Genomic DNA, 57671 nt, shown 5'->3' with positions numbered 1-57671 from the left:
AGAACGCCTGGTGGACCGCCGGGAGCAGATGGACGACGATGGCCGCCATCGCCCTGCCGGCGGTCTGGCAGCTGTCCGGGTACATCATGGCGCTGTTCCTGGCCGGGTTCCGGGGGATCCCGCCGGAGTTGCGCGAGGCGGCACGGGTCGACGGCGCCTCGGAGTTCAAGCTCTACCGGCACGTGCTGTTCCCGCAGTTGTCGCCGATCGCCCTGTCGGCGCTGATCATCCTCGGGCACATGTCGCTGAAGCTGTTCGACCTGATCTACGCGATCACCGGGCCGAACCAGTTCCGTACCGAGGTGCCTTCGATCCTGATGTGGAACACCTTGCTGCGCGGCGACCAGGCCAAGGCGGCCGCGATCGCGATCGTGATGCTCGCGGTCGTCGCTGTCCTCGTCATCCCGTACGTCGCGTACACCGTCCGGCAGGAGAGCAACGAATGACCGCCGTCGATGCCGCTACCGGCACCACCGCGACCGCGATCCGCCACAAGCCCCGGGCCGGCGCCGACGGGACGACCCGGCTGAGCCGGACGATCAAGTACGTCATCCTGCTGCTGTTCCTGCTTTTCGTGCTGATCCCGGTGTACGTCGTGGTGGTCGGCAGCTTCAAGACGTCCGCCGACACCACGGCCGCCGCGCAGTGGAACCTGCCGGAGATCTGGACGCTGGAGCCGTGGCGCAAGTCCTGGGACGTGTTGCAGCCGTACATGGTCCGGTCGCTGTCCTTGGCGATCCCGGCCGCGATCATCTCGTCGATGATCGGGTCCGTGAACGGGTTCGTGCTGGCCCGCTGGCGGTTCCCGGGCGCGAACATCGTGTTCGCGTTCATCCTGTTCGGGATGTTCATCCCCTACCAGGCGGTGATGCTGCCGCTGCGGACGACGTTCACCGAGCTGGACGTCACCCGGGGCATCCCGACGCTGATCATCGCGCACTGCATCTACGGCATCCCGATCTGCACGCTGATCTTCCGGAACTACTACGCCACCGTCGTGCCGAACGAGATCATCGAGTCGGCCCGGGTGGACGGCGCCGGGCTGCTCCAGACCTACGCCCGGATCATCCTGCCGATCTCGATCTCCGGGTTCGTGGTGACGCTGATTTGGCAGTTCACCTCGGTCTGGAACGACTTCCTGTTCGCGCTGTTCCTCACCACGCAGCAGAACGGCCCGGTGACCCTGGGCCTGGCCGCACTGGCCGGTGGCCAGAAGGTCGACTACGCCGCCTCGATGGCGGGGGCGTTGATCACTTCGTTCCCGACGCTGCTCGTCTACATCGTGCTCGGCCGCTGGTTCATCGGCGGCCTGATGGCCGGTGCCCTGAAGGGCTGACGCCGCGGTCGCCCGCTGAACCTGGAGGGTTGCCCACCGGGAATCTCGGTGAGCAACCCTCCGTTCGTGTGGGGCAGCCAGTTATCCACAGGGCGCGCGGACGGGACTGCGGGGGAGTGGGACCGGGCGGTAATCTCACGGAGGTGACCAAGTCTCCGAGCGGACGGGACGGACGACGCAGCCATCTGCGGCTCGTCGGCGCCGAGCCCGGCGAGCCGCACGTGCCCCCGGCGGGTGTCGACGTCGACACCACGCCGAGCGTCGCCGTGCTGGAGACGCTGCTGGAAACGCTGACCCTCGACCTCGCCGCGGCGCCGAGCGCGCTGCACCCGGTGATCGCCGAGGCGTCGGTGGCGCGTTCGGCGGCGATGCTGGCCGATCAGCTGTGGCCGGCCGGGCGCCCGGACGAGATCGGTGAGGTGGAGCGGTTCTTCTGGGCCGACGCGGCCCGGGTGCTCGGCGAGCGCCGTGACCTCGAGTCGTTCGTCCTGCTCACCAGCCTCGCGCGGACGGTCGGCCCGGCCGGGCGGCTGCCGCTGCAACGAGCCCACGTCTCCCGGCTGCGGACCCAGGACGAAGTGCCCGAGTGGGTGACCCGGATCGCCGGTTTCCGGCTGACCAGCGCGATCGTGTCCGAGGACATCACCGGTGACGGGCTGAGCGTCGTGCTCGACTACGACGACGAGCAGCATCCGCACACCGTGGTGGTGTTCATCGACAACAATCTCGGCGCGATCATCAAGGACGTCTTCGTCGGCCCGCCGGTCGACCGCGTCCTGGAGGCGTACGAGCGCGGCGGCCGGGTGACGATCCGGACCGTCCGGGCGCCGATCGCGGCCGGCATCATCCTGCAGGCGCTCGGCGAGACCCGCGACTTCGACGACCCGCCGGTCAGTGAGGACTTCGAGTTCTTCACCGGCCTGCTGGTGAACCGGTTGACGCAGATCCCGGAGCGCCCGGTCCGGCCGCCGGTGCGCCCGCTGCTGACGCCGCGGCAGCGTGACCAGCTGGTCGAGGACTTCCTCGACTCGCGGTTCGCCGTGGAGCTGCCGGACGACGCCGGGGACATCACCCGGCTGTGGATCGACCACGCGGTCGACAGCACCGTCGGCGGCCCGCTGCGGGTCAGCGCCGTCCTGGTCGAGCTGTTCCTCGCGCACTGGCTGCCGCGCAAGGTGCTTGCTGACAGCACCTACTTCGACGCGGTGCCGGTGGTGGTGAAGGCCTGGCTCGAGTTCGCCGGCGACCGGACCCACCTGCCCCTCGACGCGGTCGACGAGGCGGTCGACGCCGTCGACGTCTGGCAGCCCGCCCTGGAGGCCGCCGCGATGATCGACCCGGTCGGCTCGAAGCCGGGCGAGCGGGTCTTCCTCGACGACGCCACCAACGACCTGGAAGACGCTTACCGAGCGCTGGCCGGCCTGGGCTCCCCGCCCCAGCCCGACCTCCGCGGCCTGGACAACCACCAGGCCGCGACCCTCTCGGTCCTGGCGCCGCACGCCTGGCTCATGGCCGGCGAAACCCTCGGTACGTCGTATGCGCCGGACGCCTTTGACATCGCCGAGCGCCTGGTCCGCGACGCCCCCGACCTGCTGGCCAAGGCCCGCCTCTCCACCTGGCCCCGCGCCATCGTCTGGCTCCTCGCCCACCGCCACCGCCTGGTCGGCCCCGGCGAGACCCTGACCCCCTACACCCTCGCCACCGACCTGTCGTCCTCCCCGGCAACCCTCCGAAAGACCGCCAAACTCCTCACCGACACCCTGATCCTGCCGCGCTGACCCGCTCGTCGGGTTGGTTGAGCCGCGACGGACAATGGGGACATGCATGTGCGTGCGCCGGAGCTGCGGGGTCGTGGATGGTTGAACACGGGTGGGCGGGAGTTGTCGCTCGCGGACTTCCGGGGGCGGTTTTTGCTGCTCGACTTCTGGACGTTCTGCTGCATCAACTGCCTGCACGTCCTCGACGAGTTGCGGCCGTTGGAGGAGAAGTACGGGGACGCGCTGGTCATCGTGGGCGTGCATTCGCCGAAGTTTGCGCACGAGGGTGAGGAGGCGGCGGTCCGGGCTGCCGTCGAGCGGTACGAGGTCGGCCATCCGGTGCTGGACGACCCGGAGCTGATCACCTGGCAGAACTACACCGCGCGGGCCTGGCCGACCCTGGTGCTGGTGGATCCGAACGGGTACATCGTCGCGCAGTACTCCGGTGAAGGGCACGCGCACGCCCTGGACGCGCTGCTGGCCGAGCTGGTCGTCGAGCACGAGCAGGCCGGCACGCTCACCCGCGGCCAGTCGCCGTACGTCGCGCCGACGCCCGAGCCGACCGAGCTCCGCTTCCCGGCGAAGGTCGTTGCGCTGGACAACGGATTCCTGGTGGCGGACGCCGGGAACCACAGCATTGTCGAGCTCGCCGCCGACGCCACCACCGTCGTACGGCGGATCGGAACGGGGCACCGCGGCTTCGCGGACGGCGCGGTCGGCGAGGCGAGCTTCTCCGAGCCGAACGGGCTCGTGGTGCTCCCGCCGGACGTGGCCGGTGAGGTCGGGTACGACGTGGTGGTCGCGGACACCGTCAACCACGCGCTGCGCGGGGTGTCGCTCGCCGACGATCAGGTGCGCACGCTGGTCGGCACCGGTCAGCAGTGGATGGACGGCGACGGGACCGACGTACTGAGCTCGCCGTGGGACGTCGCCTGGTGGGGCGGCAAGGTGTGGATCGCGATGGCCGGCGTGCACCAGCTGTGGACGTTCGATCCGTTCACCGGGGTGACCGCGGTCGCGGCGGGTACGACGAACGAAGGGCTGAAGGACGGTCCGCTCGAGGAGGCGTGGTTCGCGCAGACGAGCGGGCTCGCGGCGGACGGCGAACGGTTGTGGCTGGCCGACTCCGAGATCTCCGCGCTGCGCTGGATCGACACCGAGGTCCACACCGCGGTCGGCACCGGTCTGTTCGACTTCGGGCTGCGCGACGGCAAGGCGAGCGAGGCCCTGCTGCAGCATCCGCTCGGCGTGACCGTGCTGCCGGACGGGTCGGTGGCGATCGCGGACACGTACAACGGCGCCGTACGTCGCTATGACCCGCGGACCGAGACCGTCGAGACCATGGCGACAGGCCTCGCCGAGCCGAGCGGTTCTGTTGTCGTGGGCAACGAACTGCTGGTCGCCGAGTCGGCGGCGCATCGCCTGACCCGGGTGCCGCTGGGCGCTTCGGCCACTGCGGACGAGTTCAGCACGCGGACGCAGCGCCCGCCGATGGATGTGGCCGCCGGAGAGGTCACACTCGAGGTCGTCTTCAACCCACCGCCCGGCCAGAAGCTCGACGACCGCTACGGCCCGTCGACGCGGCTGCTGGTGTCCTCCACTCCGGACAACCTGCTGCGCGAAGGAGCCGGCGACACCACCGACCTCGTACGGCGCCTCGTCATCGACCCGCACGCCGGGACCGGGGTCCTCCACGTGGCTGTCCAGGCGGCTTCGTGCGACGACTCCGCCGCGGTGGAGTTCCCCGCCTGCCACATGCACCGGCAGGACTGGGGCGTGCCGATCCGCGTCACTCCCGACGGCCCGACCAGAATCGAACTGGTTCTTTCCGGCGCGAGCGCGTGAGACTGCGTTTGGTAGCGGGTACCGTCGAAGGAGTAAGGGCTACTCGCTGGGAGGCTCTCTGATGAGCATCGGTGTGGGGATCTTCTTGATGGTGGTCGGCGCCGTGTTCGCGTTCGCCGTCCGCGACACCTGGGACGCCGTGAACCTGCAGGTCGTCGGCTACATCCTGCTGCTCGCCGGCCTGGCAGGCATCCTGCTGTCCTTCTACATCACCAACCGCCGCCGCCGCGTAGAAACCAACGCCATCGACCCCGCGGTAGAAGAGGAATACCGCGTCGTCGAGGAACACCACCGCGACATCACGGAGTAACTACCTTCGCCGAAGCGCCTAGCAGGCGTGGGCTTGCTCAGCCGGCGCGGAGTTCGATGTCGCCTGAGGTGGTGGTGGCGGTGAGGGTGTGGGAGGCGGTGGAGTTGTTGCCCAGGTTGTTCTCGACGTCGCCGTGCTTGGATTCGGCGGTGACGTTGTAGTCGCCGTTGGGAGCGCTGATCTCGATGTCGCCGCTGGTGCCCTTGGCGTGCACGTCGGCGGATTCGGTGAGGGCCAGTTCGATGTCGCCGGACGTGGTTTCGACGTTCACCGCGCCGCCCTTCAGGCCGGACGCCTCGATGTCGCCGGAGTTGGCCTTGACGTCGAGTTTGCCGGTCAGGTCGTGGACCGAGACGTCGCCGGACGTCACGTCGAGGGTGACGTCGCCCTGGACGTCGCTCAGCTCGACCTTGCCGGAGCGGGATTTCGCGTCGACCCCGGCCACGCCGGCGATCTGGATGTCGCCGCTGCCGTTCTCGCCGGTGACCTTGGTGCCGCGCGGCACGGTCACCTCGAAGTCGGCGGTGCACTGCCAGCCGCAGTCGCCGTCGAGCTTCAGGACGCCGTCCTTCACGGAGTACGCGTCGCCGTGCTTGAAGAACCAGAACTTGCGCTGCTCCTGCACCGACGTCGTGTCGTCGTCGGAGACCTTGATCGTGACGTCGGCGCTGCCGGCGGCGAGCTGGACGGTGGAGATCTTGTCGTCGATCCGGTGCGTGTCGTCGGAGTCCCGGTCCCCGAACTGCCAGAACGCCAGCCCGGCCGCCGCTACCAGCAGGATCACTCCGAGCTGTTTGTTCTCCGCCATCGTCCGCCTCTTCTCGAGCCCACCCACGTTGTCGCAACGACAGTAGGCTCCGGCGTCCGGCCCGAGGATCCGGCAGATCCCCCGACGCGTCCCTGAACCGCCCTCAGGGAAGCCCTCTCACCGATGCAGCTCGCCGCGCGAGACGGCCCCGGCCAGGTCGTCGCCGGTGGTGCCGAAGAAGGTCCGGGCCCAAAGCGAGTCGTCGTGCCAGTACGGCCCGTCCTTACCGGGCAGCGACGCGGGCGCCGAGTGGCGCTTCAACGCCTGCCGGCACTCGGCGCACAGCGGCAGCGTGAGCGTCGTCCCGTCGGACTCCACCTTGGTCGGCCGACCGGACGCCCGGCCGTGCAGCGGGTTGAAGGCACACAGGTCCGGTACGGCGTCCACGCGCCGGCCGGCCGCAGCCGCGACCGCAGCGTCGTACTCACGTCGGGCCTTGTCCAGCAGCACCATGGCACCGACGAGGTCGACGAGGTCGGGCGACGAGTCGAGGACCCGCGCCGCGGCGGCGTGCCCGTCGAGCGCGGCCTGCTGGTGCGCCAGCCCGGCGCCTTCGGTCGTCGGCAGCGCGGCCAGCTCCGAACCGAGCGCGGTGAGCTCCGCGTCCGTCTCCCGGGTCAGCCGCCGACGCCGCTCGGCCGCCACCGTCGCGGCGACGTGCGGCGGGATGTGGAACGTCTTCTGCCGCCCCGGCCCCGAACCCCGGGTCCGCCCGATCACGAGACCGAGCCCGATCAGTACGACGAGGCCGCCGACGATCGACACCGCGACGATCCAGCCGTGGCCACCCGGCTCGCCGTAGTCGCGGCGCGACGGCGTACTGCTGCCGGGCCGCTGCGAGGTCTTCGGGATCCCCGGCTGGGCGAGCAGTTCGTACATCCGGGCCAGCACCTCGGTCGGCCCCGCGTCGTATCCCTCGTCGTCGAGTGCACGCTTCCGCGCCGCTTGCAGCTTCTCCTCGCTGACCTGCGACACGTCCCGCACCTCGTACCACGGGAACCGGCTGCCACCGTCGACCACGACGTACAGCCCCGGCTGCCGCAGCGCGTCCATCACGAGGGTGAGCACGGTGCTCTCCTCGCCCTGGAACTCGTCGCTCGGCGTCAGCGGCAGCACCACCGTGTACACCGGGTACCCGAGTGCCTTCGCCTTCGCCCGCACGTCCGCCTGCAGGTTGGCGGGCAGCGCGGTCTTGTACGCCGGATCGATGTACAGCGGGTCCTTGCGCAGCGCGGTCGCGATCTCCCGCGCCCGCTCCGCGGGGGTCCCGGTCGGCCCGGCCTCGGCCGGAGCCGCGACCAGCAGGGTCAGCGCCGCCGCCACAATCGTCAGCAGGAACCGGGTTCTCACGCGCGTCCTTCCCGTCGTCGCGGGCGGGACAGCGCCGCCACGATCAGTACGATTCCACCGAGGATGCCGCCGCCCATCAGGCCGAGGACGAGGCCGCCGAGGCCGTTGCCGATCGCCTTGCCGACGGTGAATTTCTCTTTCGGGTACGTCCGTTCCGGTTCGGGCGGCAGCGGCGCGGTCCGGGCCGGCTTCGGCGTGCTGTACTTCGACGCACGCACCCCGTCGAGGTACTCCGAGAGCTGTTTGCTCAGCGACTCGTCCCGCTCCGCGTAGGTCCAGCTCGGCGCGTACACGCCGAGCTGGTGCGCGGCGCCGTACGACCGGTCGCCGTCCATCACGACGTACAGCCCCGGCTTGCCGTTCGCGGCCGCCAGCCGGCCGGCCAGCATCGGGATGTCGCCCTGCTCCGGGAACCACTCGCCGAACGGTACGACGGCCACGAACACCGGCACCTTCGCACCTGAGATCACCTGCAGCGTCTCGGCGCGGTCGGCGACCGAGCTGTAGTCCGGGTCGACGTACAACGGCTGCGTCGCCCAGGTCGCGACCGCGGCGGTGATCCGCGGGTCCGCCGGCGTGGCCGCTGACGCGGTCCCGGTCAGCAGCCACACAGTTGCCACCAGCAACAGGAGTAGCCGCCTCATCGGACCTCGTCCTTCCGGGCCGTGATCCGCTCGGCCAGGTCGTCGGACAGTGCGCCGAAGCCGGTCGCGACCATCGGGCTGTCCTCCGGGTCGAGCGTCCAGTACGGCACCTGCTTGCGGTCGTGCCCGAGCAGTCCCGACCTGGCCGGCACCTGCAGGCCGCGCGGCGTCTTCCTCCGCCGTACGGCGCTCGCGCACGGCTGGCACGCGGGCACCTCGACCTCGTCCGACCAGTCGACCTTCGCCGTCCCGGGGGCGTGCGTCGGGTCGAAGAAGCACGGCGGCTCGAGCGCCGCACCGGACGCGATCCGCTCGGCCTGCCGGGCCAGCACGAGCGCACCGGCCGCGGCCAGGACGTCGTCGGTCGTGTCCGCGCGCAGCGCCCGGGCCGCGTCGAGCCGGCGGTACGCGTCGTCGCGCCGGTCCAGTTGCTGCGTCGTCTTGTTGCGGCGCCGGTCCAGCCGCGCGAGGGCCCGCTCGGCCTGCGTGATCTTCCCGTCTGCTCGCAGCTCCACGTCGCGCGCGTCGACCGGCCGGGACGTACGACTCGGCTTGGATCCACCGCGGCGCCGCAGCCCGATCACCAGTGTCAGCACCAACCCGAGCAGCCCGCCGACGCCGAGCCCGACGTACACGGCCCGGTCCGACTTGTCGGTCACCGAGAGGCCGCGGTGCGGGCGCTCCGGCTCCAGATCGCCCGCCGGGACCGCGGGGAGCGCGCGGCCGTCGAACGCCGTCGACGCCTGCTGGATGGTGCGGACGATCTGCGGCGCCGGACGGTCCGAGACGATGTCGAGGCGCCGTTTGTCGTCGCCCCGGACGCTGGTCAGGTCCCGTCCGCGGAGCCCGGCCTGCCGGTACAGCTCCGCGTTGGTCGACCAGTAGTCGCCGTCCACGACCGCCACCACATACAGCCCGGGGGCCCCGACCCGCGCGTGCAGCAGGGTCGGCAGGTCGTACCGGATTTTCTGCAGGGCCGGTGTCCGCGGCGTGATCGCGACGTACACGGGAACGGCGGCGGTGCGCATCGCGGTCCGGATCCGGTCCACCTCGGTCGCCGGGATAGCGGCCCGCAGCCGCTCGTCGACGAACAGGTGATCGGTGCGCCACGCGGCGGCGATCCGGTCGGGCGGCTCCGGGGTCTCCGCAGCGGCCGGGAGGGCCGGGAGGAACGCGAGCGCCGCGAGCAGGGCGGCGAGGAATCGGACGGACATCGCGGACAGCGTACGACGACCGGGGCTGAACACATTCACACGGACGCAAGGCGGCATTGGCTGGTTCCACCCCGGAGAAGTTGGCGCGACCCTGGCCCGGACAGGGGAGACCGAGCCAGGGTCACGGTGTTTCAGGGCAGAAACGTTGCTACACCGGCACGCTCCGCAACAGGGCAGATCGTGGGGCAACCTGGGGCAGATCAGCCGATTTCATGCCCCGGCCTCGCCGCGGTGCTTGCCGACGGCCCCGAACCTCCGGCTCGACCCGCGCAAGTGGCCGAGCCGGAGGAGTAGGGGTCAGAACGCCGACTCCGGCAGGTCCATCACGTCGAGGTCGGTGAGCTCGGCCTTGACCCGCTCGGCGCGCACCGACGGCATCGTCGACCGCACGAACCACTGGGCCGCGGCCAGCTTGCCCGCGTAGAAGTCCTGGTCGGCGGGGGACAGCTCGCCGCCCAGCTTCTCCAGCGCGACCTCGGCCTGGCGGAGCATCAGCCACGAGCAGACCACGTCGCCGAGGACGAACAGCAGCCGGGAGGTGTTCAGCCCGACCTTGTAGACGTTCCGCGGGTCGCCGTTCTCGGCCTGCGGGTTGGCGGCCATCAGGGCCTGCCCCATGATGCCCAGGATCTTCTGGGTGTCCTCGAGACCCTGCGCGAGCAGTCCGCGCTCCTCCTTCAGCCGGCCGTTGCCCGCCTCGGAGGCGACGAACGCCTGCACCTGCTCGGCCAGGTGGCCGAGCGCCTTGCCCTGGTCCTTGATGATCTTGCGGAAGAACAGGTCCTGGCCCTGGATCGCGGTCGTGCCCTCGTAGAGGGTGTCGATCTTCGCGTCCCGCACGTACTGCTCGATCGGGTAGTCCTGCAGGAAGCCGGACCCGCCGAACGTCTGCAGCGACTCGGTGCCGAGCAGCGTCCAGGACTTCTCCGAGCCGTAGCCCTTGACCAGCGGCAGCAGCAGGTCGTTGACCCGCTCGGCCAGGTCGTCGTGCTCGCCGGCGTACCGCGCCTGCTCGGCCCGGTCCTGATACGTCGCGGTGAACAGCACGAGCGCCCGCAGCGCCTCGGCGTACGCCTTCTGCGTCATCAGCGAACGCCGTACGTCGGGGTGGTGGGTGATCGTGACCCGCGGCGCGTCCTTGGCCGGCTGCGTCAGGTCGGCGCCCTGCACCCGCTCCTTCGCGTACTCCAGCGCGTTCAGGTAGCCGGTGGACAGCGTCGCGATCGCCTTGGTGCCGACCATCATCCGCGCGTACTCGATCACCTGGAACATCTGCGCGATGCCGTCGTGCACCTCGCCGAGCAGCCAGCCCTTCGCCGGCACGCCGTCGCCGAAGGTGACCTCGCAGGTCGTGGACACCTTGATGCCCATCTTCTTCTCGACGTTCGTGACGAAGGCGCCGTTGCGCTCGCCGGTCAGCTCACCGGTCTCGAGGTCGAAGTGGTGCTTCGGGACCACGAACAGGCTGAGGCCCTTCGTGCCCGGGCCGCCGACACCCTCGATGCCCTGCGGACGGGCGAGGACCAGGTGGACGATGTTCTCGGTCATGTCGTGCTCGCCCGAGGTGATGAAGCGCTTCACGCCCTCGATGTGCCAGGAGCCGTCGTCCTGCAGCGTGGCCTTGGTCCGGCCTGCGCCGACGTCGGAGCCGGCATCCGGCTCGGTCAGCACCATGGTCGCGCCCCAGCCGCGCTCGATGATGTGGTGCGCGATCTTCTTGTCGCGCTCGGTGCCGTTCCGCCACAGCACGTGCGCGAAGTTCGGCCCGGCGGCGTACATGTGGACCGGCGGGTTGGCGCCCAGCACCAGCTCGGCGGCAGCCCAGCGCAGCGACGGCGGGGTCGGCTGGCCGCCCAGCTCGGCCGGCAGTTCGAGCTTGAACCACTCGGCGTCCATGTAGGCGTGGTAGCTCTTCTTGAACGCCTCCGGCATCCGGACCTCGTGGGCCTCGGGGTCGAAGACCGGCGGATTCCGGTCGGCCTCGGCGAAGGACTCGGCCAGCTCGTGCTTGGCGAGCCGGTCCACCTCCGCGAGCACCTCGCGGGCGGTGTCGACGTCCATCTCGGCGTACGGGCCCTGACCGAGCACGTCGCCCCGGCCCAGAACCTCGAGCAGGTTGAACTCGATGTCCCGCAGATTCGACTTGTAGTGGCTCACGGAGGACTCCCCACATGGATTTACTCGTCAGTAACTTAAGTATATACCCGCCGGTAATGAGCTCCAAGGGAGATTGACTGTGAGCTATGAAGCTGATTTACGAGACGCACGCGACCACGGGCGACAACGAGAACGGGATCGCGACCGGCTGGCTGCCGGGTGAGCTGTCCGCGGCCGGGCGGCAGCAGGCGCGGGAGCTCGGTGAGCGGCGGCGGGGTGTCGACGTGGTGTTCAGCTCAGATCTTCGGCGGGCCGTAGAAACGGTGGAACTGGCCGGGCTCGGCGTGCGTCACTTCCTGGACTGGCGGTTGCGGGAGTGCAACTACGGCGCACTGAACGGTGCTCCGCGGGACGCACTCGAGCCGAGGGTCGAGCGCGTCGCTACGCCGTTTCCGGACGGACAGTCCTACGGCGACGTGCTCGAGCTGACACGGTCGTTCGTTGCCGACCTCAAGCGTTGGTGCGACGACCGGGTGGTGCTCGTGGTCGCGCACTCGGCGAACCGCTGGTCCCTCGAGCACCTGTTCGGCAGTCGGGCGCCGTTGGAGCAGTTGGTTGCCGACGGCGTCAATTGGCAGCCGGGCTGGGTTTACGAGGTGTAGACCCTTCGGAAATCTACGATGTCGTGTCAGCGAACACGACGTGGGAGGCGGGCATAGTGAAGAAGCCTTGGGGCAACAACAGCGCGCGGGACGACCTTGCCGGGGACGTTGCGGAGAAGAAGCAGCGGCAGTGGGGGAAGGTCGTGGACCGGCTCCAGACGGACGGCAAGACCGCGGCCGCCGAGGCGGTCAAGAAGGGCGGCGGCCGGGGCGATTCGCCGGAGGTGCTCCAGAGCCGCATCGACTCGGCCGCGCAGCAGCGCAAGGGCCGGGGCCGCGGCGAGTGACCAACGGGGATGGCCGGCCAGGTGCCGGCCATCCCGTTGCTTCTACGGTGTGTAGACCGTCGCGCCGCCGTAGAGCTTCTGGGTGAAGGCGGTCATGTAGGACGCGGTGTTGGACTCGGTCAGGTTGTACGTGAGGAAGACTCCGTACCCCTCGTTGACGGTGCGCTGGGCCAGTGACGCCGCCGTACTCGAGCTGGTCGCCGTGTAGGAGACCGCCGCGGGGGAGAGCCGGGCCTTGTCGGTCGGGCCGCTCGGCACCGACCACGTGCCGTAGTACGGGTTCCAGGCGTAGTCGAAGGTGTTCGCGATGCTCTGGCCGTTGTAGGTCAGGCGGTCGGCCGCCGGGCCGATGTCGTAGAGCGTGATGAGCTTGTTCGGGAGCTTCGCGCGGAGCGCCTGGACCAGGTAGACGAACGAGAAGTCGTTCGGCTGGCCGGTGCCGTTGTTGCCGTACTCGGCGTACTCGTCGTCGAAGTCGATGCCGTCCAGGCCGTACTGGTTGACGGCGTCGGCGAGCTGCTGCGCGAACGCGTCGGCGGAGGCCTGGTCGGGGAAGTTCGCGAACCCGGCGCCCTGGTGGTTGCCGAGGATCGAGAGCAGGACCTTGATGCCCTTCTGCTGCAGCGGGCGGACCTGCGTGGCGACGTTGTCCAGCACGTTCGTCACCTGGTCGTTGAAGTGCAGGTACGCGCTGGTGCCGTCGTAGTTGATGTTCGCGGCGAAGATCACCGCGACGTCGATCACCTGCGCGCCGCTGTTGGCCAGCGTGTACTTGCCGGCGTTCAGCATGCTGTGGTCGTTGACCTCGATGTACGCGACGGTGACCGGGCCGGTCTTGGCCCGGGGGCGGCGCTTCGCGGCGGCCACCGTGGCCTCGGCGGGCAGTGCGGCGCCGGTGGCGGCCGCGGCGGTCCCGGCGGCCAGGGCTGACAACAGGGTCCTTCGCTTCATGAGCTGATCGACTCCTCGTCACACAGATGGGCGGGCGCCGAACCGGCTGAGATAAACCGGTTTAGCGGATGCCAAATCATCGATCCCGCGCGGACGTTGTGTCAAGGGTCTGTCACCTGGGGTCGCGCGTTGGTCAGTGATAGACGAAGATGTTGGTGGCGGGTGGGAGAAAGTTACGAAAGAGGGATCCGATGAGTGTCGCTGCCGAGGTCCGGACCCGGCGGTCGCTGGTGGCCGGAACCGTCGGGAACTTCGTCGAGTGGTACGAGTTCGGTGCGTACGGCTTCTTCGCCACCGTGATCGCCGCGAACTTCTTCAGCAGTACGGCGACCAGTGACGCGGAGAGCTTGATCAAGACGTACGCGTCGTTCGCGCTGGCGTTCTTCTTCCGGCCGATCGGGGCCGCCGTGTTCGGCCGGGTCGGCGACCGGATCGGCCGGCGTCCGACGCTGATCGTCGTACTCCTGCTGATGACGCTGTCGACCACGCTGATCGGACTGCTGCCCACCTACGCGACCGTCGGCGCGGCCGCACCGTGGTTGCTGACACTCGTACGGGCCCTGCAGGGATTGTCGGCGGGTGGCGAGTTCGGCGGCGCGGTGTCGATCATGACCGAGTTCGCGCCCCGGACGAAGCGCGGCCTGTACGGCGCCTGGCAGTCGTTCACCGTCGCGCTCGGCCTGCTCGCGGGCGCCGGGCTCGCGGCGATCCTCGCCACCACGTTGAGCAAGGAGGCGTTGTCGGACTGGGGCTGGCGGGTGCCGTTCCTGCTGGCGCTGCCGCTCGGTCTCGTGGCGCTGTGGTTGCGGCTCAAGCTCGACGAGACGCCGAGCTTCGCGCGCGTCCAGGAGCAGCCGCGACCGGCGTCGTCCGGCGAGGTGGCCAAGGCGATCGCGCTCGGCATCGGCCGGCTGATGGGCTGGTCCGCGGCCGGCTACACGTTCCTCGTGGTGATGCCGTCGTACCTGCAGGCGACGCTGCACGCGACCTTCCAGCAGGCGCTGGTTGCGACGGTGCTCGCGAACACCGGTTTCGCGCTCTCGATCATCCCGGCCGGGTGGCTGAGCGACCGGATCGGGCGGCGGCCGGTGATGGTGGCCGGCGCGGCGCTGGTCGTCGTCCTGGCGTTTCCCCTGATGAACCTGCTGCAGGACAAGGAGTCGGGCAATGCCGCGAAGGGGATCGCGGTGTTCGTGGCGGGCCTCGTCGTCGGCCTGATGGCGGGACCGGGGCCGGCGATGCTGGCGGAGATGTTCCCGACCCGGGCGCGCTACACCGGACTCGGCCTGGCGTACTCGCTGTCGAACGCGGTCTTCTCGGGCTCGGCCGGCCTGATCATCACCGAGTTGATCAAGCGGACCAAGAACGTCGACATCCCGGCCTGGTACGTGGTGGTCACCTGTGCGGTGAGTGTGATCGCATTGCTCACGTTGCGCGGGGACGACCACCGACGGGAGTTGCGGGACTGACATGCGAGTGATCGGGCTGATGTCGGGGACGTCGTGCGACGCGATCGACGCCGCTGCCGCGGACCTGCGGCTGAAGGGGGACGAACTGGTCCTGACGCCGCTGGGGATGCTCAGCCAACCGTATCCGGACGAGCTGCGCGCCGCGGTCGCCGCCGCGCTGCCGCCGGCGCCGACCTCGATGGAGGACGTCTGCCGGCTGGACACCGGGATCGGGCAGGCGTTCGCGGCGGTCGCGCGGCAGGCGGTCGAGCAGCTGTGCGGCGGATCCGCGGACCTGGTCGTGTCGCACGGGCAGACGATGTTCCACTGGGTCGACGGCGGGGCGGTGCGCGGGACGTTGCAGCTCGGGCAGCCGGCCTGGATCGCGGAGGCGACCGGCCTCCCCGTGGTGTCGGACCTGCGAGCGCGGGACGTCGCGGCGGGCGGACAGGGCGCGCCGCTGGTCAGCATCATGGACGTGCTGTGGCTGCGCGGGCGTCCCGGCGTACCGGTGGCGCTGAATCTCGGCGGGATCGCCAACATCACCGTCGTGCACGGCGAACCGGTCGCGTTCGACACCGGCCCGGCGAACGCGCTGATCGACGCGGTCGTGACCGAGCTGACCGGGCAGCCGTTCGACGCGGACGGGGTGATGGCGGCGCGTGGGCAGGTCCACGAGGAGCTGCTCGCGCGGCTGCTCGCCGATCCGTACTACGCGCGGCCGGCGCCGAAGTCGACGGGCAAGGAGCTGTTCAACCTCGCGTACGTGGCGCGGGCGATGGAGGGGCTGCCGGTGATCCCGGCGGAGGATCTCGTCGCCACGGTCACCACGCTGACGGCACGGACCGTGGCCGACGCGGTCCGGCGGTACGGCGGGACCGAGGTGGTGGCATCCGGTGGCGGGATTCGGAACCCGGTGCTGATGCATCTGCTCGCCGACGAGCTGGACGTTCCGGTCCGGACCACCGACGAGCTGGGCATGCCGTCGGCGGCGAAGGAGGCGTACGCGTTCGCCGTACTCGGGTTCCTGACCGTGCACGGCCTGGGCGGAACGGTGCCGAGCTGCACCGGCGCCCGGCACTCCAGCATCCTCGGCTCGGTCACTCCCGGGTCGAGTGGACTGCCGGTGATTTCGGCCGCGGCACGACCTCCTGTGCGGTTGCTGGTCGAATGACCGCACACTAGATCTGTGACGAGGTTGTTCGTGGTGACCGGGGCGCCCGGATCAGGGAAGTCCACGGTCGTGCCGGAGCTGGTCCGGCTGAGTCCGGGGAACCTGGTCGTGATGGACATGGACGAGCTGCTGGACGACAACGGCCGGCTGCTCGGGATCGACATCGCGAGCCCGACCGCGGCGCCGATCTGGCCTGCGTACAACGCGCTGTGGCTGCGGATCACCGAGTTGATCCGGCGCTCCGGGATTCCCGTGCTGCTGCTGACGCCGGCGCTGCCGACGGAGCTGCCCGAAGGGCGCTGGCTGCACCTCGACTGCCCGGACGCCATCCGCCGCAAACGCCTCGCACTGCGCGGCTGGGCCGAGGACCAGATCGCCGACGCCCTCGCCGACGCCGCCGAGCTCCGAACCCGGGTGCCGCGCTCCGTGCGCGGCGATATCTCGCCCGAGCGGGTGGCTCGCGGCATCTACGACTGGATCCGCGGCGAACGCTTCGGCAAGACCCTCAGCCTGTGGGGCCGGCTCCGGACTTGACCTTCGAGTTGGTGCAGGGGTGAGGGTCGGGCCCATGAGGCTGACGATCAGTGAGTTCGCGCGGCTCGTAGGACTGGCGCCGAGTGCGCTGCGGTTCTACGACGACTGCGGTCTGCTCCCACCCGCCGAGGTCGACGCGACGAACGGCTATCGGTACTACGACAGGTCGCAGGCCGAACGCGCCCGCCTGCTCCGGGACCTCCGCGAGATCGACCTGCCGCTCCCCGACGTCCGCCTCGCCCTGGACGCGGCGCCAGCGGAAGTCGCCGAGCTGGTCCGCGCCCACCTCCGCACTCTGGAGGCCAGGTCCACCGCAACCCGCGAGGCCGCCGGCCGCCTGCTGACCCAGCTCCTGGCCGAGAAGACCACGGCGGCCCTGGGCGGCCCCGAGCTGGCGAGCGCCATCCGCCAGGTGACCTCCGCTGCGGCCACCACGGACGAGTACGCCGGGCTGGACTGTGTGCAGCTTCAGTTGGCGCCCGAGGAAGTCACGTTCGTGGCGACCGACAGGTACCGGCTGGCGGTGCGGACCGTGCGGCCTCTGGAGTTCGGCGGGTCGCAGGCTCGGGTCCTGGTGCGCGCGGACGACTTGGCCGCGGCGAGCCGGTGGGCCGCGGCGGGGGACGTGGTGCGGGTGGAGGTCAACGGCGGGCTGGTGCTCGTGCGGGGTGACGAGTCGCGGTCGTTGGCGGTGGTGGAGGCGGAGTATCCGGCGTACGAGCAGATCCTCGACGGGCTGACGCCGCCGGTCTGCCGCGTGGTGGTGGATCGGGCCGCGCTGCTGGCCGCGCTCGCCGGGCGGGATCTCGTTGCCTTCGAGATCGATCAGGAGAGTGTGCGGATCGGCGACGAGGTGAAGCTCGAGGCGATCGGGTCCGGGGCGGTGCGGATCGGGTTCACCGCGAGCCTGCTGGCGGCCGCGCTCGAGGCGAGTGTCGGGCCGGACGTCCTGCTCGAGATCTGCGAGCCGGCCCGACCGGTCGTCGTCCGGTCGGCGGACCAAGGCACGTTCACCACCCTCGTCATGCCTGTCCGGCTGGACGGGTGAACCGGCCGTACTACGGCTGGCTGGCAGGTTCCACACTCTCGGTTCTCGGCGACACCGCGCTGTTCTTCGCGCTCGGGTGGGCCGCGACGGGGATCGGCGCGCACGTCGCCGCGCTGGTGCTGACCGGGTTCACCCTGCCGCGCGCCGTGTTCCTGCTGCTCGGCGGTGTCCTCGGCGACCGGATCGGCCCGCGCCGGCTCCTGCTCGCCTGCACCGCGATCGTCGGCACGTGCTGCTTCGTGCTGGCCGTCGCCGTCGGGTTGCGTGGGGTGTCGGCCGGGCTCCTGCTGGCGACCTCGGTCGTGGTCGGTACCGTCGACGCGTTCGCGCTGCCGGCCGCCGGCGTACTCTCACGGCTGTTCGTCTCCGACGAGCAGTTGCCTAGGGCAATGGCTTTGCGGACATCGGCGACGCAGCTCATCACGCTCGCCGGTGGACCGCTCAGCGGCCTGCTCGTCGCGACGGTCGGGCTGGTCGGGGCGCTGATGCTCGACGGGCTGACCTTCGCCGTCCAGTTCGTCGTCCTGCTGGCGCTCAGACCGCCGTACGACGTGACGCCGCCGCGCGACCGCCCGTCGGTGATCCGGGACGCCGTAGACGGGCTTCGGGTGGCAGTCGGCGATCCCGTGCTGCGGACGATCCTCGCGGTGGTGGCTCTGGTCGCGGCCTTCGTCCTGCCGGTCACGTCCCTGTGTGTCCCGCTGCTCGCCCGTTCGCACGGGTGGGCGGCCGGTCAGGCGGGTCTCGTCGTGGCGGCGAACGCCGCGGGTGGACTAGGCGTGACGATCCTGGTCGGACGCTTCGGGACCTTCGATCGCGCCGAGTTGACCGGCGGTCTCGGTTGCCTGATCGCCGCGCTCGGGATCGCCGGTCTCGCCCTCGCGTCTTCCGTCCCGGCCGCGGTCGGCGCGGCCCTCATCCAAGGCGTCGGCATTGGTCTCTTCACGTCACATCTCGCGCCGCTGTTCGTCCGCAGCACACCGGCGTCGCACCTGACCCGACTCCAGTCCCTGCTCTCCCTGGCCCAGACCGTGCCCCTGATCGGCTCCACGAATCTCCTCGCGACGCTCCCAGTGCGTCACGCGCTGGCGCTCGCCGCTGCTACGACCGCCCTGGCCGGCGTGGGCCTGCTGCGCGGCTACCGCGTGAACTCGATCTCGAAGGTCGGGTAGTCCGGCTGCGGGCACGGTTGCCCGCGGTGTCCCAGCCGCTCGTAGAACGGTGCCGCACGCTCGTGATGCGCTTGCCACTCCAGATGCCGGACCCGGGTCGACGCCCACTGGGCCACCGCGTCCATCAAGGCCCGCCCGACTCCGGCACGCCGCCGCTCCGGCAGGACATACAAGTCGTGCAGCCGCCCGTGGTGCCGCCGTCCCGCCCGCAAGTGCGTGCCGTAGTCCTGCACGACGGCGTACCCGATCAGCCCGCCATCGTCGTACCCCAACGCCACCCAGCGCGGATCACCCACCAGCTCCTCGAAGTACCCCCGACTCGCCTCCTCGTCGAACTCCGTCCCGAAACCCCGCACCAACGGCCACAACTCGACCCAGTCGTCCGTCCCCAGCTCCCGCACGCCCATCCATCCACCTTCCCAGCCGCCGGCTGCGTCGGCACCCGATTTGCGATTGACAACATGCTGTCGTGATGACAGTATGTTGTCTATGAAGACGGCGTATGTAGCGGTGTACGAGACGTTGGCGGACTGGGAGATCGGGCACTTGGTCGTGGAGTTGCGGACCGGGCGGTTCACCGGGGTGCCCTGGACGGTCGTGACGGTGGGCGAGTCGCTGGAGCCGGTCGTGACGATGGGTGGGATGCGGGTCGTGCCGGACGTGACGATCGCGGACGTCGTCCCGGACGAGGGCGATCTGCTGGTGCTCGCGGGGTCGGGGCAGTGGGATGTCGGCGGTGGCGAGGCGTTCACGAAGCTCGCGGGGCAGTTCCTCGACGCCGGCGTACCGGTTGCGGCGATCTGCGGTGCGACGGCCGGGCTCGCCCGGGCGGGGCTGCTCGACGAGCGGAAGCACACGAGCGCGGCCAAGGAGTACCTGCAGGCGACCGGTTACCAGGGCACGGACCGGTACGTCGACGCGCGGGCGGTCGCCGACGGCAACGTGATCACGGCGGGGCCGGACTCGCCGGTGCAGTTCGCGCGGGCCGTGCTGGAGCAGCTCGGGCTTGCTGACGAGCGGAAGCGGGAGGCGTACGAAGGTGTGTTCCACCGCGCCGACCCGGCCGCGTACGCGACGCTGGTCGGATGACCGAGGACACGCGATCGACCGCGCCGGCCGGGGAGATGGATACGGCCGGCGTCCCGCCTCGGGCCGAGTGGCCCGAGGTCGGGAAGCGGTCGGAAGGTGGGGTGGTGCTGACGGATGTCGTGCTGGCCACCTTCCGGCTGAACGCGCGGCTGATGGAGGCCGCGCAGGGCCTGGCCGCGAACGGCGGGATCACCGCGGCCTGGTGGCAGGTGCTCGGCGGCGTTCTCGACCAGCCGCGGTCGGTCGCCGACGCCGGCCGGCTCATGGGTGTCAGCAGGCAGGGCGTGCAGCGGATCGCGGACCTTCTGGTCGAACGCGGCCTCGCCGAGTACCGTCCGAACCCCGCGCATCGCCGCGCAAAACTGCTCGCCTGTACCGAGGCCGGCTACTGGGCGATCCGACAGATCTCGGTCGCCCAGGGCCCCTGGACCTCCGAGATCGCCCGAGCGGTCGACCTCGAAGACCTCCGGACGACGCTCGCGACGATGGAGGCGTTGATCACCAGGCTGGAAGAAGCCTGATCGCGACGCTCCGCCCGAAGAGGTGCCGGGTGGTGAAGGTCAGCCTGGTCCCGGTGACCGTGCGCGTCACCTGAACGCCGTCGACGGCGGCTGCGGGCTTCAGATACTGCGCACGCAGGTTGATCGTGATCGTGTCGCGCTGCGTCGTCGGATCGGAGACGGCGACCTGCACGCTCGACGCCTGACGACGGATGAGCAGCGAGGCCGGACCGTCGATGCTGAGCCCGGGAAGGTTGTGGATGCCGGGGCCGAAGGCGTTGGCGGCGGTGAGTTGCAGGCCCAGGTGGTGGACCGCCTGGAGCCTGGGGGTGTTGGCGAGCAGGGTCAAGCGGCCGTGCTGGTAGGACTTCATCGCGGATTCTGTTGCGTTGGGCACCAATGCGTAGGCGAGGGTGCGCTTGGAGTCCGCTGGTTGGGCCGCGGTGAGGGCGAAGACCTGCTTGGTGACTGCGCTGTCCGGGTTGGACGTCCGTACCACCCGGCGGCTCCGCGTGACTGCCTGCAGATCCACCGACAGTTCGGCCGGCTGCAGGAAGTGGTAGCCCACTGAGGCCGAGCCGTTGGTGTAGCGCAGCCAGCGGGGCGTGACGGCGCCGGTGCCTGTCCACGGCGTGCCGTCGTGGCGTGCGCCGGTGATCGTCACGGGCGCGGTGGGTGCGGCGATGCGGGTGTCCAGGGTCGTGGTGACCGGGCGGGTCTCGTCGCCGACACCGGCCGCGAGGACGACGACCTCGTCGTCGAGCAGGAACCACGACTTGGTGGCCGACGCGTTCCGGTACGTGATGAAGTCGTCCGGCAGTGTCTCGCGTGACGCATACGCGAAATCGTCGGACTGCACCCACCCGGCCGCGCCGTACGCGTCGAGCGTCGCGCCGCCGGAGTACGCGTTGGTCCCGACCGGGAAGTAGACGTAGGTGTTCTGCGACTCCGACGAGGCCGTGAAGCCCGCCGCGGCGTTGTCGTAGTACGCCGCCCCGTACAACTCCGGGATCGACTTCCGCGCCTCGACAGGCGCCGTCACGCCACCCAGCGCGTACGGCGACACGGTGGTGAAGTAGTCGATGCCGAACGCCTGCGTCTGGTCCTGACCGGCGAGGTACAGGTAATGCGCGCCGTCGCCCTGGAACCAGGGCATCAGGTTCTCGCCGCTCATGTATTCGTACTTGCTGATCCGCGACGAGTTCCGCGCCAGCGCGAAGGCGTACCCCGGCCGCCGGTGCACGGTGCGGTCCATCGCGTTGAACGCCGTACTCAGCTCCGCCGGGTTGAGGTCGGCCGGCACGATCGACGCGTCCGCCTTGAGGTCCGCGAACCGCGCGATGCTGACCGGCGACGCGAAGCTGTTCACGTTGATCGTCGGCCGCGCGGTGAACTTCGCGAACGCCTTCAGCCGGGCGGAATCCGCGGCGGTCGCGTAGTCCGCGAGGTCGACGATCGCCTCCACGATCACCGCGACGTCGTCGTACCCGGTCCCGGTCCGGGAGACCGCGCGGCCCTTGACGATCTCCATCATCCAGCCCTCGAAGATCAGCGGCGCGAACCCGTGCTCGACCCAGCCCTGCACCACACCGACCAGGTCGTCGCTCTGCGCGTACTCCGTGCCGGCGAGCACCTTGATGGTCTGCACCACCCTGCTGAGCAGGCCTTTTCCGTACGAGCCGGTGTACGCGACCGAGGCGTGCTGGATGAACGAGCCGTCGGCGTAGTACCCGTCGGTGACGCCGTGTTGCAGGTTGTACGGGTCGACGGTCGCGAACACCGTGAACTGGTCCTGCAGTGCCTTTCGGATCCGCGCGTCGTCGTTCAGCAGGGCGCCCTGCAGGACGCGGTTCGCGGTGATGTCGACGAGGTTGGCGCCGGTGTGGAAGCGCGAGTCGAGGTCGACGTCGCCGTCCTTCCCGTTGCGCAGGTACCCGTCCATCGAGGCGACGTACCGCGTGACCAGGTCCGCCGGGGCGTCGATCAGCGCGAGCGTCTTCGACACGTACGTCGAGATGCCGATCTCCCAGGTGAACCAGTTGCCGTAGTACCCCTTCGACTGGTCGCCGTAGTAGGTGTCGTGCAGCCAGACCAGCTTGTCGGCGATCCGCGCGCGGAGTTGCTCGTTGCCCTGCAGGTCCGAGGCGGGTCCGGGGCGCCGGTACGCGAGGGCCATCTCGTACAGGTGCTGGTACGACGCGCTCAGGTTCGGATCGCTGGTGCCGAGCGGGAGGCCGGCGAACAGCTCGCCGGCGCCGGCGCGGTCCAGCGCGGACAGCCAGGTACGAGCGGTGCCGTCCATCGCGGTCAGCTTCGCGGCGACCTCGGGACGCGCGTTCGACGCCGGCGTTCCGGCGTAGATCGCGATCGCGTTGGCCAGCAACTGGCTGGGGTCGGCGGTCATCGCACCCCTGGTGGCATGGGCGGCCGGAGCCGGGTTGACCGCGGTCAGCAGGGCGGTCGCGGGGACGAAGGACAGCAGGCGGCGGCGGGTGAGATCCACTGGTACTCCCGGACGGATGGGAAAACCTAACCATCGCAGTCAACCAGCCGGAACTATTCTTCAGCAACCGCTTGCCGCTGAGTTGTCAGGAACCGGGTCCGTCGTGCGATCGTTCCCTCGTGACCCCAGACTCGCCTCCCGCCGGCCCTGGCCCGATGGACACCGGCCCGGAAGGCTCCGGCTCGTCCGGCCCGGCCCCAGCTGCCTCGACCGCGCCGTCTGCGCCCGACAGCCGGGTGGCCTCGGTCCTCCGCTTCACCACCGAGTTGATCGCCTGGGTCGGCGCGCCCTGGGCGCTCGCCCCGCACTCCGTCCCGCTGGCGATCGGCTCGGTCGTGGTGCTGATCGGCTTGCCGACGATCTTCCAGACACCTGGTGACAAGCCGCACGTCGTCGTACCGGTGCCCGGTGCCGTCACCGTTCTGCTGGTCCTGCTGCAACTGGTCGCTGCCGTGGTGGCTGCGTGGTTCGCTTGGCCGACAGGCGTCGCGATCGTCGTCAGCCTGCTCGCGGCTGCGTGTGTGGTGACGGAGCAGCCACGGTGGCGGTGGCTGCTCTCGCCTCAGGCGCCGCCGGCGCCGACCAGTTGAGGGTCGATCGACAGGACCTGTACGGCGTCGCCGCTGGACTTGACCGGGATCACGAGCGCGACCTGGTGCAGGTAATCCTGGTGCAGGGTCTGCGTGTACTTGACCATGCTGCTGAACGCGGTGGCCTCGCCGCTGGTCCAGTACGCGTTCGAGCCCGGCTCTACGCGCTGCAGGTACTGCTCGGTCAGCGACAGGAACACCAGCGCGTCGCCGGACGCCGTGATGAACGTGAGGGGCTTACCTGACGGTGCGAACGTGTCGGTGACGCTCGCGATATACGGCTCCGCGGTGTCCGCGGCCTTCGACTTCCCGCGCAGGTCGAGCGTCTGGGTCAGGGCCGGCGACGGCGTGAACAGCTTCGACTGCGGCGCGTTCTTGCCGCCGCTGAGGTACGCCGCGAGGTCCTTCGCCACCGTCTCGGGCTGTCGCTGCAGTTGCTCGAGGTCGGCGGCTTGCGGGGTGCGCATCCCGTCGACAGACGGCAGCTCGACCGCCTTCGGCGGATAGACCGAGTGCGTCAGCAGCCACGGGCTGCCGGCGCTCGCACGCTGCCAGACGCCGAGCTGACGGTTGCCGGGCGCGTTCGAGACGCCCGAGCTGACCACGAACCGCATCGGGTACGACGTGAACTGCGGCGCGCCGATCTCCGGGTCGGTGTAGCTGAACGGCTTCGACACTTCCTTGCCCGCGGCGTCGAGCTTTCGGCCGATCAGGAAACCCGCCTGGGTCTGCGCGAGTGTCGGGTTGCCCTCGATCGTCGCGGCCAGCTTGGCGTCGCGGGTCCGGTTCGCCTGGTTGTTGAGCTGGTTGTACTGCTGGACCACGGCCTGCGCGTCGGCGAGTGTGACGGCAGGGCGGGAGTCCGCCGCGGTCAGCGTGTTCTTCGGCGGGACGAGGCTGCAACTCGTCGCCGTCAGCAACAGCGCCCCGCTGGCCAGCAGCGCCGCCGTCCGACGGACCGCCTCGTCGCTCTTCACGAACTCCGGCGAGACCGCCAGCGGAACCGTCTCCGGCGCGACGTCTTCCTCCGACTCCTCGTACGCCGGCTGTGCGGGCGCCTCGTACCGCTGCGCGGCACCCGCCCCGATCAGCACCGGCGCCTTCGCCCGCGCAACCGCCGCCGCCGACATAAACACCGGCGCCGCAGGCACAGCCGGCCGAACCTGACCCCCCCGAACAGGCACAGCCCGCCCAGCCCCACCCGCCCCTCGCCCCGGCCCCACACCAGCCGCCGCCGCAGCAGGTGCCGCACCGGCAGGTGCCGCAGCAGCAGTCGCCGCAGGAGCCGTCGGCGACCCAGCCGCCGCAGCAGCAGGTGCCGCGCCGATCGTTGCCGCACCGGGCGTTGCCGCCGCCCCAGCCGTTGCTGCGCCGATCGTCGCCGCCCCTGCCGCCCCAGCCGTCACCGGGCTGGCCGGCGCCGCCGCAGCTGATGCCGCGATGGAAGTTGCCCCAGCAGCCGTTGCCGAGCCAGCCGTTGCCGCGCGGGCCGCCGCCGCAGCTGTCGTCGGGCTGGCCGACGCCTGCTCAGCTGATGCCGCGCCGGCAGTTGCAGCTGCAGCCCTGGCCGCCCCGACCGTTGCCGCGCCAGCTGTCGCCCCGCCGATCGTTGCGGCGTCCGCCGTTCCCGAGGCAGCTGTTGCCGCGCCGGGCGTTGCCGCAGCACCTGTTGCCGCGCCAGCCGTTGCCACGCGGGCCGCCGCCGCAGCCGTCGCCGGGCTGGCCGACGCCGCCTGAGCTGATGCCGCTCCAGCCGTTGCCGCCGCAGCCCTGGCCGCCCCGACCGTTGCCGCGCCGGCCGGTCCCGCCTCGGTGGGTGCGGTCACGGCCGCCGCCGTCGCGGGTGCCGCCGTCACGGGTGCTGCCGTCTGTGAGGCGGACTTGATGGCTGCCTTGACGGCCGCCGGCTCGGTCGGGGTTGGGGTTGGGGCGACCGGCGCGAACGGGCTGACGCGGTCGGGTGCGAATGGCGAGACGCGGTACGCGGGCGTGTTCTCCTGCGCGACCGGAGCCGTCGACACCAGCACCGGGATCCGGTCGTTCTTGATCACCGGGATCTCGGTCGTGTCCGCGACCACCACCCGCCGGTGGCGCAGCATCAGCGTCAACCCGAGCGCCAGCACCAGAACACCCGCGCCGAGCACCAGCAGGCAGATGCCGAACAGCCGATGCACCTCGATCCCGAACGTGACCTGCCCGCCGACCGCCGGCGTACCGTCCGCGTTCATCACGACGACGTCGTACAGCCCGTCCTGGATCGGCCAGCTGACTGACTGCGACCCGGCCGCGGACTGCGCGACCCACCAGTCGAGCTCGCCGGGTGGCGTCAGCTTCGCGGATGCACCGCGCAGCTCCTGCGTGCCGAACGTGCCAGGCGGGTCGAACCGGACCAGCTGGGTGCGCGCGGCCCCCGAGAGGTAGTCGCGGACATCCAGGTCGCGTCCGACGCCGACGAACAACGGCTTGTCGCCCGACGCGCTCACGTGCAGCGTCGGACCGTGCCGGTCGAGGAGGGCCGGGGCGGTGACGACCGCGAGGCCCCGGCTGGTGAGCTCACGGCCGGGCGTGGAGATCGTGTTGTCCGGGCCGACCAGCCAGAACGCCGCGATTGCTCCGGCGACGGCGGCCACCAGGCCGGACAGTGACAGCAGTAGACCCAGGGTGATGCGGGCGATGCGCATGAATGAGGCTCCCGTTGGTACGACGAGCCCGGCCACGGACGGATGGGCCGGACGGCGGGATCGCGGGTCCGGACCCCTCGTCCTGCGCCGAAAAGCGGTATCCGGAAGCTCACCCGTTGTCACTGACTAACTGATCCAACAAGGATCTGTTACGATTTCGTGTATTAGCGAATGACGGTTCACAAACTCGGAGGCGGTGACATGGCCCGGCCGCGACTGGTGAGCGACGACGCGATCCTGGATGCCACCCGCCAGGTCCTGGCCGAGCTCGGGCCGGTGAAACTGACTCTCGCGGCCGTCGGTGCGCGCGTCGGTCTGGCGCCGCCGACGCTGATGCAGCGCTTCGGGTCCAAGCGGGGTCTGCTGCTCGCGTCCGCCGCGCGGTCGCCGCTGATGGTCAAGCTCGCGGCCGAGGAGGCCGCCGTCCGGAACACCTCGCCACTCGCCACGCTGCGGGACTTCGCGCTGTCGGCCGTCGCGCACATCAAGCACCGCGAGGAGCTCGGCAACGGTCTCGGCTTCGTCCAGCTCGACGTTGCGGACCCGGAGTTCCGGCAGCACGCGCTGGCGCACTCCGCCGCGATCGTCGACAGCTGCGACACGTTCTACCGGTCCGCGGTGGAGGCCGGGGAGCTCCGAGCAGACACCGACGTCCCGGCACTGGCCCGGCACACGCTTGTCTGTTTCAACGGCGCGCTCCAGGTCTGGGCGGTGAACGGCTGGGGCTCGCTGACCGAGTTCCTGACCGAGCAGCTCGACCTGATGATCGGCCCTTATCTCAGGAGTGACGGTGTTTCTGCGCGTTCTGGTCTTCTACCTGGTCACGATGGTCTTCAGCGGGATCCTGAACGCGCTGCAGACAGCGACCGGGCCGAGTCCTGAGCTGATCCAGCTGGTCCAGTTCGCGCCGGCTCTCGGCGTCGGGGTGATGTTCCTGCTGTTCCGCCGTACCACCCGGGTCGACGCGCGCTTCACGCCTGCGGCCGTCGCGGCGGGGCGGAGCGCGCTCGTGGTCGGCATCGTGATCGCGGCCATGCTCGTGTCCGTGCTGGTTCACCTGGTCGCTGGGCGTGGGTGGCGGGCGGAGGGCCTGCCGTTTCCGTTCTGGGTGCTGGTGCTGACGATGATCGTCGGCGCGGCCGGTGAGGAGCTGGGGTGGCGGGCGTACCTGCAGCCCTACCTGCAGACCCGGTTCTCGGTCCTGCGTTCCTCGCTCGTCGTCGGCGTGCTGTGGGGCTTGTGGCACATCGGCGGATTCGCGCACGGGCTCGTATACATGGGGCTGTTCGTCGTGATGGCGACCGCGCTGTCGGTGGTGCTCGGCGCGGTCCTGCGGGAGGCGCGCCGGACCAATCTCGTCGTCGCCACCGCGGCCCACGCCGCCGTCAACCTGTCGCTGATCCTGTTGTTCGGCGAGGAGGACGGCGACGTGTTCCCGATGGCGGTGCTGGCCGCGGTGTGGACGGTCGCCGCGGTGGTGGTCAGCTCAGTGCAGGTACGACGCGCCGTTGAAGTCGAGGACCGCGCCGCTGGCCCAGTTCGCGTCGGCTGACGCGAGCCAGTAGATCGCATTCCCGACCTCCTCCGCGGTCGCGACCCGGTTGAACGGGCTCTGCGCCCGGATCGCGTCGCCGCCGGGACCCGCGAGGAAGCTCTCGGTCATGTCGGTCGCGATGAACCCGGGCGCGATTGACGTCACGGTGATGTCATGTGGCGCCAGCGATGCCGCCAACGACTGCCCTAGCGAGTGCAGCCCGGCCTTCGAGGCACCGTACGCCGGCACGTCGGGCTCACCGCGGTATGCGCCGCGGGAGCCGACGTTGACGATCGCGCCCCGCCGTACGCCGTCCGCGGGATCCTGGTCGAGCATCTGCCGCGCCACGCACCAGGTCACGTGCGCCGCGCCCTCGAGGTTGACCGCCAGGGTACGGCGCCAGGTCGCGACCCACTCGTCGTACGACGTGTCCGCGAGCGGGTGACCGACCCGCCGGGAGCCCGCGACCGGCTCGTCGACGAACATCGCGGCGTTGTTCACCAGCACGTCGACGCGACCGAGCGCGGCGGCCGATTCCGCAACCAGTGAAGGGATTGCGGACGCATCGCCGAGGTCCGCGGCGATCACCGCGTGGCCCTCGCCGGGCAGTCCGGCGCGAAGCTCCTCGGCGCGGTCGACCGCGCCCCGGCAGTGCAGCACGACCCGGTCGCCGGCCGCCGCGAACGCCCGCGCGGCGGCTGCGCCGACACCCCTGGACGCACCGGTGATCAGTACTCCTCTGGACACGTTTCCTCCTGTCGGTGACTGCAGCACATTCTGCCCTTGCCGCCACCATGACATCAGCAGGGGTTGACAGTGACGTCACTATGACGTCATGCTTGCTGTCATGGAACTTGACCACTACCTCGAGTCGGTCCGGCGGAGCGTCGAGAACGCCACCGCCCTGGCCGACGAGCAAACCCGCTCCGTGGCCCAACGCCTCGGGGCCACGCTGGATGACGCGGGCCGCCTGGCCCTCATCTCAGCCCTGTCCGACGCCGCCGGGGAGATCAGCCGTGAGCTGTCCCCGGGCTCGGTCGAGCTCCGGATGGCCGGCGGCCGCCCGGAGTTCGTGGTCACGCCGGCGCCCAGCCAGCTGACCGGTCCGGACGAGACCGACGAAGACATCGACGACGAGCCCGAGGTCGCGGACGACGAGCAGTTCGTCCCCGACGCCGACGAGCCGACCGCGCGGATCACGCTGCGGCTGCCGATGTCGATCAAGAACAAGGTGGACGAGGCCGCGGCCGCCGAGGGCATCTCCTCGAACGCGTGGCTGATGCGCACCGTGATGACCGAGCTGAGCGAGCGCCGCCGCGGTCCGCGCCCGCCCCGGCCGCCGCGCCCGCCGCGCGGACCGGTGTTCGGCCCGGAGGGCCCGCTGGGTCCGAACGGACCGCTCGGCCCCGACGGCGTCTTCGGCCCGAACGGCGTGTTCGGTCCGAACGGCCCGTTCGGCGAGGAAGGCGTCTTCGGCCCGGACCGGGGCCGCTGGGAGCGCGACCGGCGCCGTGACGACCGGGACCGCCGCCGCGAGGACAAGGACCGGCGGCGCGAGGACAAGGAACGCCGCCGTGGCGGACACGGGCCGGGCCAGCGACTGACGGGATGGGCGGAATGAACGGCTTCAGCCGGCAACTCACCGACGACGAGAACGACCGGATCGAGCGGATCCGGATCGAGATCGGCTCCGGCCTGGTGGAGATCTCCGGCAACGGCGACGTCAAGGGCACCGCGGTGACGGTGGACGTCGACAGCGGGCCGGAGGCGGACGTGACCGTCGAGATCGTCGACGGCGAACTGATCGTCGAAGGCCCGCGGAACGTCCGCCGGGGCCCCGAGATCCAGGTCCGGATCGCCACCTCGGAGGTGCTCGACGCCCGGGTCAGGACCGGCTCCGGCGACATCACCGCCGACGTGCCGCTCGGCTCGGCGCGGCTCGCGACCGGCTCCGGCGACGTCCGGCTGACCCGGGTCGAGAAGGAGCTCGGCGTCAACACCGGGAGCGGTGACGTCAAGGTCGGGAACGCCGTCGGCGCGGTCCGCGCCGGCACCGGCTCCGGCTCGATCGACATCGAGGAGGCCGGCGACGCGCTCGGCCTGAGTACCGGCTCCGGTGACGTCACGATCGGCGACGCCGCCGGTCCCACCTCCGTCAAGGTCGGCTCGGGGGACATCACCATCGAGCGGATCCGCGACCACTCGGTCGCCACCTCCGGTTCCGGCGACGTCAAGGTCGAGATCGCCGACGGACCGAGCGTCCAGGCCGAGACGGCCCGCGGCGACGTACAGATCGGGGTCCCGGACGGACTGCCGACGTACCTGGACCTGAAGACCGTCACCGGGCGGATCCGGTGCGACCTCGAGCCCGGCCAGAAGCCGGCCGAGGGGGAGCGCGCCCTGATGCTGCGCGCCCGCACGGTCTCCGGCGACATCACCGTCGTCAAGGTCTGACCCACCGCCACACCGCACGAGGTCCCGCCACTGGGGGCGGGACCTGGGCGAAGCATTGCCGAAAACCACCACACAGCACGGGGACAACGCGAGGGGAGCACGATCATGATCACCGAACACCAGGAAGTCGCCCGCTACCGCGTAGCCGAGCAGCTGCGGGTCGCCGAGGCCCGGGCACGGCTGCACGAGGACAGGACCCGGACCAGCCCGCGGGAAGGTCTGGCGGGGGTGCTGCGCAAGCTGGCCGACCGGCTGGAGCCGGCCTCCCGTTGCCTGACCGAGCCGGCCACCCGGCCGCTGACCGAGCCACAGCCCCGCCACCGCGGGACCGGGCTCTCGATCGTCCGATGAACGGCCTGCCGCTGAGCAGCGCGGCCGCCGCGATCTGCGCCGTCCTCGAGCGCCTCGGCCTCGTCGGCGCCGGATCGCCGGTCCGCCGCTAGCCCTTGCAGGTTGGTGCAACGCCTGTGGATAACTCCCCGGACGGACCCGTGAACACTGCTAGCGTTCAGTCGATCATTCTCGGTCGACCTGGGAGAGATACCAACGATGCTGCGTCCGATGGTGGCAACCACAGCTGTCACCGCTGCTCTGATCCTGCTGGCCGGCTGCGGCGGCGACGACAAGAAATCCGACTCGGCCGCGCAGAACAACGGCGGGACCAGCAGCACCTCACCGACACCGTCCGCCCCGGCCGCGCCGACCTTCGACCCGCCCAAGGCCTTCGCCGCCGCCGCGGCGTACCCGGTGCCCGACTACGAGGGGCGGGGGATGTACGACGAGCCCAAGCGCGGGATGGTCGGGCAGGTGGCCCTGGTCGTGAACTACCGGGGGATCACCGGCCGCGACATGGCCGATCCGAGCAAGGCGTGGGAGATCAGGTCGGCCGCCGCGGACACCACCAAGGTCAGCGATGCGAGCGACCCGATGGTGGCCAAGGTCGACGGCAAGGACGTCGCGGTGGTCGCCTACGCCGAGTCCGACAAGGGCAACGGCACGCAGAAGCCGTCGGGCCTGGTCGTCGTGCACTGGATCGACGTGATGACCGGCCAGAAGGTCGCTGAGGTTTCCGCGAAGGTCAGCACCCTGCAGGGCACCGGTGACCTCGCGAGCGGCACTCCCAGTCTCACGACCGTGGCCGTCGACCCAGAGACCGGCCAGGTCGCCGTCGGCGTCGTCACCGCAGGAAACATCGGCAACGACCAGACGGTGTTCGCGGATCCCGCGACGCAGAAGCCCACGGTCGTGCCGGGCATCAGCCCGGCCGCGGTCCATGCCGGCGTGGTCGCGGGCACGCCGAGCAAGTCGAGCGAGAAGGGCGACGGCTCCGTCAGCCTCGTCGACGGCGCGAGCGGCAAGGTGACGAAGCAGGTCCCGCTCAAGCAGGCCTACCTGGAGCCCCTGACCGGCGGCGCCAAGCATGCGTACTTCTACGGTCACAAGGAAGCGACCTACGCCGGCGGGACGCAGGGCGAGGCGTTCTTCGCGATCGACCTGTCGACCGGCGCCGTAACGCAGACCGTGGCGGCGGCCCCCTCCGACTCGGACGTCAAGGTCGCGTGCCTGTCGGACCAGGCGACCGCGGTCGTCTGCACGAGCACGACGCAGCAGGGCCACCCTCTGGAGGTCCTCGGATTCGACGACAGCACCGGCAAGAAGACCTGGGGCTTCACAGACAAGTCCAAGGGCCGCGTCGTGCCCAGAGTGACCGCGGCGTTCCACGGCGTCGTCTACGCGCAGACCGAGGCCCAGCCGGTGCTGCTGGACGCGAAGACCGGTCAGGATTTGCCGAGCGCGGGTTCGAGCGAGAGCCCCTCGGCCGGTGAGACTCCCTCGAGCAGTGACACTCCTTCGGACAGCGGTTCTCCGACGGCCGGCGACACCCCGTCGGACACTCGGTCGGCCGGCGGGAGCGACATGAGCCTGTTCAACGGCAAGCCGGAGTCGCCCGACGCGGTCTCGCCGTACGGCGGTGTCTACGGGCAGCTGCCGCAGGGTAACAGCGTCGGTTCGACGGACCTGCAATCGGTCACGATTTACCTGAAGCCGACTGCCTGACACAGCCGAAACGAAAGGGCCTCGGGATTCCCGGGGCCCTTTCGTTCGTCAGACGTCGGTGCGGTGGAAGTTCTTGAAGGAGCGGGACGGTGTCGGGCCGCGCTGCCCTTGGTAGCGGGAGCCGTACTTGGCGGAGCCGTACGGGTGCTCGGCGGGGGAGGACAGCCGGAAGAAACAGAGCTGGCCGATCTTCATCCCGGGCCAGAGCTTGATCGGCAGCGTGGCGACGTTCGAGAGCTCGAGCGTGACGTGGCCGGAGAAGCCGGGGTCGATGAAGCCGGCCGTCGAATGGGTCAGCAGGCCGAGCCGGCCCAGCGACGACTTGCCCTCGAGGCGGGCGGCGACGTCGTCGGGGAGCGTGACGAGCTCGTACGTCGATCCCAGGACGAACTCACCGGGATGCAGGATGAACGGCTCGTCCCCCTCGGGCTCGACGAGCCGGGTCAGATCGGGCTGTTCCTCGGACGGGTCGATATGCGGGTACTTGTGGTTCTCGAAGACCCGGAAGAACCGGTCCAGCCGTACGTCGACACTCGACGGCTGCACCATCGCAGCTTCGAACGGGTCCAGCTGGACCCGCTTCGCGTCGAGCTCGGCCAAGATGTCACGGTCGGAGAGCAGCACGCTCGCACGTTAGCAGCGTGCCGCACATCCGCACAGCCGGATCCGTCGCGGTCCGCCCCGTTTGAGTGCTTCACCTCTCGCGTGCACCCTTCGCCTGCCGGATGCAAGGCATGAAGGGGCAACCGGCGGGGTTCACCCCTGAAATGCCCGTGGTGAATCCGCCCGGACTTGGCGGGCGGGTCTTCCTCGCGGGCGGTGTCCGGTTCCCGTCGGCTGGTGGTGAGTCGTCCGGAGCCCTCAGCTCCCCGGCGGGAGCACACCACCAGACCGTGGGCCTGAGGCAACTATTGTCAGTTGGCCAGCTTGTTGAACTTCGACACCTGGGTGGCGAAGGTCTTGACCTGCGCCGGGGACCAGTCCTTGAGCAGGTCCTCGATCACCTTGTGCCGCTTCTTCCGGGCCGCCGTCAGCTTGCGCTTGCCGGCCGCGGTCAGGGTCAGCAGGGTCGCACGCGCGTCCGACTTGTCGGCGGCCCGCTTCAGCAGGCCCTCCTCCTCGAGTCGCGCGCAGGCCCGGCTGACCGGTCCCTTGTCCACCTCGAGCGCTGCCACCAGGTCGGCCATCCGCACCGGCGCCAGCTCCTCCACGTGGTTCAGCAACGCGTACTGCGCCGGCTCCAGGTCCGGATGCGCCTCGACGGACAGCGTCCGCTGCAGACCGCGCAGCCGCCGTGCCAACGTGACGAGTTCCTTCTCCAGGTTGTCCACCGCGTCAGTAGTGTCTGTTGCCACCGTTCACCCCTTCATTCCAGTTGCCCCGCAACCATGTCGCCCGGTCCAGGACCGCATCCTCACGTTGCGTTGAATGTTGCCCCCGGCAACGCGTTCTAATCTGCCAGAAGATGACGACCCTGCCCAGTCCTGAACGTGCCCTTTGTGAAAAACTGCCCAAGAACCTCCGGTGCAAACCGTCCGTAACGCCCTTTTCGATGCATTCGGCACCAAGTTCGGCCCCGGGCCGCTGACACCGCAGCAACCGGGCCCGTCGGCAGTGACGGCGAGGTGGCCGGCGGGCGGCCCCCGGGATGCCGGCCGGGCCCGATCTACGACCCGGCGCGCGGACCCCACGTGGTTGCCGGCCCGCGGATCGGCTATGCTCGTCTCCGCTGCCGGGAGACCGGCCGCGCGGGTGTAGTTCAATGGCAGAACATCAGCTTCCCAAGCTGACAGTGCGGGTTCGATTCCCGTCACCCGCTCCACTGTGAGGACATGACAAGAGCCCAGGTCCAGGGGTAGTTCCCTGACCTGGGCTTTCGTTCGTCCCGGCTGATCGTTCGCTACAGCCCGAGGATCTTCTCGACGACCGGCCAGGTGATCGCGGCCTCCGCGTTCTGGCCGGCGATGTTGTGATGGATCCAATCGGGCGCGAAATCTTCCAGCTTGTCCTGGTAGGCGGCGCGGGCGCCGCCATCGGTGTGGCACTGCCGATACTTGGCGCACACTCGCGCCTGTTCGGCCTCGTAGGCCTCGATGATGGCGGTGAGTGTCTTGAAGTGCGACGGCACCAGCTCGCCCGCGACGTTGTAGAAGTCGCAGATGCCGGAACCGGTGACGGCGTACTGCGCATTCGGGTCGCGGGCAACGATCGCCCGCGTGAGCGCGGGGCTGGGAGTTCCCATCCGACCCAGGACGAGGATCCGCGAGTTGGGCGACTTCTCGGTGATGGTGTCCAGGGCGCCACGGACGTCCTGACCGAACTCGGGGACATGTTGCTTGTCGGTGCCGTCACACCGGATGTCGTTGCCGATGATCGAGATGATCACCAGGGCGGGTGCAGACACCTGCCGCAGCGCCGCCTTCGCCTCGCCGTCCAATGCCGATGCGGTGGCGCCGTCGATCGCCGTGTTCGCGACGTGACCCTTGTCCTCCGGTCGCACCTTCACCAGGCGCAGATAGATGCTGTTCACCTTGGGATTCGTGCCCGTCGCCCAGGAATACTGAAGCCCGGCCTGCGGCGGCTCGGCCGTTCCATGGCCAGTCAGGGCTGAATGCCCGATGGCTATCAGTCCGACCGGCTCAGCCGCACTGCCGGAGGGCGTACTCGACTTCGCCGGTGCCCCGCACCCCGCGAGCGTCAACAGCACGGCGACAACGACGGCGCATCGGCGCACCGTGCTCCGCCGCCCCATGCCAGGCACCCAAGCCATCCTGCCCCCTAGGCCGCCGCGCCCAACAGCGAGCCTCCACACCAGATTCCGCCTCCGGCGAAAGCCAGTCAACGGGCCAAGAAACGTCGCCAAACCTGTTGCATCAAACGGCTGACCCACGCTCGAACCGCACGGCGCTTTGGAGGGTCAGATGATAGTGGTCTGGATCTTTGTGCTGGCTTGGCTGCCGATGAACGGGTTGTTCACGGCCCACAGCACGCCGGCGGAGTACTCCGGTACGTCGAAGTCGCACATCACCCAGCCGCCGTCGGCGCCTCGGGTGTTGAAGCATTCGCGGTACCAGCCGGACGGCGACGCGTCCTCCTTGATGGTGCCGGCGGCGGACTGGCCGTTAGCCACGGTGTCCTTCACCCAGACCTTGTCGCCGTAGGCCTTGAAGCACGCCTTGGCCCCGGTCGTCGACACGCACCAGACGTCCATGTCGTTCGGCGGGGCCCCGCTCGGGGTTCCGGTCGTGGCCGATGCGGCGGTCGTCGTCGCCACCGTGGCCGCGGCCGTGACGACTACTACCGCCGCGGCGCCGCCGAGCAGCCTACGGGTGAGCTTGCGCATGAGTCTCCAAAAATCAGAGGTGGAATGTTCCTGGAACCGCGACATTCAAACATGCGCATGACCAAGACCGGCCATCGATAGTTCAAACAGTTGATTCAGGCAACGATCAGCTGCCGTAGACCTCCAGTTCGACGATGCGGGAGTAGGTGTGGTCGTTGCCGTCGAGGCACAGGATGCGGACGGCGTCGGCTTCCACGGGGGTGAACGTCGACGTGACGTGGCCGGCCGTGTTGCCTCGGACCTGGGCCACGGTCTGCCAGGCGCCGGCAACGCGGGCCTGCACGTCCCAGTCGCGCAGGCCGTTCGAACGGGCCGGGTACTTCGCCGAGTCGAGCGTGTACAGCTCCACCCGGTTGACGGTCGCGGGCGCGGACAGCGCGACGTCGTACGTGTCGGGGAAGGCGGCGCGGGTGCCGTCGTTCCAGCCGGTCAGCGTGTCCCAGTGTTCGGAGTCCTTGTCGCCGTCGACGGCGCCGCAGAGGGTGAAGTTGCCGTGCGTGGAGGACGCGGTCGCCTGTTCGCCGAGCGCGAGGTTGTCGCCCGGACCCTTCGGCGGCAGCGGGTCGACCGTCACCGGAACGCTCACCCGCGACCGATCGACCTCCACGTCGATCGTGTAGTTGCCGGGCGCGGTGTCCCGCGGGACCCGGACTTCGACCGGCGCGGAGACCGGCTGGTCGGGGTCGACAGCGGGCAGCCAGGACGAGAACAGCGTGCGGGACAACTGCAGCGGACCGGTCGGCTCGAGCGTCAGGTCGGCGTACCGGTCCTGGGTCCCGGTGTTGGTCATCGTCAGGTTCAGCAGACCCGGGAAGCAGGGCAGGCCGACCACGTTCAGCGTCTTCGGCGCGACGCCGATCGCCACGTCGGAAGTTGCCGAAGGCATCGAGCTGGAGCCGAGCAGGGCGGCGGCGACCAGCGTGCCGGCGGCGACGACGGTCTGTCGGGGGATCCTCATTGCTGTACCTCCGCGATGCCGGGGCGGCCGTCCTCGACGAGGAGTTTGGCGCGCGTGCTCACGGTGCCGCCCTGGACGGACACCTTGTCGACGACGCGGTAGTCGGAGATCCACCGCTGCGGCGTGACGCTGCAGCTGACGTAGCCGCGCTGGAAGTTGCCGAACTTCAGGTGCGGGTTCTCCCGCAGCAACGTCGCGCCGCCGGCGTCGAGGTCCTGGCCGTCCATTCCGGACGTGATCGATGTGCCGACGAACTCCGCGCCGACCGTCGCCGACGCCGGATCGTCGAAGTCGAGCTTCAGGTCCGAGGCGACGCTGCGGTGCAGGTCGCCGGCGATCGAGACCAGGTTGCGGACCTTCCGCTGGACCGCGCCGCCGAGGATCCGGTTCCGGGAGGCCTCGTACCCGTCCCAGGTGTCCATCGGGACCAGGACGCCGGGCCCGTCCTTCGTGTCCAGCCGGGCGATCGCGGTCTGGTGCGCCAGCACGTTCCACCGGGTCTGCGACGCGGCCCATCCGTCGAGCAGCCACTTCTCCTGCGCGTCGCCGGTGATCGTGCGCGCCGGGTCCTTCGTCTCCGGACCGGGTGCCTTCGTGCCGTCGCCGTACGCCTGGTCGGACCGGTACTGGCGGGTGTCGAGCACGCTGAACTCGGCGAGCCGCCCGTACCTGATCCGCCGGTACAGCTGCATGTCCGGACCCTTGGGCAGTTGCGCGAGCCGCAGCGGCATGTGTTCCCAGTACGCGCGGAACGCGTTGGCGCGGCGGACCCGGAACTGCGCCGGCGGCGCGCTCGGATGCGCCTCGTCGGCCCAGTTGTCGACCACCTCGTGGTCGTCGAGCGTCACGATCCACGGCGCCTTCGCGTGCGCGCTCTGCAGATCGGGATCCAGCTTGTACGCCGCGTAGCGCTGCCGGTACTCGTCCAGCGTCACGGTCTGCTGGGTGATGTACGGCTCGTTCGAGTGCGGCCGGATGCCGCGGTCGATGCCGAACTCGTAGATGTAGTCGCCGAGGAAGAACACCACGTCGTGGTCGCGCCGGGCCATGTCGGCGTACGCCGTGTACCAGCCCTCCCACCATGCCTGGCAGGACGCGAAGGCCAGCGACAGTTCAGGAACGACGGCGTCGTAGGCCGGTGCCGTCTTGGTCCGGCCGACCGGGCTGAGCTGCCCGTCCACGCGGAAGCGGTACCAGTAGTGGCGCCACGGCTGCAGGCCACCGACGTCGACGTGCACCGAATGGCTCGACTCGGGCCCGGTCCGGGCCGTACCCGAGCGGACGATCCGGTGGAACTGCTCGTCCGCCGCGACCTGCCACTGCACCTCGACCGGCCGCCGATCCATCCCGCCGAACGGCGCGAGCGGATCGGGGGCCAGCCGGGTCCAGATCACCACCGCGTCCGGCAACGGATCGCCGGACGCGACACCGAGCGTGAACGGATCCCGCCGGTCCGGCCGGCCGGTCCATCCCGCGACAGCGCTCCGGATCTCCGGAAGACTGCCGCCCAGCGCGAGCGCTGCCGCTGCTCCGCTGACGGTGAGGAAGTTGCGTCGTGTAGTCGGCATCGGCACCCACCCACCCGATCATCCCGAGGTGATCACATCCGTAACGGGAGATTACGAGAAGTTCACACATCAGGGTGGGAAAATGACCGAATCCGGCCGTTACTGCGAAACGATCTTGCTCGCCGGCGGCGCCGTGATGTCCACCGGCTTGTTGTAGCTGGTCATGTCCATCACCATCTCCGCCGGGCCCATCTCGAAGCTCATCCGGCGGATCAGGTGCGTCTTGTCCATGAACATCGAGTAGGTCAGCGTCGACGGCACGCCCTCCGGGACCTTCTTGCCCTGCGCGGCGAGTGCCTTCGCGGTGTTGACGGTCACGTCGTACCGGTCGAGCGCCTGTCCCAGCACCGTCTGGACGCCGACGTACTTGACGTTGACCATGCTGGAGCCGAAGGACTTGTAGATCTTGGTCGGGTCGCCGCCTTCGACCAGTTCGGACAGCTGGCTGTTCAGGCCGGACTTGAACTTCACGAACTTCCCGGCCGGCGCCAGCCCGGGCATCGACACGTAGGCGGTGCCCTTGACCACGATGACTTTGCCGACCTTGCCCTCGAGGGCCGCGCCGCTCATCTCCATGGACATCGCGACGGGATTGGTCGTCTGGTAGCCGTCTATGGTCATCGCAGGTGTGCCGTTGACGGTCATCGTGCCGGTGGTGTGCCACGACTTCTGCTTGGCGATCGCCGTCGTCATCGCCGGGACGAACGTCACGCGGTTGAGGCGGGCGACCGTCGCGGGCTTGGCGGTGGTGGTGGCCGGCTTCTGCGCGGCCGGCGTCGTCGCCGGTGTGGATGGCTTGTAGCCGGTGGCGGCTGGTTCGTTGTTGCCGCAGGCGGCGAGGCCGAGGGTCAGTGGTACGGCGGCCGCGGTGGCGATGGCGGCACGGAACTTCATGATGCGTTTTCCTCCCCAGGGGATGCAGACGGTGGATCTTATGGTCTGGACCGCCTGGGGAGGAAGGGGTTTGCAGCTAGTTGCAGATCAGCTTTCCGAACGCTTTACAGAGGCGAGCAGCAGCTGCGCGACATCCTGGACCTCGACCGCCTCGCGGGCCGAGCCGTCGGCCTGCTTCGCGGTGAGGCCGTCGGACAGCATCACCCGGCAGAACGGGCAGCCGGTGGCGATCTTGTCGGCGCCGGTCTCGACCGCCTCGGTCGTGCGGTTCAGGTTGATGCGGGTGCCGAGCTTCTCCTCCATCCACATCCGTGCGCCGCCCGCGCCGCAGCAGAACGACTTCGTCCGGTTCCGCGGCATCTCGGCGTACTCCGCGCCCGGGATGATGTCGAGCAGCTCGCGCGGGGCGTCGTACACCTGGTTGTGGCGGCCGAGGTAGCACGGGTCGTGGTACGTGATCTTCTGGCCGTTGAGCGAGCTGTCGGTCGGCGCGACCGGCGTCAGCTTGCCGTCGCGGACCAGCCGGTTCAGCAGCTGCGTGTGGTGGATGACGTCGAGCTCGACACCGAGCTGCGAGTACTCGTTCTTCAGGGTGTTGAAGCAGTGCGCACAGGTGGAGACGACCTTGCGGACCTTGGTCTCCTTGAAGACCTCGGCGTTCTGCATCGCCAGCTGCTGGAAGACGAACTCGTTGCCGGACCGCCGCGCCGGGTCACCGGTGCAGGTCTCGCCGTCGCCCAGCACGGCGAACGAGACGCCGGCGATGTTCAGCAGCTCGGCGACTGCCTGCGTGGTCTTCTTCGCGCGGTCCTCGAACGCGCCCGCGCAACCGACCCAGAACAGGTAGTCGACCTCGTCCAGCGACTCGACGTCGGCGCCGACCTGCTTGACCTCGAACGGCAGGTCCTTGGCCCAGTCCATCCGGCCGGACGGGTTCATGTTCCACGGGTTGCCCTTGTTCTCCAGGCCCTTGAACAGCCCGTTGAGCTCGGACGGGAACGAGGACTCGATCAGCACCTGGTACCGGCGCATGTCCATGATCGCGTCGACGTGCTCGATGTCGACCGGGCACTGCTGGACGCACGCACCGCACGAGGTGCAGGCCCACAGCGCCTCCTCGTCGATGACCGCGACGTCCGCGGGCCCGACCAGCGGCTTGTCCTGCTCGGCGAGCACCAGCTCCGGCAGCGACTTCCGCTCCTCGTCCGAGGACGCCAGCAGGTACGGCGCCTTGGCGTACGCGTGCTCGCGCAGGTTCATCATGACGAGCTTCGGCGAGAGCGGCTTGTCGGTGTTCCAGGCCGGGCACTGCGACTGGCACCGGCCGCACTCGGTGCAGGTGGTGAAGTCGAGCAGGCCCTTCCAGGTGAAGTCCTCGACCTTGCCGACGCCGAGCGCCGCGTCCTCGTCGAGCTCGTCGATGTTCTCGAAGTCGATCGGGGCGCCGTTGACCATGATCGGCTGCAGCGCCCCCAGCGCCGTACCGCCGTCGGGCTTGCGCTTGAACCAGATGTTCGGCCAGGCGGTGAACCGGTGCCAGGCGACACCCATCGTGGCGTTCAGCGAGATCGTGATCATCCAGGCGAACGAGATCAGGATCTTGATCATCGCGACCAGGTAGATCGCGTTCTCCAGGCCCTGCTCGCTCAGTCCGCCGAAGAGGCCGCTGCCGATGAAGTACGTCATCGGGAAGTGGAACTTCGAGGCGCCGCTCAGTTCGTACTCCAGGCCGCGGAGCAGCAGGATGCAGACCAGCACGCCGAGGATCGTGTACTCGACGTAGTACGCCTGCCACGACGTCGAACCGTAGAACCGGGAGTAGCGACCCTCGGCGCCCTTCGGCAGATGCCGCAGGCGGATCAGGATCAGCCCGACGATCGACAGCAGACCCGTCCAGGTGAGCGCCTCGCTGACCCACTCGAACACGAACCAGTGCCCGATGATCGGCAGTGCCCAGTGCGGGTCGAAGAGCTGGCCGAACGCTGTCACCAGGGTGAGGAACAGCCCGATGAACCCGAACGCGACGAACCAGTGCATCACCCCGATGTGGCTCCACTGCAGCATCCGGGTGTGGCCGAGGGTTTCCTTGGCCAGGGTGACGGTCCGCTTGCCCGGCTCGTCGGTCCGGCCGGCGGGCTGACCGAGCTTGATGACGGACACCATGTGCCCGATCGTCTTGCCGAACAGCGCGACGGCGACCAGGGTCACCGCGAGCGAGACGACGATGGCGAGGATCTGCATACCAGCGATGTTATTGGTTGGTTACTCGTCAGTCATGTCTGTGTAGGGCTCGTCACGCCACCAATTGGGCTGTCACCAAATCGACACACAGCGTTACAGAAGACTTCTTGCCTTCATCATAGGCCACTTCGTAAGTTTCCAACCACTGCAACCGCAGTACCTGTCAATCGGTTTCGGTGGGAGAGAACGATGCGTCTTCGTCGGGGAATCACTGCTGGAGTGCTGGTCGCGACCGGTCTGGTGGTGCCTGCCGGTACGGCGGCCGCGGCCAAGTGCGACACGAACACCGTCAACTGGTACACCCGCGGCGGTCACGAGGTGTACGTCGGGACGAACCTGTACAGCGACTGGATGGAGGGGCCGGGCCGGATCACCTACCAGAAGACCGCGACGTCGGAGTCGAACTCGTCGTGGTCCGGGGATCTGGGCGTGAGCATCCCGCTGGTGATCGCGGAGATCCAGAACAAGTACTCCAAGACCGTGGGCAAGTCCCATTCGGTGACCGACAGCTGGTCGTACACGGCGGAGGTGCCGGCCGGGAAGGTCCGCCGGTTGCACCAGCTCAAGCAGTCCTGGCGGGTGCAGGTCGTGCGCTGGAAGTACACGACCAGCGACTGCAAGAAGACCAAGGAGATCAGCAACCGGACCGCCACCTTCCCGACCAAGAACCGCGACTACATGTGGATCCTTGTCGGTCGCGAGTGAGGGCGGACCTCAGTCACTCACCAACCGGTGGCGTCCGGGCGGGCTCACGCTCACCCGGACACCACCGAGGGCTGTCGGCGGAGGTTGGTGAGTGGTGGGTGTCCGCTCAATCGGCGAGACGCGCCAGTCGGGCCGTGACCGCCGGGCGGCGTGGGTCGTCCGCGGGCAGCTCGCTGTCGAGGGTCTCGAACACCTCGAGGTCCTCGGCGCCGGTCGGCGTCTGGGCGAACTTCCAGAGGAGTTCGGGGTCGCCGGTGTCGAGGACGGCGCGGCGGAGCGTGGCGTCGAGTTCGTCGCGCTCGGAGCGCAGCGCCGGAGCTTCGGACCGTGCGAGCAGCGGGCCGGCGTACGACGCGAGGGCCTTGTGGAGGTCGCCGTTGCGAAGAGCGGTGTGCACCTCGGTGACGTCGCTGCTGACATCCGCGGCGATGCGGTACGGCTTGGTGTCCAGGACGCCGCCGCCGAGGAGGTTCCGCAGCCGGTGCATCTCGGCGCGGACCGTGGTCGGGTTGCCCTCGTCGCCGTAGAGCTGGAGCATCAGCTGCTCGGCGGTCAGCCCGGTCGGCTGTAGTAACAACAGTGCGAGGACTTCGGCGCGCCGCAACGTCAGCGCGATCTCGCGGCCGCCGACGACCGCGATCGGCTGACCCGAACCGAGCAGCTTCAACCGCAAGGACGGTCGCGCCCGGCGTCCCGGCGTGCCGGGCATGCGCAGCAGGTAGCCCTCGTCGAGTCGCTCGACCAGACCCTCGCGCCCGTCGCCGAGGTCGATCCGGTCGGCGCCTTCCGGTACGACGAGGCGATCGGGCAACCGTTCGAGCGGCTGGACGGCGAGGACGCGGCCGGTCGGGGTCAGCAGTGCGCCGGGCGCGTCGCCGAGCGCCATCAGGTGCCGCATGTTGCGCGCCCGCAGCATCTCGTCGGCCGCGGCCATCCGGACCTTCAACTGGCCCTCGGCGAGCTGGGCGGCCGCGGTCACCAGCGCGACCATCGCGGGGTGGACCGTCCGCAGCGGACCGGAGACGTCGACCGCGCCGAGCAGTCTGCCGGTGTCGGGGTCGTGGACCGGCGCGGCCGCACACGTCCATTCGTGGATCCGGCGGACCAGGTGCTCGGCCGAGTGGATCTGGACCGGCTCGCCGACCGCGAGCGCCGTCCCCATCCCGTTGGTGCCGATCTGGTCCTCCGACCACACCGCGCCCTCCGACAGCGCGATCCGATCGGCCGTCCGCTTGACGTCGGAGGCGCCCTCGCGCCACAGGATCATCCCCTGGGCGTCGGTGACGATCATGATGTGCGACGCCTCGTCGGCGATCGTCGTCAGCGTCTGCCGCAACACCGGCAGCACGGCGCGCAGCGGATGGTCGGCGCGCAACTCGGCGACGGTGCCCTCGTCGAGGACCATCGGCGGCGCGTCGAGCTCGGGGTCGACGGCCGCGGCCAGTGAGCGTTCCCAGGACGCAGCGACCAGTGGACGCGGGTCGGCCGCGGCCCGGCCGCCGCCGAGCACCTCGTCGTACAGCCCGCTCAGCCGGCGGGCCTGCTCCGGTGCGTCCATCCAGCCTCACTCCGCGGTGCAACGTCCGTGCAACGTGCCGGTGCCTAGTGTCCCGTCCAACGTCGGTTCCGAAGGAGGACCCATGACGATCTTCGCAGCTCCTGGGCAGGATGGCAGCCCGGTCACGTACAAATCGCGCTACGAGCACTACATCGGCGGCGAATGGGTGCCGCCGGTCAAAGGCCGGTACTTCGAGAACCCGACGCCGGTCACGGGACAGAACTTCACCGAGATCGCCCGCGGTACGGCGGAGGACGTCGAGGCCGCGCTGGACGCCGCGCACGGCGCCGCGCCGGGCTGGGGCCGGACGTCGCCGGCCGAGCGGGCGAACATCCTGAACAAGATCGCCGACCGGATCGAGGCCAACCTCGAACTGCTCGCGGTCGCCGAGAGCTGGGACAACGGCAAGGCCGTCCGCGAGACGCTGGCCGCCGACCTGCCGCTGGCGATCGACCACTTCCGGTACTTCGCCGGCGCGCTCCGGGCCCAGGAGGGCTCGGTGTCGGTGATCGACGACGACACGATCGCCTACCACTTCCACGAGCCGCTCGGCGTCGTCGCGCAGATCATCCCGTGGAACTTCCCGATCCTGATGGCGGTCTGGAAGCTGGCGCCCGCGCTGGCGGCCGGCAACGCCGTCGTCCTGAAGCCGGCCGAGCAGACCCCGGCCTCCATCCACGTGCTGATGGAGCTGATCCACGACCTGCTGCCGCCGGGTGTGGTGAACATCGTCAACGGGTTCGGCGTCGAGGCCGGCAAACCGCTTGCCTCGAGCAACAGAGTCGCCAAGGTCGCGTTCACTGGTGAGACCACGACCGGCCGGCTGATCATGCAGTACGCGTCCGAGAACATCATCCCGGTGACGCTCGAGCTCGGCGGCAAGAGCCCGAACGTGTTCTTCGCCGACGTCGCGTCCACCCGGGACGACTTCTACGACAAGGCGCTCGAGGGCTTCACGATGTTCGCGCTGAACCAGGGTGAGGTCTGCACCTGCCCGTCGCGGGCGCTGATCCAGTCGTCGATCTACGACTCGTTCCTGACCGACGCTGTCGGGCGCACCCAGGCGATCAAGCTCGGCAACCCGCTCGACACCGACACGATGATGGGCGCGCAGGCGAGCAACGACCAGTACGAGAAGATCCTCGCCTACATCGGGATCGGCAAGGAAGAGGGCGCCCGGGTGCTCACCGGCGGCGGTCCCGCGGAGCTCGGCGGGGACCTGGCCGGCGGGTACTACATCCAGCCGACGGTCTTCGAGGGCGACAACAAGATGCGGATCTTCCAGGAGGAGATCTTCGGCCCGGTCGTCGCGGTGACCAGGTTCGACGACTACGCCGACGCGATGAAGATCGCCAACGACACGCTGTACGGCCTCGGCGCGGGGGTCTGGTCGCGCGACATCAACACGGCGTACCGGGCCGGCCGGGAGATCCAGGCCGGGCGGGTCTGGACGAACAACTATCACGCGTACCCGGCGCACGCGGCGTTCGGCGGGTACAAGAACTCCGGCATCGGCCGCGAGAACCACAAGATGATGCTCGACCACTACCAGCAGACCAAGAACCTGCTGGTCAGCTACAGCCCTTCGAAGCTCGGGTTCTTCTGAGCCCGTGGTGGCGAAGGTGCTGCTCACCGACGAGGCGGCGCAGTGGTTGCGCCGCCTGACCGGGATGCACGGTCCGCTGATGTTCCACCAGTCCGGTGGCTGCTGCGACGGCAGTGCGCCGATGTGCTATCCGGACGGGGAATTTCGTACGGGGTCGGCGGACGTGCATCTCGGTGACCTGGTCGTTGACGGTGTGGAGAAGCCGATCGCCTTCTGGATGTCCGCGAACCAGTACGAGTACTGGAAGCACACCCAGCTCATCGTCGACGTGGTGAAAGGCCGAGGCAGCGGCTTCTCGGTGGAGGCCCCCGAGGGCATCCGCTTCCTGATCCGCTCCCGCCTCTTCACCGACCAAGAGTCCGCAGAACTCGGACTCCTCTGAACGAGTGCCGACCGTCCGGTGGCGTTGCCGGACGGCCGGCACTCCCTCATGCCCCGAGCACGGCGGCGTAGATCGCCGAACTGTTCCGGTCGGGGTCCGCGTTCTTGCGACGCAGGATCTCCCGCTTCTGGTCGGCGGTCGCGTTCGTCAGCCGCAGCGCCTCCGCGACGTGGGGTCGGGGGACGACATGGAGCCAGAAGGTCAGGTCGATCTTCCAGGTTTCGGTGTGCAGGACTGCGTAGAACCGTTCGTCGGTGAGGGCCGGTGTCGGGCGGCGGTCGGCGCGCTCGTCGCGGAAGTCGACTGCGCGCAGTGGTACCCGACGGTCCAGGGTGATCAGTCCGTTCAGGATGGTTGCGGCGTCCGCGTCGGGGGCGTCGAACATGACGTCGAGGTCGCGGTCGACCATCAGGCCGGAAAGGGCGCTGCCGATCAGGACCGGCTGCCAGGGGAAGGCGGTGCCGAGGTCCAGGGCCCGGTAGAGGGCCTGGGCCTCGGCCTGCAGCGCTTCGGCACGGTCGACGAGGGACATGCCTCGACCGTAGAGGTCAGGTTGTCGTGATCACCAAGGGATTTCCGGGCACGATCGGGGCGTCGATCGGGTAGGCGGCGCTGTCGACCGTGATGGTTCGCAGGTCGAGGTGGCCGGATTGGCAGGTGACGGTGAGTGCGCCTGAGGCGTAGGTGGCGGTGGCCCAGCCGGTGTTGGTGACGAAGGGGGTGCTCCAGGACTCCGTTGTGCGGGCCAGGTCGAGTGGGGCGAAGGTGATGGACTTGGTGATCGCGTTGTAGCGGTAGCCGGTGAGGGCTTCCAGGACGGACCAGCCGGCCGCGTTGCGGATGTAGTGGTCGCCGCATTCGATGGGGTTGAACGGGTTGCGGCGGGTGCCGTCGTACCTGGCCCAGAGGCCCTGCAGGATGGACATGCCCTCGTCGGTGAGGCCTTCGTAGAGGCAGTGCGCGGCGACCTGGTACTCCGAGCCGGTCCAGACCTCGTCGCAGTACCGCGTGGGTACGTCGGGGCGACCGCCGTGCGGCCAGGTGCACATCAGGAGGCCGGTGTCGTCGCCGTCGGCGAAGACGCGGTACGGGTGCTCGAAGTCGTGGAACCCGGTCCGCAGGTTGTGCCGGACGACGCTGCGGAGCGCCGTACGGACGTGGTCCTCCGGGAGCAGGTGGCCGAGATCGAGCTGGTGTGCCCACCACTGACCGATCAGCTGGTCCGCCAGGCAGCCATCGCCCCACTGGAAGTCGCGGGTTTCGTCCGGGTCCAGGATCTGCCGGTAGTACTCGCCGGTGAACAGCAGCTCGTCATACGCCGTGCTGCCCGCATCGAACAGGCTGCGGTACTCCTTGGCGTCCTCGCCGAGCAGCACCGCCATCTCCTCAGCAGCACGCAGCGCGGCCAGCCACAGCGTGCCCATGAACGAGTTGACACCACACAGGTCGATGTCGTGCGTGCTGGGCTGGATGCCACGCAGTACGCCGTCCTGCAGCCACTTGCCGTGGATGTGGTCGAGCAGGCGTACGACGTTGGGCCAGCGACTGCGTAGCCAGTCCAGACCGGCTCCTTGGCGCACCTCACGGTATGTCTTGAGTACGGCGCCGAGCATGCCGTCCAGAGCGGGCTCCTCCGGGCCGCCGATCACCACGTCCCACAGCTGCTTCATGTAGAGCGGTGCGCGGACCCGGTGCGGGATGTAGCCCTCCGGCGCCTGCATGACCTCGTACTCCGTGTCACGCATGTTCTGCTCGAGCGACGGGAAGAGGCGGGAGAGCGTCTGCTCGTAGTTCCACACATGTGTGCAGTTGAGTGGGCAGGAGCCGCCGTACCGGCCGCCCCACATCGCTGTGGACGCACCGAGCACACCTTCGAAGCCCAGTACGTCGCCGGCCGCGGTCTGGAACACAGTTGGACTCCGTACGTCGGCCACGAGCGCAGCGAGCCGCGGGCCGGTCTCGCCGGGCAGGGTGCTCGACTCGAACGCCTCGGTCCACGCTGTGGTCTGCGCGTTCAGCTCGGACCAGTTGGCGATGAAGGAGTCGGCCGCGGCGACGGCGTCCGGCGTACGACGGGTGTACGCGTTGCCCAGCCAGAAGCGACTGTGACCGTACTCCGGGTGCGGGCCGAACTGGTTGAAGTCGACATATCGGTTCGGGAAGTGCCACGCGATCAGGAACCGGACCTGCGTGGTCTCGCCCGGCTGGAGGTTGAACGGGACGGCCAGCCCACCGTTCCAGGTGCTCCCTGACGCACTGGCACCGGCCGCCGGCGTCACTGGCCCGTTGAGAAAGGCAACCAGCTCCTCGGCCCGAGCCCACTGCGCACACACCAGTCCCGGGCTGTCAGTGGCAAGCACCAGTTGCCCCGATCCGGGGTGGTCGACGGGCAGCGTGGCGTTCTCGAGCACCAGGTAGGTCCAGTTGGCTGCGTGCCGGACGCGGTTCGTGTTACCGCCGTACCCGCTGTTCGCTACCCCGTCGATGGGTGTGACGCCGTCCCAGCCGACCGAGTTCTGCAGCGCGCCGGCCAGCTTGCCGTGGATGGCGATCTCGCCCGGGTTGTGCAGCGTGAACGTGAACCCGACGACAGGCTGCGAGCTGGCCGCGGCATCGGACGGCACCAGCGGGTTGAAGACGTCCAGGCCGAGCTCGATCGGCAGGTCCGTCTCGTAGTCCACATGTGCCTGTGGATACGTCGCGGTGACCTTGGTCGGGCCGATCGGCCGGATCACGTCCTGCAGTCGGCGCTCTGCGGCCGGGACTACGTCGTCGGTGACGAGCGGGGTGTCGGTGGGCTCGGACGGTGGACCCTGGAGGAGGCGGATCGCATCCAGCGGAGGTTCCACGCGGGACAGGCGGAGTGCGAAGAAGCTGTCCGGCACATGGCCCTCGTGGTTGCCGATGTTGTGCAGCTGCCACTGCCGCAGCGCACCGTTGCCGGCCAGCGCGACAGTGCCGGTGCCGAGACCTCCCAGCGGCAGCGCGAAGTGTCGAAGGTTGTCACCGGTGTAGTGCATGTCTCTCCGTCCATGTACCGGCGGAGGCGAACAACGCCACCGGACCGGGGGCGAGCAGAAGTAGTGATGCGGTCACGGAGGTGCCGAGGAGCAAGGCGACAAAGACCAGTGCGAGTACGCCGAGGGGCACCAGCGGGGCTCGTGCTGCGAGGTGCAGCGCCGTGAGCCAGAGCGTCTTACCGCGCAGGCCCGTGGTCACACGCAGGCTAAAGGCGTGACAGGAGCCGAGCAGGGCGAGCGTAGTCGCGCAACCGCTGACAGCCAGTGGGATCGCGAAGACCGCGCTGGAACTGAGCTGCCAGTTGAGCAGCGCCAGCGCGGCGATGACGGCCGGCACACAGGCGACCTCAAGGCCGGCCAGGGCGTGACGCTTGAGGTTCTGGAGTAGGAGCAGGACGCCCCCGCGGTCGTCCCGGACGATGGAGTCGGTCGTCGCGGTCACGGCTGCCCACGCCGGTCCGACCAGCAGGGCGCCGAGCAGAAGGCTGATCGGGGACAGGCCAGGGCTGACGAGGACGACGAGGCCGGAGGACAGACAGACCAGGACTCCTGCGGCAACCAGCACCGGGAGCTCGTGCCACAGAGCCTTGAAGGCCCGAGGTAGGTAGGTCATGCGCGCAGGCCAGTCGACGCGATCGACGCGATGAAGGACCGCTGGAAGATCAGGAACAGCACGAGGATCGGCAGGACGACCAGGGTGATGGCGGCGAACAGTACGACGGCTGGGCCGCCGCCGACCGCGCCCTGCAGCGAGACCAGGCCGACCGGAAGGGTCATCTTCTCCGGGGACGACAGGAAGATGTACGGCCAGAAGAAGTTGTTCCACGACGCCTCGAACACGAAGATCCCGAGCGCGGTGAGCCCGGGCCGCGCCAGCGGCAGGATGACGCGGAACAGGATCCAGAAGTGCCCGGCGCCGTCCATGATCGCCGCCTCGTCCAGCTCGCGCGGGATCGACGCGATGTACTGGCGCAGGAAGAAGATCCCGAACACGTTCACCAGCGCCGGCAACCAGATCGCCACCGTCGTGTCCACGAGATGCAGCCAGCGCATCATGATGAAGATCGGTACGACGGTGAGCTGCACCGGCACCACCAGCGCCGCCAGCAGCACCGAGAAGATCTGGTCCCGCCCGGGGAACCGCAGCCGGTTGAACGCGTAGGCCGCCAGCGCGCTGGTCAGCAACGCGCCGGCGGTCGTGAGGACCGCGATCTGCAGGCTGTTCCACGCCATCTGCGCGAACGGGACCAGGTCCGGCACCTGCTCGAAGTTCTGCAGCGTCGGCGGCCGCGGAATCCACCGCGGCGGCAACTGGAACGCGTCGATCGGCTCCGACAACGCGTTCACGACCAGCCACACCAGCGGCGCGATCATCACCACGCCGCCGAGCACCAGCACGAGGTCGAGCAGCTTCCCCTTCACTGGTGCACCCACCGGCGCGACAGGCGGAACTGCAGGCCGGTGACGACCATGATCACCACGAACAGCACGAGCGACAGCGCCGCGGCGTACCCGACCTCGAAGGACTGGAAGCCCTTCTCGTAGGTGTACTGCACGATGCTGCGGGTCGCGCCGTCCGGGCCGCCCTGGGTCATGATCACCATCGGGTCGAAGATCTGGAACGCGCCGATGAAGGTGATCACGGTGGCGAAGAAGATCGTCGGCGACATCACCGGCAGCGTCACGCCCCAGAACCGCCACCACGCGTTCGCGCCGTCCACGCGGGCCGCCTCGTGCAGTTGCGCCGGCACGGTCTGCAGGCCGGCCAGCAGGATGATGAACGTGTACCCGATCGTGTGCCACCAGTCGACCGCGATCAGCGTCGGCAGCGCCCACGTCGGCGAGGCCAGCCAGTTCGTCGTCGACGAGAGGTAGTAGTTCGCCAGCCCGAAGGCGGGGTCCAGGACGTACTTCCAGATCAGTGCGACCGCGGCCCAGGAGACCAGGAACGGGAAGAAGTACGCCGTTCGGACGAAATACTTTGTCCCGCGGGTCATCGTCCGGTGGACGCCGAGCGCGAGCAGCATGCCGAACCCGATGTGGGTGACCACCGACGCGAGCGCGAAGACGAACGTGTTGAGCACCGCGCGGACGGTCGCCGAGTCCGACACCAGCTGCCGGAAGTTGTCCAGGCCGGCGAACTCCGGCGTACTCAGCAGGTCCCAGTGGAACAGGCTGAGGCCGAACGCGGCGACCAGGGGGAGTGCGACGAAGACCACGAACAACAGGACTGCCGGGCTGATGAACAGGTAGCCCGGCAGCCAGTCGCGACGCTGCGGCTTCAGGTGGGGTTTCAGACCAATCCCTCCAGCGTGGTCTGCGCCTTGCCGAGCGCGTCGGCCGGCGCGGCGTTGCCGGTCAGGACCTGCTTCCAGCCGTCCTCGATCGCCCGCTGGATCGCGGCGCCCTTGTCCGGCGACGGGATCGGGGTCGCGTAGCTGAGCGCCTCGTACAGGTACTCGGTCCCCTTGGGCGCGTCGGTGAGGAACGACTGGCTGTTCGCGATCGACTTGCGCGCCGGGACGATGGTGCCGCCGAGCTGGGCGAACGTCGACGAGCCTTCCTTGGAGATCAGGAACTTGATGAACGTCCAGGCGTCGTCCTTCTTCTTCGACGCCTTCAGGATCGGGTAGCCGTTCCAGCCGACCGGCGAGCCCTGCCCGACCTTCGTGGGCCACGGCACGATGCCCATCTTCGCGGTCGCCTTCAGGTTCCGGATGCTGATGATCGGCCAGCGTCCGCCGCCGAACATCGCCAGCTTGCCCTGCGCCGCCGCGGTGGTCGCGTCGAACGTGCCGCCGGGCGCCGGCGACAGCTTGTCCGCCACCAGCTTCCGGTTGAAGTCCGCCGCCTCGATCACCTTCGGGTCGTCGTACGTCGGCGTCGACCAGTCCTCGCTGAAGCTGCTGGTCCCGTTCGTGAGCAGCCACGGCATGATCGCCGCGAAGTACTCCGGCCCGGCGGCGTACCCGAACGCGCCGGTCTTCGCCTTGATCTGCTCGCACGCGTGCCGGAAGTCGTCCCAGGTCCACTGCGCGCTCGGCTCCGGTACGCCGGCCTTCGCGAACAGCTCCTTCGAGTACCACATGCACATCGTGTTGAACTCGCCCGGCAGGTAGTACGTCTTGCCGTCGGTGGAGGCGTACTTCTTGTCCCATTCGATCAGGTTCGGGTCCATGTCGCCGTAGTACTCGTCGATCGTCGACTGGTCCTTCTTGATGTAGTCGTCGAGTGGCGCGAGCAGGCCCTTGGACGCGAACAGCCGCTGGCCCTCGGTGGCGATCTGGATGACGTCGGGCACCTGGCCGCCGGCGATCCGGGTGGAGAGCTTGTTGAAGAAGTCGCCCCAGTTCGACAGCGGGATGCCCTCGGCCTTGAGCTTGATCTCCGGGTGCTGCTCGGTGAACTTCGCGAACAGCTTGTTCCAGGTCGCCTGCTGCTCGGCCGTGCCCATGTAGACGAACGACAGCTCCTTGGTGGACGAGCCGCCGCCCCCGCTGCCGCCACCTCCGCAGGCGGCCAGCGAGGCGGCGAGCGCCGTACCTCCGGTGGCTTGGAGGAACCGTCGCCGACTGAGCGGGGGGTGATCCATGAGCGGACCTCTCTCGCGGGAAATCGATTTCTCCGGAGCATAGTCCTGCCGGGCGAAACGGTGTCAAGGGTCGGGCGCCGGGAAACTCACGGGGAAACCTTCACTACGGCGCGAACGGTCGCGGGGCCCACGATCAAGCGCGAAAACGGTGTCCGCCGGGGCGGGTGTCATGGATCCGCCCATGACATTTGTCAGCGGTCCGATCGCTGGCATCCGCGGTCCGGCGGGCGCACGATGCGATCACCCCCAATCACGCCGGCCTCCGCCCACCGGCCGCACGGGACCGCGATGCGGAGGCCTGCCGTAACTCGAGGAGTCCAGTTGAGGCAAGGGATTCTCGTGTCCGCCCTGAGCGTCGGTGCACTCGCCGTCGTCGGACTGACCGCATCGGGAGCCGCAGCGGCCCCCACCCCGTACACCGCCGGGAAGCACGCCGCGAAGGTCTGCTCGGCGACCACGGCCGCGCACACCGCGGTCTGCGACGCGATCAAGCTGGTGAACGACAAGGGCGTCGCGCCCGCGTCCACCACACCGCCGTCGACCGGCCTGACGCCGAGCGGCCTGCGGGACGCGTACAAGCTGAACGGCCTGAGCGCCGGCGGCCGGACGGTCGCCATCGTCGACGCGTACGGCTACCCGAACCTGGAGCGCGACCTCGGTGTCTACCGGTCGCAGTTCGGGCTGTCGGCGTGTACGACGGCCAACGGCTGCCTGCGGATCATCAACCAGACCGGCGGGACGTCGCTGCCGCGGTTCAACGCCGGCTGGGCGGGTGAGCAGGCGCTCGACGTCGACGCGGTCTCGGCCGCGGCACCGGACGCCAAGATCGTCGTCGTCCAGGCCAACTCGGCGAGTTTCGCCGACCTCGGCACCGCGGTCGTGACGGCGTCCAAGCAGCCGGGTGTCGTTGCCATCTCCAACAGCTACGGCGGCGGCGACGCGTCCGACGCGACGTACGGCAGCTACTACAACCACCCGGGCATCGCGGTCACCGCGTCGACCGGTGACAACGGCTACCAGGGCGGCAGCTACCCGGCGTCCTCGTCGTACACCACGGCCGTCGGCGGTACGTCGTTGGTTGCCGCCAGCAACTCTCGCGGCTGGAGCGAGTCCGTGTGGAGCGGCGCCGGGTCGGGCTGCTCGTCGTACAACACCGCGCTCAGCGCCGCGGCGTCGTTCGACACCGGTTGCGCCAAGCGCGCGATGGCCGACGTGTCCGCGGCGTCCGACCCGTCGAAGGGCGGCATGGCGATCTACTACCCGACCAGCAAGACGGCGTCGACGTGGGCGCAGTTCGGCGGGACGAGTGAGGCCGCGCCGATCATCGCGGCGGTCTACGCGCTGTCCGGCAACACGGCCGGCTACGCGAACGCGTTGCCGTACGCCCACCCGGGCTCGCTGTTCGACGTGACGAGCGGCAGCAACGGCTCGTGCCCGACGACGCAGTGGTGCAACGCCCGCACCGGCTGGGACGGCCCGACCGGCCTCGGTACGCCGAACGGCGCCGGAGCCTTCTGATTCGACACAGGCAGCGATCGGGCGATTGCTGCGTGCAATCGCCCGATCGTTCTTAGTACTGTTCCGAGCACGAAGGACAACCCTCGACTCCACGACAATCCGGTGATTTCCCTTCCCCGGAACCCCCCTCGGAATTAGGGTCAGCCCCCGGGACGGGTCGTGGATGGCGACCCGCAGACACGAACTCCATGGAGATTTGCTGTGACAACATCACGCAGAGGGCGGGGGCTCCTGGCAGTCTCCGCCGTCTCCGCCGCCGCCACTGTGCTGGCGATGACCGCCGCTGGGGCGGACGCCGCACAGACGGCCGGTGCCGAGGGCAAGAAGCCCGCGCAGACCGAGAAGCAGGACGCCGGCAAGGAGCGGAAGGGCAACTACGACGCCCGGACGCCGAACGCCCGCACCACCTATGCCCGTTCCGCCAAGGTCGAGGGCAAGGAGACCGCGGCCGCGAAGAAGTTCCGCGACTCGCTCGGCACCCAGGGTGTCGTCGAGGTCGACCCGAACACCGGCACCCCGGCCCAGGTCACCAAGCTGAACGGCTTCCTCACCGGTAAGAGCGCCAAGAAGGCCACGGACGTTGCCCTCGGCTACGTGAAGGCCCACCCGGAGGTCTTCAAGCTTTCCGACGCCGACCTCGGCACGCTGAAGCTGCGCAAGGATTACGTCGACGACCTCGGCACCCACCACATCTTCTGGACGCAGGTCGTGGACGGCGTCGAGGTGTTCGGCAACGGCCTCAAGGCCAACGTCACCAAGACCGGCCAACTGATCTCCGTGATGGGCTCGCCGGTCTCCGGCCTGACCACCGCCGCGCAGTCCCGGTCCGCCGCGGGCACGCCGAAGGTTTCGGCCGAGGGCGCGCGCAGCGCCGCGGTCAAGGACGTCGGCGGCAGCGCGAAGTCCGCGACCGCGAGCACGTCCGGTGTCAGCACGAAGTTCAGCAACGGCGACACCGCCAAGCAGGTGTGGTTCCACACCGCCGACGGTCTGCGCAAGGGCTGGCTGACCTACACCAACTCCGGCGGCACCAAGATCTACAGCCACGTCGTCGACGCCCAGACCGGCGCCACGCTGTACCGCAAGGACCTGGTCAGCGAGGGCAACGGCGACGCGCTGGTCCAGGACAACTACCCGGGCGCGCCCAAGGGCGGCACCCAGCGGGTCGAGAACCTGATCTACAACAAGTGGCTGCCCAAGAACGCGAAAACCCTCCTCGACGGTACGTCGGTCGCGGCCTGGGCGGACGTCAACGACGACAACCAGCCGAACGGCGGCGAGACGGTCAAGGTGCCCGGCACCAAGACCGGCGCCGAGTACAAGCTGACCCCGTTCCAGAGCGCGTCCTCGCTCTGCTCCACGTCGTACATCTGCACCTGGGACCCGGCGAAGCCGGACTCCTGGAAGACGAACATGAACCAGGACGTCACGAACGCGTTCTACCTGGCCAGCAACTTCCACGACTGGCTGGCGAAGGCGCCGATCAGCTTCACCCCGGCGGCCGGCTCGTTCGACGCCGCGGGCGGCGACCCGGTGCTGCTGAACGCGCTGGACGGAGCGGCCACCGCCGCGAACGGCGGCCCCGACGCCAACCACATCGACAACGCGAACATGTCGACCCCGCCGGACGGCACCCCGCCGACCATGCAGATGTACCTGTGGCACCAGCCGGGCACGACCGACGAGCAGGAGCCTTGGGTCCCGGCCAGCGGCGCCAACGACGCCAGCATCCTGTACCACGAGTACACCCACGGTCTGTCGAACCGCCTGGTCGTCGACGCCACTGGGAACTCCACGCTGAACAGCATCCAGGCCGGCTCGATGGGCGAGGCGTGGAGCGACTTCTACGCGATGGACTACCTGGTCTCGCACGGCCTGGAGAAGGACACCACCGCTGCGGGTGAGGTCCTCGAGGGCAAGTACGTCTCGCACGGCGAGCTGTTCCGCACCCAGGCGATCGACTGCCGGGTGAAGGCGGTCAGCCCGAACTGCGTGCAGCCCGACGGTTCGAAGGGCGGCTACACCTACGCCGACTTCCCGACCATCGGCGGCGCGCCCGAGGTACACGCCTCCGGTGAGGTCTGGGCGCAGACCCTGTGGGACCTGCGCGAGCGCTTCGGCCGTAGCTACGCGATGAGCATCATCACCCGCGCGATGGAGTTGTCGCCGAACGACCCGACGATGCTCGACATGCGCAACGCGGTCGTCCAGGCCGACCTGGTCGCCAGCGGCGGCAAGAACGCCGACGTCATCTGGACCGTGTTCGCCAACCGTGGCATGGGCTGGTACGCCGGTGTCGTGGACGGCGGCGACGCCTTCCCGGCCGAGGACTTCCACAAGCCGCCGACAGGCGCCACCACGACGCTCAGCGGCACGGTGACCGACAAGGACACCGGCGCTCCGGTGGCCGGCGCGCTCGTCTACGTCGGCGGTCACTCGTCCGGTTACGCCGGCGACTACGCGGGCACCACGGATGCTGCCGGCAACTACAGCATCAGCAACGTGGCACCCGGCACGTACCCGAAGATCGTCGTGTCCGCACCGGGCTACGAGCTGATCGTCCAGTCCGTCAAGGTCTCCGCGGGCAGCAAGGCGAACTTCGCGCCGCGCCGCAACTGGGCGGCCGCGTCCGGCGGCGGTTCGGTCGTCGACTTCAACGGTCCGGACTTCAGCTCCTTCAACTGCGGCCCGGGCGGTGCGATCGACAACGCACAGGGCACCGGCTGGGGCAGCACCACCGGTGACGACAACGGCACCCCGACCAACCAGATGGTGCCGAAGTACGTCGACATCAAGCTGCCGGCGTCGGTCACCGTCAGCGCGTTCAACGTCGACCCGTCCAACACCTGTGGCGACCCGGGCAGCGCCTCGACCGGTCAGTACCGGATCCAGACCTCGGCCGACGGCACCACCTGGGCCACCGCGGCCGAGGGCACCTTCGACGCCACCAACCGCGGCAAGTACAACCTGGTCACGCCGACCGGCAACACGACCGGCGTCCAGTACGTCCGCTTCTGGATGCTCAGCCCGCAGGTCCCGGACTTCCAGAACAACTGCCCCGCAGGCGCCTTCGGCGGCTGCCAGTTCACCGACATGACCGAAATCCAGGTCTTCGGCACCAAGTAACCCGCAACACCCTTCCCGAGAAGGCCGGCCGAGCACCCGCTCGACCGGCCTTCCGGCTGTTGCAACGGGGTGAATGCTGCAGGCAGCCAGCCCACGCGTGCTCCGAGCCACCTACATCCTCGCTGCGCTCCTCAGCCCACCTGCTCCTCAGCCCACGTGGTCCTCTGCGCACGTGGTCCTCTGCGCACCTGCTCCGCGCGCACCCACCCACCTCCGCTTAGCGCGGTGCACCTGCTCCCGTCCGGCGCCGGAGAGTCTCGGGCTATCGCCGGAGTGCCGCCGGCGATTGCGAGCTGGCGCTCGCGAGCGCCTCTCGGCGAGCAACCATCAAGTGGCGTGGCCGAACCCCGCATCCTGCGCGCACCTACCCAACCCGGCCGCCGGCCCAGTCACTTCCAGTGGCGCCCAACTGCGCGGGGCTACTCGCCGTCGCTCCGGGTACCCGGCTGAGGTCGAGCGCCCGGATCGACCGACCGACGAGCAGTTGCAGGCGCTGGCGTACTCGCTGTGCAAGGCAATGGCCTTCGTCGTGAAGCCGGCGGCGGACTGGCGCTCCGGCCGCGCGGAGCGGCGTGACGAGAGGGTCCGGGACCCCGATTAGGATCTGAACCCGGAATGCCAGTAGTGTTCTTCCTGTTGGAACGAAGCGGGACGCGAGAGCGGCCGGTCGCTCCGGCAAACTCCCTGAAGGTCTCGGAAGCCGAAACACGCCTCGGCGGGTTTCGGGCGCTGAGTCGTGTAGGGAGGCTGGGTCGAAAAGGGCCGATTTGACCGGCTCGGACCGAAACAGTAAAGTTTGGCGGGTTGCCCCGGAGCTTCGAACGAGAGTGCGAAGCGCGGTGTGCGTCCGATTCTTGAGAACTCAACAGCGTGCCGAAAGTCAATGCCGAAAGATGCATTAACCCTGTCCACAGGCGTTGGATGACTTCTCCTAGCCCTGGGTCTTTGATCTTGGGGTGTGGGTTGTTGTTTGTCTGTGGGTGGATTCCTTTGAAATTATTACGGATGACAAGCCAGTTAATGGTTTTGTTTCTGATTCAAAGGATCGCTTTTCGATTGTCGGCTCTCCAGCTTTGCTGGTTTGTCATATTTTTCAACGGAGAGTTTGATCCTG

51 protein-coding genes and 1 tRNA gene (1 of these 52 running past the window's edge) are annotated in these 57671 nt (G+C 69.2%); 27 read left to right on the top strand and 25 right to left on the bottom strand.

Annotated features, from left to right (window positions below):
* The 5 genes from AB0L64_RS00260 to AB0L64_RS00240 all read left to right on the top strand — a co-directional run.
* On the top strand, positions 1-446 hold the final stretch of the coding sequence (locus tag AB0L64_RS00260) for a sugar ABC transporter permease (RefSeq protein WP_363706142.1). It extends 457 nt beyond the left edge of the window; the window shows 446 of its 903 coding nt (coding positions 458-903); the start codon falls outside the window, past its left edge; its stop codon occupies positions 444-446.
* Positions 443-1336, top strand: a complete 894-nt coding sequence (locus AB0L64_RS00255; protein ID WP_363706140.1) for a carbohydrate ABC transporter permease — start codon at positions 443-445, stop codon at positions 1334-1336. The genes AB0L64_RS00260 and AB0L64_RS00255 overlap by 4 nt, the downstream gene beginning before the upstream one ends.
* Before the next feature lie 143 nt (positions 1337-1479).
* Positions 1480-3114, top strand: a complete 1635-nt coding sequence (locus tag AB0L64_RS00250) for a hypothetical protein (RefSeq protein WP_363706138.1) — start codon at positions 1480-1482, stop codon at positions 3112-3114.
* Positions 3115-3156: 42 nt separating this feature from the next.
* Positions 3157-4938, top strand: coding sequence for an NHL domain-containing thioredoxin family protein (locus AB0L64_RS00245; RefSeq protein ID WP_363706136.1), 1782 nt, complete (start codon positions 3157-3159; stop codon positions 4936-4938).
* Positions 4939-4999: 61 nt separating this feature from the next.
* A complete protein-coding gene (locus AB0L64_RS00240; protein WP_363706134.1) occupies positions 5000-5248 on the top strand; it encodes a DUF6458 family protein in 249 nt (82 codons plus the stop codon).
* Positions 5249-5285: 37 nt separating this feature from the next.
* On the opposite strand, the gene AB0L64_RS00235 is transcribed toward AB0L64_RS00240, so the two are convergent.
* The 5 genes from AB0L64_RS00235 to AB0L64_RS00215 all read right to left on the bottom strand — a co-directional run bounded on the left by AB0L64_RS00235 (position 5286) and on the right by AB0L64_RS00215 (position 11421).
* Positions 5286-6056, bottom strand: a complete 771-nt coding sequence (locus AB0L64_RS00235) for a DUF4097 family beta strand repeat-containing protein (protein WP_363706132.1) — start codon at positions 6054-6056, stop codon at positions 5286-5288.
* Between the two features lie 117 nt (positions 6057-6173).
* The gene (locus tag AB0L64_RS00230) at positions 6174-7406 is read right to left on the bottom strand and encodes a hypothetical protein (protein WP_363706130.1); all 1233 of its coding nucleotides are present in this window, start codon (positions 7404-7406) and stop codon (positions 6174-6176) included.
* The gene (locus AB0L64_RS00225) at positions 7403-8050 is read right to left on the bottom strand and encodes a hypothetical protein (RefSeq protein ID WP_363706128.1); all 648 of its coding nucleotides are present in this window, start codon (positions 8048-8050) and stop codon (positions 7403-7405) included. Before AB0L64_RS00225 ends, AB0L64_RS00230 begins: the two co-directional genes overlap by 4 nt.
* A complete protein-coding gene (locus tag AB0L64_RS00220; protein WP_363706126.1) occupies positions 8047-9264 on the bottom strand; it encodes a hypothetical protein in 1218 nt (405 codons plus the stop codon). The genes AB0L64_RS00225 and AB0L64_RS00220 overlap by 4 nt, the downstream gene beginning before the upstream one ends.
* A 297-nt stretch (positions 9265-9561) precedes the next feature.
* The gene (locus tag AB0L64_RS00215) at positions 9562-11421 is read right to left on the bottom strand and encodes an acyl-CoA dehydrogenase (RefSeq protein WP_363706124.1); all 1860 of its coding nucleotides are present in this window, start codon (positions 11419-11421) and stop codon (positions 9562-9564) included.
* An 86-nt stretch (positions 11422-11507) separates the two neighbouring features.
* Between AB0L64_RS00215 and AB0L64_RS00210 the strand changes: the two genes are divergently transcribed.
* Positions 11508-12023 (top strand): histidine phosphatase family protein, encoded by a 516-nt coding sequence (locus AB0L64_RS00210; RefSeq protein ID WP_363706122.1) that lies wholly within the window; start codon positions 11508-11510, stop codon positions 12021-12023.
* 56 nt (positions 12024-12079) lie between these two features.
* Complete coding sequence (locus AB0L64_RS00205; RefSeq protein WP_363706120.1) at positions 12080-12310, top strand: hypothetical protein; 231 nt, start codon at positions 12080-12082, stop codon at positions 12308-12310.
* A gap of 42 nt (positions 12311-12352) precedes the next feature.
* Here the strand turns inward: AB0L64_RS00205 and AB0L64_RS00200 are convergent, their stop codons facing one another.
* Positions 12353-13261, bottom strand: coding sequence for an endo-beta-N-acetylglucosaminidase H (locus tag AB0L64_RS00200; protein WP_363706118.1), 909 nt, complete (start codon positions 13259-13261; stop codon positions 12353-12355).
* A gap of 191 nt (positions 13262-13452) precedes the next feature.
* On the opposite strand from AB0L64_RS00200, the gene AB0L64_RS00195 reads away from it, so the two are divergent.
* From AB0L64_RS00195 to AB0L64_RS00175, 5 genes are read left to right on the top strand one after another with little or no spacing between them, the layout of a single operon-like run.
* A complete protein-coding gene (locus AB0L64_RS00195; RefSeq protein ID WP_363706116.1) occupies positions 13453-14730 on the top strand; it encodes an MFS transporter in 1278 nt (425 codons plus the stop codon).
* Position 14731: 1 nt separating this feature from the next.
* Entirely contained in the window at positions 14732-15883 is a 1152-nt protein-coding gene (locus AB0L64_RS00190) for an anhydro-N-acetylmuramic acid kinase (RefSeq protein WP_363706114.1), read from the top strand.
* Between the two features lie 15 nt (positions 15884-15898).
* Complete coding sequence (locus AB0L64_RS00185; RefSeq protein ID WP_363706112.1) at positions 15899-16417, top strand: AAA family ATPase; 519 nt, start codon at positions 15899-15901, stop codon at positions 16415-16417.
* A 34-nt stretch (positions 16418-16451) separates the two neighbouring features.
* On the top strand, positions 16452-17465 hold the full coding sequence (locus AB0L64_RS00180; RefSeq protein WP_363706110.1) for a MerR family transcriptional regulator: 1014 nt from the start codon (positions 16452-16454) through the stop codon (positions 17463-17465).
* Positions 17462-18637, top strand: a complete 1176-nt coding sequence (locus AB0L64_RS00175) for an MFS transporter (RefSeq protein ID WP_363706108.1) — start codon at positions 17462-17464, stop codon at positions 18635-18637. Before AB0L64_RS00180 ends, AB0L64_RS00175 begins: the two co-directional genes overlap by 4 nt.
* Here AB0L64_RS00175 and AB0L64_RS00170 read toward each other — a convergent pair.
* Complete coding sequence (locus tag AB0L64_RS00170; RefSeq protein ID WP_363706106.1) at positions 18604-19044, bottom strand: GNAT family N-acetyltransferase; 441 nt, start codon at positions 19042-19044, stop codon at positions 18604-18606. The two genes, AB0L64_RS00175 and AB0L64_RS00170, sit on opposite strands and share 34 nt — an antisense overlap.
* A gap of 82 nt (positions 19045-19126) precedes the next feature.
* Between AB0L64_RS00170 and AB0L64_RS00165 the strand changes: the two genes are divergently transcribed.
* Positions 19127-19726 (top strand): DJ-1/PfpI family protein, encoded by a 600-nt coding sequence (locus AB0L64_RS00165; protein WP_363706104.1) that lies wholly within the window; start codon positions 19127-19129, stop codon positions 19724-19726.
* On the top strand, positions 19723-20247 hold the full coding sequence (locus tag AB0L64_RS00160; RefSeq protein WP_363706102.1) for a MarR family transcriptional regulator: 525 nt from the start codon (positions 19723-19725) through the stop codon (positions 20245-20247). The genes AB0L64_RS00165 and AB0L64_RS00160 overlap by 4 nt, the downstream gene beginning before the upstream one ends.
* On the opposite strand, the gene AB0L64_RS00155 is transcribed toward AB0L64_RS00160, so the two are convergent.
* Positions 20225-22729 (bottom strand): polysaccharide lyase family 8 super-sandwich domain-containing protein, encoded by a 2505-nt coding sequence (locus AB0L64_RS00155; RefSeq protein ID WP_363706100.1) that lies wholly within the window; start codon positions 22727-22729, stop codon positions 20225-20227. The two genes, AB0L64_RS00160 and AB0L64_RS00155, sit on opposite strands and share 23 nt — an antisense overlap.
* Before the next feature lie 155 nt (positions 22730-22884).
* On the opposite strand from AB0L64_RS00155, the gene AB0L64_RS00150 reads away from it, so the two are divergent.
* Positions 22885-23319, top strand: coding sequence for a hypothetical protein (locus AB0L64_RS00150; protein ID WP_363706098.1), 435 nt, complete (start codon positions 22885-22887; stop codon positions 23317-23319).
* On the opposite strand, the gene AB0L64_RS00145 is transcribed toward AB0L64_RS00150, so the two are convergent.
* On the bottom strand, positions 23292-26000 hold the full coding sequence (locus AB0L64_RS00145; protein ID WP_363706096.1) for a hypothetical protein: 2709 nt from the start codon (positions 25998-26000) through the stop codon (positions 23292-23294). The genes AB0L64_RS00150 and AB0L64_RS00145 overlap by 28 nt on opposite strands.
* Positions 26001-26201: 201 nt before the next feature.
* On the opposite strand from AB0L64_RS00145, the gene AB0L64_RS00140 reads away from it, so the two are divergent.
* Both AB0L64_RS00140 and AB0L64_RS00135 read left to right on the top strand, forming a co-directional pair.
* Positions 26202-26882, top strand: coding sequence for a helix-turn-helix domain-containing protein (locus tag AB0L64_RS00140; protein ID WP_363706094.1), 681 nt, complete (start codon positions 26202-26204; stop codon positions 26880-26882).
* Positions 26791-27552: a type II CAAX endopeptidase family protein gene (locus AB0L64_RS00135; protein WP_363706091.1), complete on the top strand. Its 762-nt coding sequence runs from the start codon at positions 26791-26793 to the stop codon at positions 27550-27552. Before AB0L64_RS00140 ends, AB0L64_RS00135 begins: the two co-directional genes overlap by 92 nt.
* Here AB0L64_RS00135 and AB0L64_RS00130 read toward each other — a convergent pair.
* The gene (locus tag AB0L64_RS00130) at positions 27487-28281 is read right to left on the bottom strand and encodes an SDR family oxidoreductase (protein ID WP_363706089.1); all 795 of its coding nucleotides are present in this window, start codon (positions 28279-28281) and stop codon (positions 27487-27489) included. The genes AB0L64_RS00135 and AB0L64_RS00130 overlap by 66 nt on opposite strands.
* A 100-nt stretch (positions 28282-28381) precedes the next feature.
* Between AB0L64_RS00130 and AB0L64_RS00125 the strand changes: the two genes are divergently transcribed.
* From AB0L64_RS00125 to AB0L64_RS00110, 4 genes are all read left to right on the top strand, one after another.
* A complete protein-coding gene (locus AB0L64_RS00125; protein ID WP_359935694.1) occupies positions 28382-29155 on the top strand; it encodes a hypothetical protein in 774 nt (257 codons plus the stop codon).
* Positions 29152-29988, top strand: coding sequence for a DUF4097 family beta strand repeat-containing protein (locus tag AB0L64_RS00120; protein WP_363706087.1), 837 nt, complete (start codon positions 29152-29154; stop codon positions 29986-29988). The genes AB0L64_RS00125 and AB0L64_RS00120 overlap by 4 nt, the downstream gene beginning before the upstream one ends.
* Before the next feature lie 105 nt (positions 29989-30093).
* Entirely contained in the window at positions 30094-30339 is a 246-nt protein-coding gene (locus tag AB0L64_RS00115) for a hypothetical protein (protein WP_363706085.1), read from the top strand.
* A gap of 210 nt (positions 30340-30549) precedes the next feature.
* Positions 30550-32046, top strand: coding sequence for a hypothetical protein (locus tag AB0L64_RS00110; protein WP_363706083.1), 1497 nt, complete (start codon positions 30550-30552; stop codon positions 32044-32046).
* A gap of 48 nt (positions 32047-32094) precedes the next feature.
* On the opposite strand, the gene dcd is transcribed toward AB0L64_RS00110, so the two are convergent.
* Positions 32095-32670 (bottom strand): dCTP deaminase, encoded by a 576-nt coding sequence (dcd, locus tag AB0L64_RS00105; protein WP_355485399.1) that lies wholly within the window; start codon positions 32668-32670, stop codon positions 32095-32097.
* A 290-nt stretch (positions 32671-32960) separates the two neighbouring features.
* A complete protein-coding gene (locus tag AB0L64_RS00100) occupies positions 32961-33401 on the bottom strand; it encodes a MarR family transcriptional regulator (RefSeq protein WP_359935684.1) in 441 nt (146 codons plus the stop codon).
* Between the two features lie 393 nt (positions 33402-33794).
* Here AB0L64_RS00100 and AB0L64_RS00095 point away from each other — a divergent pair.
* Positions 33795-33868, top strand: a tRNA-Gly gene (locus AB0L64_RS00095).
* A 78-nt stretch (positions 33869-33946) separates the two neighbouring features.
* Here the strand turns inward: AB0L64_RS00095 and AB0L64_RS00090 are convergent.
* The 6 genes from AB0L64_RS00090 to AB0L64_RS00065 form a co-directional block, all read right to left on the bottom strand.
* On the bottom strand, positions 33947-34936 hold the full coding sequence (locus AB0L64_RS00090) for an SGNH/GDSL hydrolase family protein (protein WP_363706080.1): 990 nt from the start codon (positions 34934-34936) through the stop codon (positions 33947-33949).
* A 27-nt stretch (positions 34937-34963) separates the two neighbouring features.
* On the bottom strand, positions 34964-35389 hold the full coding sequence (locus AB0L64_RS00085) for a hypothetical protein (RefSeq protein ID WP_363706078.1): 426 nt from the start codon (positions 35387-35389) through the stop codon (positions 34964-34966).
* A 106-nt stretch (positions 35390-35495) separates the two neighbouring features.
* The gene (locus AB0L64_RS00080) at positions 35496-36347 is read right to left on the bottom strand and encodes a hypothetical protein (protein WP_363706076.1); all 852 of its coding nucleotides are present in this window, start codon (positions 36345-36347) and stop codon (positions 35496-35498) included.
* Positions 36344-37915, bottom strand: coding sequence for an alkaline phosphatase D family protein (locus AB0L64_RS00075; protein ID WP_363706075.1), 1572 nt, complete (start codon positions 37913-37915; stop codon positions 36344-36346). The genes AB0L64_RS00080 and AB0L64_RS00075 overlap by 4 nt, the downstream gene beginning before the upstream one ends.
* A gap of 99 nt (positions 37916-38014) precedes the next feature.
* Positions 38015-38809: a hypothetical protein gene (locus AB0L64_RS00070; protein WP_363706073.1), complete on the bottom strand. Its 795-nt coding sequence runs from the start codon at positions 38807-38809 to the stop codon at positions 38015-38017.
* A gap of 87 nt (positions 38810-38896) precedes the next feature.
* Complete coding sequence (locus tag AB0L64_RS00065; protein ID WP_363706071.1) at positions 38897-41050, bottom strand: (Fe-S)-binding protein; 2154 nt, start codon at positions 41048-41050, stop codon at positions 38897-38899.
* Between the two features lie 189 nt (positions 41051-41239).
* On the opposite strand from AB0L64_RS00065, the gene AB0L64_RS00060 reads away from it, so the two are divergent.
* On the top strand, positions 41240-41755 hold the full coding sequence (locus AB0L64_RS00060) for a hypothetical protein (RefSeq protein WP_363706069.1): 516 nt from the start codon (positions 41240-41242) through the stop codon (positions 41753-41755).
* A 106-nt stretch (positions 41756-41861) separates the two neighbouring features.
* Here the strand turns inward: AB0L64_RS00060 and AB0L64_RS00055 are convergent, their stop codons facing one another.
* Positions 41862-43313 (bottom strand): GAF domain-containing protein, encoded by a 1452-nt coding sequence (locus AB0L64_RS00055; RefSeq protein ID WP_363706067.1) that lies wholly within the window; start codon positions 43311-43313, stop codon positions 41862-41864.
* Positions 43314-43395: 82 nt separating this feature from the next.
* Between AB0L64_RS00055 and adh the strand changes: the two genes are divergently transcribed.
* Together adh and AB0L64_RS00045 are read left to right on the top strand one after the other, a co-directional pair.
* Positions 43396-44919: an aldehyde dehydrogenase gene (gene adh / locus AB0L64_RS00050; RefSeq protein WP_363706065.1), complete on the top strand. Its 1524-nt coding sequence runs from the start codon at positions 43396-43398 to the stop codon at positions 44917-44919.
* 4 nt (positions 44920-44923) lie between these two features.
* Positions 44924-45301: a DUF779 domain-containing protein gene (locus AB0L64_RS00045; protein WP_363706063.1), complete on the top strand. Its 378-nt coding sequence runs from the start codon at positions 44924-44926 to the stop codon at positions 45299-45301.
* Positions 45302-45347: 46 nt separating this feature from the next.
* On the opposite strand, the gene AB0L64_RS00040 is transcribed toward AB0L64_RS00045, so the two are convergent.
* The 6 genes from AB0L64_RS00040 to AB0L64_RS00015 all read right to left on the bottom strand — a co-directional run bounded on the left by AB0L64_RS00040 (position 45348) and on the right by AB0L64_RS00015 (position 51913).
* Positions 45348-45833: a hypothetical protein gene (locus AB0L64_RS00040; protein WP_363706061.1), complete on the bottom strand. Its 486-nt coding sequence runs from the start codon at positions 45831-45833 to the stop codon at positions 45348-45350.
* Positions 45834-45849: 16 nt separating this feature from the next.
* Complete coding sequence (locus tag AB0L64_RS00035) at positions 45850-48321, bottom strand: GH116 family glycosyl-hydrolase (RefSeq protein ID WP_363706059.1); 2472 nt, start codon at positions 48319-48321, stop codon at positions 45850-45852.
* The gene (locus AB0L64_RS00030) at positions 48305-48934 is read right to left on the bottom strand and encodes a hypothetical protein (RefSeq protein ID WP_363706057.1); all 630 of its coding nucleotides are present in this window, start codon (positions 48932-48934) and stop codon (positions 48305-48307) included. The genes AB0L64_RS00035 and AB0L64_RS00030 overlap by 17 nt, the downstream gene beginning before the upstream one ends.
* Positions 48931-49743 carry a carbohydrate ABC transporter permease gene (locus AB0L64_RS00025; protein ID WP_363706055.1) on the bottom strand — a complete coding sequence of 271 codons (813 nt, stop codon included), beginning with the start codon at positions 49741-49743 and terminating at the stop codon, positions 48931-48933. Before AB0L64_RS00025 ends, AB0L64_RS00030 begins: the two co-directional genes overlap by 4 nt.
* Positions 49740-50540: a sugar ABC transporter permease gene (locus tag AB0L64_RS00020; RefSeq protein ID WP_363706053.1), complete on the bottom strand. Its 801-nt coding sequence runs from the start codon at positions 50538-50540 to the stop codon at positions 49740-49742. Before AB0L64_RS00020 ends, AB0L64_RS00025 begins: the two co-directional genes overlap by 4 nt.
* Before the next feature lie 74 nt (positions 50541-50614).
* The gene (locus tag AB0L64_RS00015; protein WP_363706050.1) at positions 50615-51913 is read right to left on the bottom strand and encodes an extracellular solute-binding protein; all 1299 of its coding nucleotides are present in this window, start codon (positions 51911-51913) and stop codon (positions 50615-50617) included.
* A 339-nt stretch (positions 51914-52252) separates the two neighbouring features.
* Between AB0L64_RS00015 and AB0L64_RS00010 the strand changes: the two genes are divergently transcribed.
* Positions 52253-53431: a hypothetical protein gene (locus tag AB0L64_RS00010; protein ID WP_363706048.1), complete on the top strand. Its 1179-nt coding sequence runs from the start codon at positions 52253-52255 to the stop codon at positions 53429-53431.
* A 273-nt stretch (positions 53432-53704) separates the two neighbouring features.
* A complete protein-coding gene (locus tag AB0L64_RS00005) occupies positions 53705-56557 on the top strand; it encodes a M36 family metallopeptidase (RefSeq protein ID WP_363706046.1) in 2853 nt (950 codons plus the stop codon).
* Positions 56558-57671: the final 1114 nt, after the last annotated feature.

It is taken from the genome of Kribbella sp. NPDC051936 (assembly GCF_040680955.1).
Lineage (GTDB): Bacteria > Actinomycetota > Actinomycetes > Propionibacteriales > Kribbellaceae > Kribbella.
Note: the sequence above shows the minus strand (reverse complement) of the source record. Positions and strands in the feature narration are given on the sequence as shown.

Bases quoted from the DNA above. Each gene is read 5' to 3' on its own strand.
- AB0L64_RS00255 (WP_363706140.1), top strand. From the start codon at position 443: ATGACCGCCGTCGATGCCGCTACCGGCACCACCGCGACCGCGATCCGC.
- AB0L64_RS00245 (WP_363706136.1), top strand. From the start codon at position 3,157: ATGCATGTGCGTGCGCCGGAGCTGCGGGGTCGTGGATGGTTGAACACG.
- AB0L64_RS00240 (WP_363706134.1), top strand. From the start codon at position 5,000: ATGAGCATCGGTGTGGGGATCTTCTTGATGGTGGTCGGCGCCGTGTTC.
- AB0L64_RS00235 (WP_363706132.1), bottom strand. From the start codon at position 6,056: ATGGCGGAGAACAAACAGCTCGGAGTGATCCTGCTGGTAGCGGCGGCC.
- AB0L64_RS00225 (WP_363706128.1), bottom strand. From the start codon at position 8,050: ATGAGGCGGCTACTCCTGTTGCTGGTGGCAACTGTGTGGCTGCTGACC.
- AB0L64_RS00220 (WP_363706126.1), bottom strand. From the start codon at position 9,264: ATGTCCGTCCGATTCCTCGCCGCCCTGCTCGCGGCGCTCGCGTTCCTC.
- AB0L64_RS00210 (WP_363706122.1), top strand. From the start codon at position 11,508: ATGAAGCTGATTTACGAGACGCACGCGACCACGGGCGACAACGAGAAC.
- AB0L64_RS00200 (WP_363706118.1), bottom strand. From the start codon at position 13,261: ATGAAGCGAAGGACCCTGTTGTCAGCCCTGGCCGCCGGGACCGCCGCG.
- AB0L64_RS00195 (WP_363706116.1), top strand. From the start codon at position 13,453: ATGAGTGTCGCTGCCGAGGTCCGGACCCGGCGGTCGCTGGTGGCCGGA.
- AB0L64_RS00190 (WP_363706114.1), top strand. From the start codon at position 14,732: ATGCGAGTGATCGGGCTGATGTCGGGGACGTCGTGCGACGCGATCGAC.
- AB0L64_RS00180 (WP_363706110.1), top strand. From the start codon at position 16,452: ATGAGGCTGACGATCAGTGAGTTCGCGCGGCTCGTAGGACTGGCGCCG.
- AB0L64_RS00170 (WP_363706106.1), bottom strand. From the start codon at position 19,044: ATGGGCGTGCGGGAGCTGGGGACGGACGACTGGGTCGAGTTGTGGCCG.
- AB0L64_RS00165 (WP_363706104.1), top strand. From the start codon at position 19,127: ATGAAGACGGCGTATGTAGCGGTGTACGAGACGTTGGCGGACTGGGAG.
- AB0L64_RS00160 (WP_363706102.1), top strand. From the start codon at position 19,723: ATGACCGAGGACACGCGATCGACCGCGCCGGCCGGGGAGATGGATACG.
- AB0L64_RS00150 (WP_363706098.1), top strand. From the start codon at position 22,885: ATGGACACCGGCCCGGAAGGCTCCGGCTCGTCCGGCCCGGCCCCAGCT.
- AB0L64_RS00145 (WP_363706096.1), bottom strand. From the start codon at position 26,000: ATGCGCATCGCCCGCATCACCCTGGGTCTACTGCTGTCACTGTCCGGC.
- AB0L64_RS00140 (WP_363706094.1), top strand. From the start codon at position 26,202: ATGGCCCGGCCGCGACTGGTGAGCGACGACGCGATCCTGGATGCCACC.
- AB0L64_RS00125 (WP_359935694.1), top strand. From the start codon at position 28,382: ATGGAACTTGACCACTACCTCGAGTCGGTCCGGCGGAGCGTCGAGAAC.
- AB0L64_RS00120 (WP_363706087.1), top strand. From the start codon at position 29,152: ATGAACGGCTTCAGCCGGCAACTCACCGACGACGAGAACGACCGGATC.
- AB0L64_RS00115 (WP_363706085.1), top strand. From the start codon at position 30,094: ATGATCACCGAACACCAGGAAGTCGCCCGCTACCGCGTAGCCGAGCAG.
- AB0L64_RS00110 (WP_363706083.1), top strand. From the start codon at position 30,550: ATGGTGGCAACCACAGCTGTCACCGCTGCTCTGATCCTGCTGGCCGGC.
- AB0L64_RS00085 (WP_363706078.1), bottom strand. From the start codon at position 35,389: ATGCGCAAGCTCACCCGTAGGCTGCTCGGCGGCGCCGCGGCGGTAGTA.
- AB0L64_RS00080 (WP_363706076.1), bottom strand. From the start codon at position 36,347: ATGAGGATCCCCCGACAGACCGTCGTCGCCGCCGGCACGCTGGTCGCC.
- AB0L64_RS00075 (WP_363706075.1), bottom strand. From the start codon at position 37,915: ATGCCGACTACACGACGCAACTTCCTCACCGTCAGCGGAGCAGCGGCA.
- AB0L64_RS00070 (WP_363706073.1), bottom strand. From the start codon at position 38,809: ATGAAGTTCCGTGCCGCCATCGCCACCGCGGCCGCCGTACCACTGACC.
- AB0L64_RS00065 (WP_363706071.1), bottom strand. From the start codon at position 41,050: ATGCAGATCCTCGCCATCGTCGTCTCGCTCGCGGTGACCCTGGTCGCC.
- AB0L64_RS00060 (WP_363706069.1), top strand. From the start codon at position 41,240: ATGCGTCTTCGTCGGGGAATCACTGCTGGAGTGCTGGTCGCGACCGGT.
- AB0L64_RS00055 (WP_363706067.1), bottom strand. From the start codon at position 43,313: ATGGACGCACCGGAGCAGGCCCGCCGGCTGAGCGGGCTGTACGACGAG.
- adh (WP_363706065.1), top strand. From the start codon at position 43,396: ATGACGATCTTCGCAGCTCCTGGGCAGGATGGCAGCCCGGTCACGTAC.
- AB0L64_RS00040 (WP_363706061.1), bottom strand. From the start codon at position 45,833: ATGTCCCTCGTCGACCGTGCCGAAGCGCTGCAGGCCGAGGCCCAGGCC.
- AB0L64_RS00035 (WP_363706059.1), bottom strand. From the start codon at position 48,321: ATGCACTACACCGGTGACAACCTTCGACACTTCGCGCTGCCGCTGGGA.
- AB0L64_RS00030 (WP_363706057.1), bottom strand. From the start codon at position 48,934: ATGACCTACCTACCTCGGGCCTTCAAGGCTCTGTGGCACGAGCTCCCG.
- AB0L64_RS00015 (WP_363706050.1), bottom strand. From the start codon at position 51,913: ATGGATCACCCCCCGCTCAGTCGGCGACGGTTCCTCCAAGCCACCGGA.
- AB0L64_RS00005 (WP_363706046.1), top strand. From the start codon at position 53,705: ATGACCGCCGCTGGGGCGGACGCCGCACAGACGGCCGGTGCCGAGGGC.